At 67.4% G+C, this 54,352-nt stretch carries 58 protein-coding genes (2 of these 58 running past the window's edge); 26 read left to right on the top strand and 32 right to left on the bottom strand.

The features are described from left to right. Both Q331_RS0101940 and Q331_RS0101935 read right to left on the bottom strand, forming a co-directional pair. Positions 1-2,630: the 5' portion of a molybdopterin oxidoreductase family protein gene (locus tag Q331_RS0101940; protein WP_026379289.1), read on the bottom strand. It extends 295 nt beyond the left edge of the window; the window shows 2,630 of its 2,925 coding nt (coding positions 1-2,630); its start codon is at positions 2,628-2,630; its stop codon lies off the left edge, out of view. Between the two features lie 3 nt (positions 2,631-2,633). Next, positions 2,634-2,771 (bottom strand): hypothetical protein, encoded by a 138-nt coding sequence (locus Q331_RS0101935; protein ID WP_156953236.1) that lies wholly within the window; start codon positions 2,769-2,771, stop codon positions 2,634-2,636. A 158-nt stretch (positions 2,772-2,929) separates the two neighbouring features. On the opposite strand from Q331_RS0101935, the gene Q331_RS0101930 reads away from it, so the two are divergent. Together Q331_RS0101930 and Q331_RS0101925 are read left to right on the top strand one after the other, a co-directional pair. After that, a complete protein-coding gene (locus Q331_RS0101930) occupies positions 2,930-3,817 on the top strand; it encodes a LysR family transcriptional regulator (protein ID WP_026379287.1) in 888 nt (295 codons plus the stop codon). Positions 3,818-3,901: 84 nt separating this feature from the next. Next, a complete protein-coding gene (locus Q331_RS0101925) occupies positions 3,902-4,801 on the top strand; it encodes a CehA/McbA family metallohydrolase (RefSeq protein WP_026379286.1) in 900 nt (299 codons plus the stop codon). A gap of 28 nt (positions 4,802-4,829) precedes the next feature. On the opposite strand, the gene galE is transcribed toward Q331_RS0101925, so the two are convergent. The 6 genes from galE to phnF all read right to left on the bottom strand — a co-directional run bounded on the left by galE (position 4,830) and on the right by phnF (position 11,112). Next, on the bottom strand, positions 4,830-5,867 hold the full coding sequence (gene galE, locus Q331_RS0101920; protein ID WP_026379285.1) for a UDP-glucose 4-epimerase GalE: 1,038 nt from the start codon (positions 5,865-5,867) through the stop codon (positions 4,830-4,832). 72 nt (positions 5,868-5,939) lie between these two features. Then, positions 5,940-7,031, bottom strand: a complete 1,092-nt coding sequence (locus tag Q331_RS0101915) for a sn-glycerol-3-phosphate import ATP-binding protein UgpC (RefSeq protein WP_026379284.1) — start codon at positions 7,029-7,031, stop codon at positions 5,940-5,942. Between the two features lie 8 nt (positions 7,032-7,039). Next, positions 7,040-7,885 (bottom strand): sn-glycerol-3-phosphate ABC transporter permease UgpE, encoded by an 846-nt coding sequence (gene ugpE, locus Q331_RS0101910; protein ID WP_026379283.1) that lies wholly within the window; start codon positions 7,883-7,885, stop codon positions 7,040-7,042. Then, a complete protein-coding gene (ugpA, locus tag Q331_RS0101905; protein ID WP_026379282.1) occupies positions 7,885-8,769 on the bottom strand; it encodes a sn-glycerol-3-phosphate ABC transporter permease UgpA in 885 nt (294 codons plus the stop codon). Before ugpA ends, ugpE begins: the two co-directional genes overlap by 1 nt. Positions 8,770-8,844: 75 nt before the next feature. Continuing rightward, positions 8,845-10,152: a sn-glycerol-3-phosphate ABC transporter substrate-binding protein UgpB gene (gene ugpB, locus Q331_RS0101900; protein ID WP_034490602.1), complete on the bottom strand. Its 1,308-nt coding sequence runs from the start codon at positions 10,150-10,152 to the stop codon at positions 8,845-8,847. Positions 10,153-10,353: 201 nt separating this feature from the next. After that, complete coding sequence (gene phnF, locus Q331_RS0101895; RefSeq protein ID WP_026379280.1) at positions 10,354-11,112, bottom strand: phosphonate metabolism transcriptional regulator PhnF; 759 nt, start codon at positions 11,110-11,112, stop codon at positions 10,354-10,356. A 67-nt stretch (positions 11,113-11,179) separates the two neighbouring features. Here phnF and phnG point away from each other — a divergent pair, with 67 nt between their 5' ends. The 13 genes from phnG to phnN all read left to right on the top strand — a co-directional run bounded on the left by phnG (position 11,180) and on the right by phnN (position 21,944). Then, the gene (gene phnG / locus Q331_RS0101890; protein ID WP_026379279.1) at positions 11,180-11,641 is read left to right on the top strand and encodes a phosphonate C-P lyase system protein PhnG; all 462 of its coding nucleotides are present in this window, start codon (positions 11,180-11,182) and stop codon (positions 11,639-11,641) included. After that, positions 11,638-12,243, top strand: coding sequence for a phosphonate C-P lyase system protein PhnH (gene phnH / locus Q331_RS0101885; protein ID WP_026379278.1), 606 nt, complete (start codon positions 11,638-11,640; stop codon positions 12,241-12,243). The genes phnG and phnH overlap by 4 nt, the downstream gene beginning before the upstream one ends. Continuing rightward, entirely contained in the window at positions 12,243-13,343 is a 1,101-nt protein-coding gene (locus Q331_RS0101880) for a carbon-phosphorus lyase complex subunit PhnI (protein ID WP_026379277.1), read from the top strand. The genes phnH and Q331_RS0101880 overlap by 1 nt, the downstream gene beginning before the upstream one ends. 193 nt (positions 13,344-13,536) lie before the next feature. Next, positions 13,537-14,442 (top strand): alpha-D-ribose 1-methylphosphonate 5-phosphate C-P-lyase PhnJ, encoded by a 906-nt coding sequence (locus Q331_RS0101875; protein ID WP_026379276.1) that lies wholly within the window; start codon positions 13,537-13,539, stop codon positions 14,440-14,442. Next, positions 14,439-15,233 (top strand): phosphonate C-P lyase system protein PhnK, encoded by a 795-nt coding sequence (phnK, locus tag Q331_RS0101870; protein WP_026379275.1) that lies wholly within the window; start codon positions 14,439-14,441, stop codon positions 15,231-15,233. The genes Q331_RS0101875 and phnK overlap by 4 nt, the downstream gene beginning before the upstream one ends. A 4-nt stretch (positions 15,234-15,237) precedes the next feature. Continuing rightward, positions 15,238-15,945 (top strand): phosphonate C-P lyase system protein PhnL, encoded by a 708-nt coding sequence (phnL, locus tag Q331_RS0101865; RefSeq protein ID WP_026379274.1) that lies wholly within the window; start codon positions 15,238-15,240, stop codon positions 15,943-15,945. Continuing rightward, positions 15,942-16,571, top strand: coding sequence for a DapH/DapD/GlmU-related protein (locus Q331_RS0101860; RefSeq protein WP_026379273.1), 630 nt, complete (start codon positions 15,942-15,944; stop codon positions 16,569-16,571). The genes phnL and Q331_RS0101860 overlap by 4 nt, the downstream gene beginning before the upstream one ends. A 129-nt stretch (positions 16,572-16,700) precedes the next feature. Continuing rightward, on the top strand, positions 16,701-17,549 hold the full coding sequence (gene phnC / locus Q331_RS0101855; protein WP_026379272.1) for a phosphonate ABC transporter ATP-binding protein: 849 nt from the start codon (positions 16,701-16,703) through the stop codon (positions 17,547-17,549). 36 nt (positions 17,550-17,585) lie between these two features. Further along, complete coding sequence (gene phnD, locus Q331_RS0101850) at positions 17,586-18,590, top strand: phosphonate ABC transporter substrate-binding protein (RefSeq protein WP_026379271.1); 1,005 nt, start codon at positions 17,586-17,588, stop codon at positions 18,588-18,590. A 77-nt stretch (positions 18,591-18,667) separates the two neighbouring features. Then, complete coding sequence (phnE, locus tag Q331_RS0101845; RefSeq protein WP_026379270.1) at positions 18,668-19,489, top strand: phosphonate ABC transporter, permease protein PhnE; 822 nt, start codon at positions 18,668-18,670, stop codon at positions 19,487-19,489. A 21-nt stretch (positions 19,490-19,510) separates the two neighbouring features. After that, positions 19,511-20,221: a DUF1045 domain-containing protein gene (locus Q331_RS0101840; RefSeq protein WP_026379269.1), complete on the top strand. Its 711-nt coding sequence runs from the start codon at positions 19,511-19,513 to the stop codon at positions 20,219-20,221. After that, positions 20,218-21,357, top strand: coding sequence for an alpha-D-ribose 1-methylphosphonate 5-triphosphate diphosphatase (locus Q331_RS0101835; protein ID WP_026379268.1), 1,140 nt, complete (start codon positions 20,218-20,220; stop codon positions 21,355-21,357). Before Q331_RS0101840 ends, Q331_RS0101835 begins: the two co-directional genes overlap by 4 nt. 11 nt (positions 21,358-21,368) lie before the next feature. After that, positions 21,369-21,944, top strand: a complete 576-nt coding sequence (gene phnN / locus Q331_RS0101830; RefSeq protein WP_051630341.1) for a phosphonate metabolism protein/1,5-bisphosphokinase (PRPP-forming) PhnN — start codon at positions 21,369-21,371, stop codon at positions 21,942-21,944. Here phnN and rfbD read toward each other — a convergent pair. From rfbD to Q331_RS0101755, 15 genes are all read right to left on the bottom strand, one after another. After that, positions 21,941-22,837, bottom strand: coding sequence for a dTDP-4-dehydrorhamnose reductase (gene rfbD, locus Q331_RS0101825; protein WP_026379266.1), 897 nt, complete (start codon positions 22,835-22,837; stop codon positions 21,941-21,943). The genes phnN and rfbD overlap by 4 nt on opposite strands. Further along, complete coding sequence (gene rfbB / locus Q331_RS0101820) at positions 22,834-23,904, bottom strand: dTDP-glucose 4,6-dehydratase (protein WP_026379265.1); 1,071 nt, start codon at positions 23,902-23,904, stop codon at positions 22,834-22,836. Before rfbB ends, rfbD begins: the two co-directional genes overlap by 4 nt. Positions 23,905-23,920: 16 nt before the next feature. Beyond that, positions 23,921-24,481 carry a dTDP-4-dehydrorhamnose 3,5-epimerase gene (gene rfbC / locus Q331_RS0101815; protein ID WP_026379264.1) on the bottom strand — a complete coding sequence of 187 codons (561 nt, stop codon included), beginning with the start codon at positions 24,479-24,481 and terminating at the stop codon, positions 23,921-23,923. Beyond that, positions 24,474-25,355 carry a glucose-1-phosphate thymidylyltransferase RfbA gene (rfbA, locus tag Q331_RS0101810; protein ID WP_026379263.1) on the bottom strand — a complete coding sequence of 294 codons (882 nt, stop codon included), beginning with the start codon at positions 25,353-25,355 and terminating at the stop codon, positions 24,474-24,476. The genes rfbC and rfbA overlap by 8 nt, the downstream gene beginning before the upstream one ends. A gap of 218 nt (positions 25,356-25,573) precedes the next feature. Then, a complete protein-coding gene (locus tag Q331_RS0101805; RefSeq protein WP_026379262.1) occupies positions 25,574-26,857 on the bottom strand; it encodes an NAD(P)/FAD-dependent oxidoreductase in 1,284 nt (427 codons plus the stop codon). 17 nt (positions 26,858-26,874) lie between these two features. Then, positions 26,875-27,660: a c-type cytochrome gene (locus Q331_RS0101800; protein ID WP_026379261.1), complete on the bottom strand. Its 786-nt coding sequence runs from the start codon at positions 27,658-27,660 to the stop codon at positions 26,875-26,877. 40 nt (positions 27,661-27,700) lie between these two features. Next, positions 27,701-28,447: a c-type cytochrome gene (locus Q331_RS0101795; RefSeq protein WP_026379260.1), complete on the bottom strand. Its 747-nt coding sequence runs from the start codon at positions 28,445-28,447 to the stop codon at positions 27,701-27,703. Then, complete coding sequence (gene soxC, locus Q331_RS0101790; protein ID WP_026379259.1) at positions 28,431-29,690, bottom strand: sulfite dehydrogenase; 1,260 nt, start codon at positions 29,688-29,690, stop codon at positions 28,431-28,433. The genes Q331_RS0101795 and soxC overlap by 17 nt, the downstream gene beginning before the upstream one ends. A gap of 123 nt (positions 29,691-29,813) precedes the next feature. Further along, the gene (gene soxB / locus Q331_RS0101785; protein WP_026379258.1) at positions 29,814-31,505 is read right to left on the bottom strand and encodes a thiosulfohydrolase SoxB; all 1,692 of its coding nucleotides are present in this window, start codon (positions 31,503-31,505) and stop codon (positions 29,814-29,816) included. A gap of 137 nt (positions 31,506-31,642) precedes the next feature. Next, positions 31,643-32,467, bottom strand: coding sequence for a sulfur oxidation c-type cytochrome SoxA (soxA, locus tag Q331_RS0101780; protein WP_051630379.1), 825 nt, complete (start codon positions 32,465-32,467; stop codon positions 31,643-31,645). A 95-nt stretch (positions 32,468-32,562) separates the two neighbouring features. Then, positions 32,563-32,889, bottom strand: coding sequence for a thiosulfate oxidation carrier complex protein SoxZ (soxZ, locus tag Q331_RS0101775; RefSeq protein WP_026379256.1), 327 nt, complete (start codon positions 32,887-32,889; stop codon positions 32,563-32,565). Between the two features lie 21 nt (positions 32,890-32,910). Next, positions 32,911-33,366: a thiosulfate oxidation carrier protein SoxY gene (gene soxY / locus Q331_RS0101770; RefSeq protein ID WP_026379255.1), complete on the bottom strand. Its 456-nt coding sequence runs from the start codon at positions 33,364-33,366 to the stop codon at positions 32,911-32,913. Positions 33,367-33,388: 22 nt separating this feature from the next. Next, on the bottom strand, positions 33,389-33,793 hold the full coding sequence (soxX, locus tag Q331_RS23335) for a sulfur oxidation c-type cytochrome SoxX (RefSeq protein WP_245615487.1): 405 nt from the start codon (positions 33,791-33,793) through the stop codon (positions 33,389-33,391). A 200-nt stretch (positions 33,794-33,993) separates the two neighbouring features. Continuing rightward, complete coding sequence (locus Q331_RS0101760; RefSeq protein WP_026379253.1) at positions 33,994-34,584, bottom strand: SoxW family protein; 591 nt, start codon at positions 34,582-34,584, stop codon at positions 33,994-33,996. A gap of 54 nt (positions 34,585-34,638) precedes the next feature. Next, on the bottom strand, positions 34,639-35,373 hold the full coding sequence (locus Q331_RS0101755; protein WP_026379252.1) for a cytochrome c biogenesis CcdA family protein: 735 nt from the start codon (positions 35,371-35,373) through the stop codon (positions 34,639-34,641). A 154-nt stretch (positions 35,374-35,527) separates the two neighbouring features. On the opposite strand from Q331_RS0101755, the gene Q331_RS19510 reads away from it, so the two are divergent. From Q331_RS19510 to Q331_RS0101740, 3 genes are all read left to right on the top strand, one after another. After that, positions 35,528-35,890: a thioredoxin domain-containing protein gene (locus tag Q331_RS19510; RefSeq protein ID WP_034490595.1), complete on the top strand. Its 363-nt coding sequence runs from the start codon at positions 35,528-35,530 to the stop codon at positions 35,888-35,890. A 112-nt stretch (positions 35,891-36,002) separates the two neighbouring features. Beyond that, positions 36,003-36,383 (top strand): ArsR/SmtB family transcription factor, encoded by a 381-nt coding sequence (locus Q331_RS0101745; RefSeq protein WP_034490594.1) that lies wholly within the window; start codon positions 36,003-36,005, stop codon positions 36,381-36,383. Between the two features lie 95 nt (positions 36,384-36,478). After that, on the top strand, positions 36,479-37,573 hold the full coding sequence (locus tag Q331_RS0101740) for a YeeE/YedE family protein (RefSeq protein WP_026379250.1): 1,095 nt from the start codon (positions 36,479-36,481) through the stop codon (positions 37,571-37,573). A 13-nt stretch (positions 37,574-37,586) separates the two neighbouring features. On the opposite strand, the gene Q331_RS0101735 is transcribed toward Q331_RS0101740, so the two are convergent. Continuing rightward, a complete protein-coding gene (locus tag Q331_RS0101735) occupies positions 37,587-38,522 on the bottom strand; it encodes an MBL fold metallo-hydrolase (RefSeq protein WP_034490592.1) in 936 nt (311 codons plus the stop codon). Between the two features lie 164 nt (positions 38,523-38,686). On the opposite strand from Q331_RS0101735, the gene Q331_RS0101730 reads away from it, so the two are divergent. The 6 genes from Q331_RS0101730 (at position 38,687) to Q331_RS0101705 (ending at position 44,381) form a co-directional block, all read left to right on the top strand. After that, positions 38,687-39,778 carry a YeeE/YedE family protein gene (locus Q331_RS0101730; protein ID WP_026379248.1) on the top strand — a complete coding sequence of 364 codons (1,092 nt, stop codon included), beginning with the start codon at positions 38,687-38,689 and terminating at the stop codon, positions 39,776-39,778. Positions 39,779-39,987: 209 nt separating this feature from the next. Then, the gene (locus tag Q331_RS0101725) at positions 39,988-40,317 is read left to right on the top strand and encodes a hypothetical protein (protein ID WP_051630336.1); all 330 of its coding nucleotides are present in this window, start codon (positions 39,988-39,990) and stop codon (positions 40,315-40,317) included. Continuing rightward, complete coding sequence (locus Q331_RS0101720) at positions 40,314-41,141, top strand: DUF4198 domain-containing protein (protein WP_245615486.1); 828 nt, start codon at positions 40,314-40,316, stop codon at positions 41,139-41,141. Before Q331_RS0101725 ends, Q331_RS0101720 begins: the two co-directional genes overlap by 4 nt. Positions 41,142-41,201: 60 nt before the next feature. After that, entirely contained in the window at positions 41,202-41,573 is a 372-nt protein-coding gene (locus Q331_RS24015; RefSeq protein WP_210164889.1) for a FeoA family protein, read from the top strand. Then, the gene (feoB, locus tag Q331_RS0101710) at positions 41,566-44,085 is read left to right on the top strand and encodes a ferrous iron transport protein B (RefSeq protein ID WP_026379244.1); all 2,520 of its coding nucleotides are present in this window, start codon (positions 41,566-41,568) and stop codon (positions 44,083-44,085) included. The genes Q331_RS24015 and feoB overlap by 8 nt, the downstream gene beginning before the upstream one ends. Further along, on the top strand, positions 44,082-44,381 hold the full coding sequence (locus Q331_RS0101705) for a hypothetical protein (protein ID WP_026379243.1): 300 nt from the start codon (positions 44,082-44,084) through the stop codon (positions 44,379-44,381). Before feoB ends, Q331_RS0101705 begins: the two co-directional genes overlap by 4 nt. Before the next feature lie 7 nt (positions 44,382-44,388). Here Q331_RS0101705 and Q331_RS19505 read toward each other — a convergent pair whose 3' ends face one another. Continuing rightward, entirely contained in the window at positions 44,389-44,958 is a 570-nt protein-coding gene (locus Q331_RS19505) for a PadR family transcriptional regulator (RefSeq protein WP_051630334.1), read from the bottom strand. 183 nt (positions 44,959-45,141) lie between these two features. Between Q331_RS19505 and petA the strand changes: the two genes are divergently transcribed. After that, positions 45,142-45,750, top strand: a complete 609-nt coding sequence (gene petA, locus Q331_RS0101695) for a ubiquinol-cytochrome c reductase iron-sulfur subunit (protein ID WP_084174601.1) — start codon at positions 45,142-45,144, stop codon at positions 45,748-45,750. Between the two features lie 45 nt (positions 45,751-45,795). On the opposite strand, the gene Q331_RS0101690 is transcribed toward petA, so the two are convergent. Continuing rightward, positions 45,796-47,505, bottom strand: a complete 1,710-nt coding sequence (locus Q331_RS0101690; protein ID WP_026379241.1) for an HAD family hydrolase — start codon at positions 47,503-47,505, stop codon at positions 45,796-45,798. 61 nt (positions 47,506-47,566) lie between these two features. Beyond that, positions 47,567-48,826, bottom strand: coding sequence for an MgtC/SapB family protein (locus tag Q331_RS0101685; RefSeq protein ID WP_026379240.1), 1,260 nt, complete (start codon positions 48,824-48,826; stop codon positions 47,567-47,569). A gap of 197 nt (positions 48,827-49,023) precedes the next feature. Here Q331_RS0101685 and Q331_RS0101680 point away from each other — a divergent pair, with 197 nt between their 5' ends. After that, complete coding sequence (locus tag Q331_RS0101680) at positions 49,024-49,956, top strand: carbohydrate kinase family protein (protein ID WP_026379239.1); 933 nt, start codon at positions 49,024-49,026, stop codon at positions 49,954-49,956. 12 nt (positions 49,957-49,968) lie between these two features. On the opposite strand, the gene Q331_RS0101675 is transcribed toward Q331_RS0101680, so the two are convergent. The 5 genes from Q331_RS0101675 to Q331_RS0101655 all read right to left on the bottom strand — a co-directional run. Further along, a complete protein-coding gene (locus tag Q331_RS0101675; protein ID WP_026379238.1) occupies positions 49,969-50,901 on the bottom strand; it encodes a LysR family transcriptional regulator in 933 nt (310 codons plus the stop codon). A 15-nt stretch (positions 50,902-50,916) separates the two neighbouring features. Continuing rightward, on the bottom strand, positions 50,917-51,120 hold the full coding sequence (locus Q331_RS0101670) for a hypothetical protein (RefSeq protein WP_156953234.1): 204 nt from the start codon (positions 51,118-51,120) through the stop codon (positions 50,917-50,919). Between the two features lie 238 nt (positions 51,121-51,358). Continuing rightward, positions 51,359-52,378, bottom strand: a complete 1,020-nt coding sequence (pta, locus tag Q331_RS0101665; protein WP_026379236.1) for a phosphate acetyltransferase — start codon at positions 52,376-52,378, stop codon at positions 51,359-51,361. Between the two features lie 67 nt (positions 52,379-52,445). Continuing rightward, positions 52,446-54,221, bottom strand: a complete 1,776-nt coding sequence (xsc, locus tag Q331_RS0101660; protein WP_026379235.1) for a sulfoacetaldehyde acetyltransferase — start codon at positions 54,219-54,221, stop codon at positions 52,446-52,448. Positions 54,222-54,302: 81 nt separating this feature from the next. Next, positions 54,303-54,352: the 3' end of a succinate--CoA ligase subunit alpha gene (locus Q331_RS0101655; protein ID WP_026379234.1), read on the bottom strand. 814 nt of this gene lie beyond the right edge of the window; 50 of the gene's 864 nt are visible here — the last part of the coding sequence; its start codon lies beyond the right edge, outside the window; it ends in the stop codon at positions 54,303-54,305.

Here is a 54,352-nt window from a genome sequence, read left to right as displayed (position 1 = left end):
CGCTTGCCGATGGCGTTCCAGGTCCAGACGGTTTCCGGATTGACGCCGTCGACGAGGCGGATCTGGCCCTTCACCCTGCCGTGATGGCTTTCGATCCACACCCAATCGTCGTCGGCAAGGCCGAGATCGGCGGCCGTCCTGCGGTGCACGAAGAGCCGGTTCTGGCTGGTGATCTGGCGCAGCCAGGCGTTCTGCGAGCCCCAGGAATGGTACATATGCATCGGCCGCTGGGTGAGGGCGGAGAGCGGGAAGTCCTTTTCGCCGACGGCCGCGCCCTCAAAGGGCGAATACCAGATGGGCAAGGGGTCGAAGGCCGCCTTCAGGCGCGCCCGCTCCTCCTTAGGCGGCAGGATGTCGCCATGGCCCGCCGCGGCGAGGCGAAAGCGCTGCAAGGGCTCCGAATAGAGCTGGAAGACAATCGGCTCGGCCTCGGGCAGGAAGCCCATATGGGCGGCGAAGTTCAGATAGGCGCGGTTCGCCATCTTGTAGTAGCGCGCCTGCGGCTCAAGCTCGTGCTGCCAGAAACCGCCATTGTCGATGTAGCGGCGGAGTTGGTCCGGATTGGGCGCGCCGCGGCCGAATTCGGCGCCGTTCCTGCCGCGCCAGCCGGCGAGCGGGCCGATGCCGGGCGTGCGCTCGTGGTTGACGATGTAGTCGGCGTAGTCGCGGTATTTGGGGGCGCCGTCCTCATCCACCATGCCGGGCAGGCCGAGCCTTGCGCCCAGATCGAGAAGCACGGTCTGGAAGGGGCGCACGTCGCGGTCCGGCTCCACCACCGGATGGCGGATGGCGTCGGCCGGGCCGTCGGCATGGCTGATCGGCCGGTCCAGCAAGCTGATGCAGTCGTGGCGCTCCAGATAGGTGGTGTCGGGCAGGACGAGATCGGCGTAGGCGACGGTCTCCGAGTAATAGGCATCGGAGTAGATGATGAAGGGGATCTTGTAGCCGCCGTCCTCGTCCTTGTCGGTGAGCATGGCGATGGTGCCCGCCGTGTTCATCGACGAGTTCCAGGCCATGTTGGCCATGTACATGAACAGGGTGTCGGTGCGGTACGGGTCGCCGCGCCAGGCATTGGCGATGACCATGTGCATGAGGCCGTGGGCGGCGAGCGGGGCCTGCCAGGAATAGGCCTTGTCGATGCGTACCGGCCCGCCCGCCTCGTCAAGGAGAAGGTCTTCGGGACCGAAGACGAAGCCGAGCGGGGCGCCGGAAAGCGGCGTCATCGGCTTGCCGCCATCCTTGCCGGCGGGCTTCAGGTTCGGCGGGCAGGGCTTGGGATAGGGCGGCTTGAAGCGGAAGCCGCCCGGCACCTCCACGGTGCCGAGAAGTACCTGCAAGAGATGGATCGCCCGGCAGGTATGGAAACCGTTGGAATGGGCGGAGATGCCGCGCATGGCGTGCATGGCGACGGGGCGGCCCGTCATGGTCTCGTGGCGCCGGCCGGCCCAGTCGGTCCAGGCAATGGGAAGCTCGATCGCCTCCTCAAAGGCGATATGGGCGAGCTCGGCGGCGATCCGGCGGATGGTCTCGGCCGGCACGCCGCAGCGCTCGGCGACCGCCTCCGGCGCAAATTCGGGGGCGCTATAGCGCTCGGCGATAAGCTGGAAGACCGGCACGCAGGTCCTGCCGTTCACCTGGAAGGAGCCGGCGAGGGCGGGATCGATCTCAGGGGTGAGGGCGTCGACGGGCGCGCCGCTTGCCTTGTCCCAGGCGAGGATGCGGCCCTCCTCGTCGCGGGCGAAGAGCCCGTCCTCGGCCGTGCCCGGCGCCTTGACGACGAGGGCATGGGCGTTGGTGTAGCGTACCAGGTAATGGAGATCGACGCGGCCGGCGCGGATGAGCTCGTGGACAAGGGCAAGGACGAAGAGCCCGTCGGTGCCCGGCCTGATGCCGATCCATTCATCGGCGATGGCGTTGTAGCCGGTGCGGCAGGGATTGACGGCGACGACCTTGGCGCCGCGCTTCTTGAGCTTGGAAAGGCCGATCTTGATGGGGTTGGAATCGTGGTCCTCGGCGACGCCGAAGAGCATGAAATAGCGGGCGTTGTCCCAGTCCGGCTCGCCGAACTCCCAGAAGGAGCCGCCGACGGTGTAGAGCCCGCCCGCCGCCATGTTGACGGAGCAGAAGCCGCCATGGGCGGCGAAATTGGGGGTGCCGAATTGCTGCGCCCACCAGCCGGTCAGGGACTGAGACTGGTCGCGGCCGGTGAAGAAGGCGAGTTTCTTGGGATCGCTGGCGCGGATGCGGCCGAGCCTTTCGGCGGCGATCTGGAGCGCCTCGTCCCACTCGATTTCGCGGAACTCGCCGGCGCCGCGCTCGCCGACGCGCAGGAGCGGCTTTTTCAGCCGCGCCGGGGAGAGATGCTGCATGATGCCGGCCGAGCCCTTGGCGCAAAGAACGCCACGGTTCACCGGATGGTCGCGATTGCCCTGGATGTAGCGGACCTCGCCGCCGACGAGATGCACGTCGATGCCGCAGCGGCAGGCGCACATATAACAGGTGGAATGCTTGACCTCCTCTGAGACCTTCGGGGAGGTGTCAACGCCGTCCGCCTCGGCCGGGGCCCGGGTGTCGGCAAGGGGAAGCTGAGAAGGCGCCGAATTGGCGCCGCTTGGATGCGCTTTCGCCATGCCTCAGGAAGAGGCGTCCTGTTCCGGGGGAGGGGTGTCGCCGCCGTTCGATTTCGGCCCGGCGCCGCGCATATAGTGCTTCTCCGGGCGATAGGTGTTGCGCCGCAGGCGCGCCCCAAAGCCCTCCAAGCGGCCGCTCAAACCGCTCAACCACCGCGAAAGCACACCGCCCCGGGCGCTGCCGAACATCATTCCCTGCATGGCAAAATCCCTTGAACAAGGACTTTGTGCCGCAGCGAGTACAATCAATCCAATGAATTGTTCTTGTCATTTCAATAAGCTGAAACGATTATTTGTCCATGACGCTGGAGCAACTCAAAATCTTCGTCGCCGTGGCGGAGCGCCGGCATGTGACGCGGGCCGCCGCCGCGCTCGGCATGACGCAATCGGCCGCCTCGGCGGCGATCGCCTCGCTGGAGCGGCGCTACGGCGCCAGGCTCTTCGACCGGGTCGGGCGCGGCATCGAGCTGACGGAGACGGGGCGCCGCTTCCTGCCGGAGGCGCGGCGGGTGCTGGAGCGGGCGAGCGCGGCGCAGTCGGTGCTGCAGGACATCGCCGATCCGGCGAGCGGCACGGTTTCCATCGCGGCCAGCCAGACGATCGCCAATTACTGGCTGCCGCGGCGACTGACCGCCTATCACGTCGCCTTCCCGCGCGTGCGGCTCGACGTCGTTATCGGCAATACGCGGCAGGTGGAGAAGGCCGTCGTGGAGGGGCGCGCCGAGCTCGGCCTGGTGGAGGGGCCGATCACGCATGGCGAACTCATCCGCCGGCAGGTCGACCGCGACCGCCTCGTCCTCGTCGTCGCCGCCGATCAACCGCTGCCGCCGGAGCGCGAGCCGGGACGGCCGGATCTTGCGGCGCTTTCCTGGGTGATCCGCGAGGCCGGCTCCGGCACGCGCGCGGTGCTGGAGGACCTTGCCCGCGACGACGGACTTTCTTTCCAAGACCTGCGTATCTTCCTGACGCTGCCGAGCAACGAGGCGGTGCGCGAGGCGGTGGAGGCTGGGGCGGGGGCGACGATCATCTCCGAGCATGTCGTCGCCGCCGCCATCGCCGCCGGGCGGCTGAAATCGGTGCCCATCGACCTGCCGCCGCGCGATTTCGTGCTTCTGCGTCATCCCGACCGCTATGCCGGCACGGCGACGCGCACCCTCATCGGCTATCTGACGAGCCTGACCGACTGAACCGAGGTGCGGCGGCGCCTCGTGGGAACGTCATCGCACTGCCATGGAAGACGCCTATGCGGCGGCGAAACGAAAGGGCAAAGCATGGGTATCGACGCATTCACCGCACCCGGAAAATTCTGGCGCGGCAATCTCCACACACATTCCAACGTCTCCGACGGGGCGCTTCATCCGGGCGAGGTCTGCGAGAAGTATCGCGAGGCGGGCTACGACTTTCTCTGCCTTTCCGACCATTTCATGAAGCGCTACGGCTTTCCCATCACCGATACGCGCGCCTTTCGCAGCGACCTCTTCACCACCATCCCCGGCGCCGAGCTGCACGCCATGGCCAACAGCCAGAACGAGCTGTGGCACATCCTGGCCGTCGGCCTGCCGGAGGATTTCGCCGAAACCGGCGAGGAGGAGAGCGGGCTTCAGCTCGCCGCGCGCGCCAAGGCGGCGGGCGCCTTCGTCGGCATCGCCCATCCGCAATGGTCGGGCCTTACCGCCGAGGACGGGCGCGCCATGGCCGAGCACGCGCATGCGGTGGAGGTGTTCAACCATACCTGCGCCCTGGAATGCGCCCGCCCGGACGGGTCGGCGATGCTCGACCAGCTCCTCAGCGAGGGCTACCGGCTGGGCAGCTATGCAGCCGACGATGCGCATTTCCACGCTCCCGACGCCTTCGGCGCCTGGACGATGGTGAAGGCGCAGGAGAACCAGCCGGAAGCGCTCCTGGAAGCGCTGAAGGCCGGCCATTCCTATTCCAGCCAGGGTCCGATCATTCACACCCTGGCGCGCGACGGCGACGAATTGGTGGTGGAATGCTCGCCAGCCGTCACCATCATCGCCCTCGGAAGGGGCTCGCGGTCCACGAACTGGCGCGGCGACGACCTCACCGAGACGCGTCTGCCGCTGGAGCCCTTCCGGGAGGACTGGCTGCGGGTCGTCGTCACCGACGCGGCGGGGCGACTTGCCTGGTCGAACCCGATCTGGCTGGACTGAAAGCCTTCAAGGCGGAGCGCGGCCTTTCTCAGGCCGCCTCCTCGTAGCCGTTCGGATTGCGGCTCTGCCAGCGCCAATGGTCGCGGCACATGGCGTCGAGATCGAAGCCCGCCCGCCAGTCCAGAAGGCTCGCCGCAAGACGCGGATCGGCGTAGCAGGCGGCGATATCGCCCGGCCGCCGCTCAACGACCTCATAGGGGATCGGCCGGTTGGTGGCGCGCCGCCAGGCATGCACCACGTCGAGGACACTGAAGCCGCGGCCGGTGCCGAGATTGATCGGCAGATGCGCGCCGGTGGCCAGAGCGCCGGAAAGCAGCGCCTCGGCCGCCTTCACATGGGCGCGGGCAAGATCGACGACATGGATGTAGTCGCGCACGCCGGTGCCGTCCGGCGTGCCGTAGTCGCCGCCGAAGACCGACAATTTCTCCCGCCGACCGACCGCCACCTGGGCGATGAAAGGAAAGAGATTGTTGGGGATGCCGTTCGGGTCCTCGCCGATCTGGGCGCTCTCATGCGCGCCGACCGGGTTGAAGTAGCGCAGGCTGACGGCCCGCCAGGCCGGGTCGGAGGCGACGAGATCGGCAAGAATCTCCTCGATCATCAACTTGGTGCGGCCATAGGGGTTGGTGGCGCCGGTGGCGAAGTCCTCCGTGATCGGCACGCTCACCGGATCGCCATAGACGGTGGCGGAGGAGGAGAAGACCATGCGCCTGACCCGGTGCCGACGCATGGCGGCAAGCAGGCCGACGGCGCCGCCGACATTGACGTCGTAGTAACGAAGCGGTTCGGCGACCGATTCACCGACAGCCTTCAGTCCCGCCAGATGGATGACGAGATCGATGTCGTGCGCCTCGAACACCGCATCGAGAAAGGCGCCGTCGCGCACGTCGCCGACCAGGAGCGGCACCTTCGCGCCGGCGATGGCGGCAACGCGACGTGCCGCCTCCGGCTTGGAATTGGCGAGATTGTCGACGATGACGGGCCGGAAACCGGCGGCGGCGAGCTCCACCACGACATGGCTGCCGATATAGCCGTTGCCGCCGGCGACGAGGATCGTCCCTGTCATGCGCCTTCTCCCACGCGGTTTCGCCTCTCCTACATGAGATAGCAGCGAGGGCTTAGCGAAGGGTTGCGGCGGCTATTGCGCCGCTCCCGCCCGGTCGACACGCTGGCCCGATGCGCCGGCGAAGAAATGCAGCTTTTCCGGCGCCGTGACCGCGGAAAGGACAGTGCCGGGCTCCAGCCGATGATAGCCGGGCATGCGCACGGCGATATCGCCGGCGCCGCCCTGCAGATTGCCGTGGACGTAGCTCTCCGCTCCGACAGCCTCCACAGCGGTGACGGTGAAGGCAAAGCGCACCGCGTCCGCGCCGGCGCCGTTCTCGCCGACCGTCATGTCCTCCGGGCGGACGCCGAGCACGGCGTCGGTGGAGAGGCCCGAAGGCACGGAGCCGTTGACGAGGCCGGCGATGGCGGCCCTTTCGCGCGCCTGTTGCAGGGGTACCAGGTTCATGGCGGGCGAGCCGATGAAGGAGGCGACGAAGAGGCTCGCGGGCCGCTCGTAGACCTCCATCGGCGTGCCGACCTGCTCCACCACGCCGCCGTTGAGAACGACGATGCGGTCGGCGAGCGTCATCGCCTCCAACTGGTCGTGGGTGACGTAGACGCTGGTGGTGCCAAGCGAGCGTTGCAGGTGACGGATCTCGGCGCGCATCTGCACGCGCAGCTTGGCATCGAGATTGGACAAGGGCTCGTCGAAGAGGAAGGCCGCCGGCTCGCGCACGATGGCCCGGCCCATGGCCACGCGCTGGCGCTGACCGCCGGAAAGCTGCCGCGGCTTGCGGGCGAGAAGCTCCGCGATGCCGAGGATGCCGGCCGCCTTCTCCACGCGGCGGGCGATCTCGTCGCGGGCCATGCGGCGGTTCTTCAGGCCGTATTCCAGGTTCTGGCGCACGCTCATATGCGGATAAAGGGCGTAGTTCTGGAAGACCATGGCGATATCGCGCTCGGCCGGCTCCAGGTTGTTGACGACGCGCTCGCCGATGGAAATCTCGCCGGCGGTGATGGTCTCCAGCCCGGCGATCATGCGCAAAAGCGTGGACTTGCCACAGCCCGAAGGGCCGACGAGGACGAGGAACTCGCCGTCGCCGATGTCGAGCGAGACGCCCTTGATGGCCTCAACGCCTCCAGGATAGGTCTTGCTGACGTTACGCAAAGTAATGGCGGTCATACTCTCTCCTATTTCTCCACCTCGACGAGACCGCGCACGAAGAGGCGCTGCATGAGAACGATGACGAGGACCGGCGGGATCATGGCAAGGATGGCGGTGGCCATGATGAGGTGCCATTCGGGCAACTGGTCGGATGTCGCCAGCATGCGCTGAATGCCCATGACGATGGTGTAGTAGCTCTCATCCGTCGTCACCAGGAGCGGCCACAGATACTGGTTCCAGCCATAGATGAAGAGGATGACAAAGAGGGCAGCGAGGTTGGTGCGCGACAAGGGCACCAGGATATCGCGGAAGAAGCGCAAGGGGCCGGCCCCGTCGATGCGCGCCGCCTCGGTCAACTCGTCCGGCACGGTCATGAAGAACTGGCGGAAGAGGAAGGTGGCGGTGGCGCTGGCGATCAGCGGGATGGAGAGGCCGGCATAGGAATTCAACAGGCCGAGCCCGGCCACCACCTCGAAGGTCGGCAGGATGCGCACCTCCACCGGCAGCATCAGCGTGACGAAAATCGTCCAGAAGGCGAGCACCCGGAAGGGGAAGCGGAAATAGACGATGGCGAAGGCCGACAGCAGCGAGATGGTGATCTTGCCGACGGCGATGGCGAGCGCCATGACGGTGGAATTGAACAGCATCAGGGCGAGCGGCGGGGCGCCGGCCGTCGCCACGCCCTCGGTGAGGGCCGTGGTGTAATTGGCGATGAACTGGTCGCCCGGCCACAGGGTCAGGCCGCGATTGACCTCGCGCCCGGTATGGGTGGAGGCGACGAAGGCGATCCAGATCGGCAAGACGAAGACCGCCGCGCCGAGGATGAGGACGCCATGGGTGACGATGTTGGTGAGGGGGCGGTTCTCGACCATCAATATTCCACCCGTCGCTCGATGTAGCGGAACTGGATCGCCGTCAGGGCGATGACGATGGCCATCAGCACCACCGACTGGGCCGCGGAGAAGCCGAGATCGAGACCCTCGAAAGCGTCGCGCCAGACCTCGAAGACGAGGATGGCGGTGTCGTTACCGGGCCCGCCGCGCGTCGTGGCGTGGACGATGCCGAAGGTGTCGAAGAAGGCGTAGACGAGGTTGACGACGAGCAGGAAGAAGACCGTCGGCGACAGGAGCGGCAGCTGGATGGTCCAGAAGCGCTTGAAGGGGCCGGCAGCGTCCATGGCGGCCGCTTCCGTCAGCGAGCCGGGGATCGCCTGCAGGCCGGCGAGGAAGAAGAGGAAATTGTAGCTGACCTGGCGCCAGGCGGCGGCGATGACGATGAGCGCCATGGCGTCGGTGCCGCTTGCATAGTGGTTCCACTCATAGCCGAGCCGGGCGAGGAAATACGCGGCGATGCCGATGGTGGGATTGAACAGGAAGAACCACAGAACCCCCGCCACGGCCGGCGCCACCGCATAGGGCCAGATGAGCAGCGTGCGATAGAAGAGGGCGGAGCGCAGCACCCGGTCGGCCATGACGGCGAGGAGAAGCGCAACGCCCATGGAAATGCCCGCCACCAGCGCGCTGAAGACAAGGGTTGTGGTGAAGCTCTTCAAGTAGAGCGGATCGTTGACGAGCCGGGCGAAGTTCTCCAGCCCGACGAATTCGGTCCTGAGGCCGAAGGCGTCCTGGCGCAGGAAGGATTGGTAGATCGCCTGACCGGCGGGCCACAGGAAGAAGATGGCCGTGATGGCGATCTGCGGCGCGATCAGAAGATAGGGCAGCCAGAGACTGCGGAAGACGACACGTTTGGTGCGCATGAACCGGCCCCCCGGCCGTTGCGCGGCCGGCGTTGCAAAGCGCCGGACCTGCGAGCGCAGGCCCGGCGCCGAGACCTAGGAGTTGGCCTTTTCGAATTCGCGCAGGAGCTCGTTGCCGCGCGCCACGGCGGCGTCGAGCGCCTCCTTGGCCGTCTTCTTGCCGGTCCAAAGCTCCTCCAGCTCCTCGTTGATGACGTCGCGGATCTGGACGAAGTTACCGAAGCGCAGGCCGCGGCTGTTCTCGGTCGGCTCGTTCAAGGAGAGCTGCTGGATGGCGGTGTCGGTGCCCGGGTTCTCCTCGTAGAAGCCCTGCTCCTTGGAGAGCTCGTAGGCGGCCGTGGTGATGGGCACATAGCCGGTGAACTGATGCCAGTCGGCCTGGACCTCGGGCGAGCTCATATAGTTGAAGAATTCCGCCACGCCCTGATAGTCCTCGTCCTCGTGGCCGGCGAGCACCCACAAGGTGGCGCCGCCGATGATGGAGTTCTGCGGCGCCTCGGCGATGGCGGTATCAAGCGGCAGCATGGTCTGGCCGAAGGCGAACTCGGCCTGGTCCTTGATGTCGGCGTAATAGGCGGAGGAGTTGATCCACATGGCGCATTCGCCGCTGAGGAAGAGCGGCAGGCTCTCGCCGCGGCGCCCGCCATATTTGAAGGTGCCCTGTTCCTGGCTGTCGGCGATGCGCTGAAGCAGGTCCGTCAGGCCCTGCGAGCGGTTGAAGGCCAGCTCCGTGTCGAGGCCGGCGAAGCCGTTCTGCTTGGTGCCGATCGGCTGATCGTGCCAGGCAAGGAAGTTCTCCACCATCGTCCAGGACTGCCAGCCAAAGGAGACGGCGCATTTGTGGTCGTTCGCCTGCAGCTTCTCGGCAATGTCGAAGACATCGTCCCAGGTCTTCGGCGGCTCGGCGCCGGCCGCCTCCAGAAGGTCCTGGTTGTACCAAAGGACCGGGCTGGAGGAGTTGAAGGGCAGCGACAGGAGCTTGCCGTCGGAGGTCGAATAATAGCTGCGCACGGCCGGCAGATAGGCGTTGGAATCCCACTCCACGTCGGCGTTTTCCATCACCTCGTAGACCGGCTTGATGGCGCCCTCCGCGGCCATCATCGTCGCCGTGCCGACCTCGAAGACCTGGACGATATGCGGCTGCTGGCGGGCGCGAAAGGCGGCGATGGCGCCCGTCATGGTCTCGGTGTAATTGCCCTTGTAGACGGGCACGACCTTGTAGTCGGACTGGGTCTCGTTGAAGCCGGAGGCGATCTCCTCGACCTTCTTGCCGAGCTCGCCGCCCATGGCGTGCCAGAACTGAATCTCCGTCTCAGCAAAAGCCGTCGAACTCAGGGCGATCGCCACCGCCGCGACGGAGGCTCGGCCCAACCACTTGTTCATCCTCGTCATGAAACACCTCATGCTTAGCCGGAGCGCGCCGCCGTGGCGCCGCCCCCACACGGGAGGGTTGCTAGAGTGGCTGTCCAACGCGTGGGTGACAAGGGCATGAAGCTTCCGTGACGGCGCAAAAGTGCCGTCTCTTCGGGAGAAGAGGCAGGCAGGGCCGTTCGCGTCAGACGGGAAGGCGCGAGGATTTCAGGCTCAGCGAGCGCGTTCGGGCTCGATGACGAGCTCGATGCGGTCGGCGGCGAAAACGGTGTCGGAATAATGTACCGGCACGCCATCCTTGTCCTCGTTGAGCGCCTCGGTGGCGAGCACGCTCGCCCCGCGCGGCAGAAGCAACCGCTCCGTCTCGGCCGGCTCGGCCTGGCGGGCGCGCACCTTGGTCCAGCGGCGGAAGTAATCGCCAAGGCCGTGATCGGCCATGGCAGCGGTGATGGAGCCGGTCTCCGCATAGGCGGCGACGAGACGGGGAAAGCGGGAGGCCGGAAACCAGCTCGTGGCCGCGGAGATGGGCACGCCGTCGGCGACGGAGAGCGTCTCCAGGCGGATGAGCCGGGCGCCCTCGGCGACGCCGAGATGCTCGGCGAGCCACAGCGGCGCCGGCTCCACCTGGCTGGCGATGAGCCGCCCGCCGGGCGCGCGCGCCTGGCGTGAGACGATCTGCGAAAAGCGCGTGCGCCGACCGATCGGATAAGCCAGGCGCTCGGCGGTGACGAAGGTGCCGCGACCCTGATCGGAGCGCACCAGCCCCTCCGCGGCGAGCACGGCAAGGGCGCGGCGCAGCGTGTGGCGGTTGACGCCGAAGCGCCCGGCGAGCGCCGCTTCGGGCGGCAGCGGCGCTTCGGCAGGCCATTTTCCGGAGACGATTTCGGCGCGCAACACATCGGCGATCTGGCGCCACAGGGAGACGCCGGCCCGGCGGCTGACCCGCTCGTCGGAAAAAGCCGTCTCTGTCATCGTGGCGTCACCGTTCGGCCCTTATTGTGTACTTGTCTACAACATTATACAAGTTTCAGGCAAGGCAATGAACGGGGTCGAGCAAGTGGGAAAGGAGCGGCGAGGCGTTCTCAGCGTGCTGGCGCGGGCCGATCTCGCCGAGCTCGCGGACGGCATTGCGGCGATTGCCGCCAGGCCGGAGATGGAGACGCTGCGCGCGCCGGAATTCGGTCTCGTCATGGCGCGCGGGCGCATCGGCGGGGCCGGCGCGCCCTTCAATCTCGGCGAGGTGACGGTGACGCGCGCGGCGGTGCGGCTTTCCAGCGGCGAAGTCGGCCACGGCCATGTGCTCGGGCGCGAGCGCGAGCGCGCCAGGCTGGTGGCGGCGCTCGACGCGCTCTGGCAGAGCCCGGCGCATCGCCGCGAGGTCGAGGAGAAGGTGGTCGCGCCCATTCAAGACCGTCTTGCACATGCCGATGCGGAGCGCCGCGCCAAGGCGGCGGCGACGCGAGTCAATTTCTTCACCATGGTGCGCGGGGAGGACGAATGAAGACCGATGCCTTGAGCGGTGGCTTCACAGACCCGGTTTTCGGTGCGCAGGCCGTCTTCCGGGGGCTCCTGCGTGCCCTGTCGCGGCCGGGCGAGATCGAAAATCTCCCCGATCTCGTCCGGCCGCCGGCACCCCTCTGCCCGGCGGCGGCCGCCGTCATCGCCTGCCTTGCCGATGCCGACACGCCGATCTTCCTCGATCCGCCGCTCGCCGGCAGCGAGGCGGTCAGGCAATGGCTCGGCTTTCATGTCGGCGCGCCCATCGTCTCCGTGCCGGGCCGGGCGGCCTTTGCCGTCATCGCCGATGCGGCCGGCATGCCGCCGCTTGCCTCCTTCTGGCTGGGAACGGAGGAATATCCGGACCGCTCCACGATCTTGGTGGTGCAGGTGAAGGGTTTTTGTGGCGCGCAGCCTCTCAGGCTTCAGGGGCCGGGCATCGCCGAGACGGCCGAGCTTCGCCCCGAGCCGCTGCCGGAGCGGCTGGTGCGCGAGCTGAAGGACAACCGGGCGCTCTTCCCGCGCGGCGTCGATCTCGTCCTGGCGGCGCCGGCGGCGATCGCCGGGCTGCCGCGCTCCACCCGCATCCTGGAAGGAGCCGGCTGATGTATGTCGCGGTCAAGGGCGGCGAGAAGGCGATCGCCAACGCCCATCGCCTGCTGGCGGAGCGGCGGCGCGGCAATCCCGGCGTGCCGGCGCTCAGCGTCGATCAGATCCTGGAGCAGCTGTCGCTCGCCGTCGACCGGGTGATGGGCGAGGGCTCGCTCTACGATAGGAGGCTCGCCGCGCTCGCCATCAAGCAGGCGCGCGGCGACCTCGTCGAGGCGATCTTCCTTCTGCGCGCCTATCGCACGACGCTGCCGCGTTTCGGCGCCAGCCTGCCCGTCGATACCGGCGCCATGCTGGTGGAGCGGCGCATCTCGGCGACCTTCAAGGATCTGCCGGGCGGCCAGCTCCTCGGACCCACCTTCGACTATACCCACCGCCTGCTCGATCCGGACCTTGAAGGGGAGGGCGAGGCTGAGCCGGCGGAGGCGGGCGCCGATCCGGGCGAGGGGCCGCTGGCGCGCGTCACCGACCTTCTCGGCGAGGCCGGCCTCATCGAGGCCGATCCCGATGGCGAGGCGGAGCCGGCGGATCTGACGCGCGAGCCCCTGTCCTTTCCGGCGGGGCGCGAGCTTCGCCTGCAGGCCCTGGCGCGCGGCGATGAAGGCTTCCTGCTCGCCCTCGGCTATTCCACCCAGCGCGGCTATGCCCGCTCGCATCCCTTCGCGGCGGAGATCCGCATGGGCGAGGTGGAAATCGAGATCGAGGTGCCGGGCCTCGACTTCGCCGTGCCGCTCGGCCGCCTCACCGTCACCGAATGCCAGATGGTCAACCAGTTCAAGGGCTCGGCGAGCGCGCCGCCGCAATTCACCCGCGGCTACGGCCTCGTCTTCGGCCATGCGGAGCGCAAGGCGATGGCGATGGCGCTCTGCGACCGGGCGCTGAGGGCGGCCGAGCTCGGCGAGGAGGAGACGGCGCCGGCGCAAGACGCCGAATTCGTCCTCTCCCATGCCGACAACGTGCAGGCGACCGGCTTCGTGGAGCATCTGAAGCTGCCGCATTACGTCGATTTCCAGGCCGAGCTGGACCTCTTGCGACGCCTGAGGGCCGAGCACGAGGCGCGCGAAGCGGGCAAGGAACAGCGGGAGGCGGCCGAATGAAAGATTTGAGCGCGCGCGGGCACAGCTTCGCTTGTCGTCATGCCATGGCTCGACCATGGCATCCATGCCATGGCGGCTACGACAGCTTCAGGCCCCGAGGAATGGATCGCCGGATCAAGTCCGGCGATGACGACAAGTGGCGTTGGTGCAGCGGGCTCCATGCCGCATGCGTGGTGCGATCGGAGGCTCGGCGATGAGCGACCCGGTGCAAAAGCCTGACACCCCTTACAATTTCGCCTATCTGGACGAGCAGACGAAGCGGATGATCCGCCGGGCTATCCTGAAGGCGGTCGCCATACCCGGCTATCAGGTGCCCTTCGCCAGCCGAGAAATGCCGATGCCCTATGGCTGGGGCACGGGCGGGGTGCAGGTGACGGCCGCCGTCATCGGGCCGGACGACGTCTTGAAGGTCATCGACCAGGGCGCCGACGACACCACCAACGCCGTCTCCATCCGCGCCTTCTTCGCCAAGACGGCGAGGGTCGCGACGACGACGCGCACCGAGGCGGCGACGATCATCCAGACCCGCCACCGGGTGCCTGAGATGCCGCTGACCGAAAGCCAGATCCTCGTCTACCAGGTGCCTATCCCGGAGCCTTTGCGCTTTCTGGAGCCGCGCGAGACGGAGACGCGGGTCATGCACGCGCTGCAGGAATACGGGCTGATGCATGTGAAGCTTTATGAGGATATCGCCCGCCACGGCCATATCGCCACCACCTATGCCTATCCGGTGAAGGTGGAGGGGCGCTACGTGATGGACCCTTCGCCGATCCCCAAATTCGACAATCCCAAGCTCACCAACTCGCCGGCGCTGCAGCTTTTCGGCGCCGGGCGCGAGAAGCGCATCTACGCCCTGCCGCCCTTCACCAAGGTGGAAAGCCTCGATTTTGAGGATCATCCCTTCGAGGTGCAGCGCTTCTGCGAGCCTTGCGGCCTGTGCGGGGCCACCGGCGTCTATCTCGACGAGGTGATCCTCGACGACAAAGGCGGGCGGATGTTCGTCTGCTCCGACAGCGATTACTGCGAGGGCAGGCGCGAGGAAGGCCATCGCGGCCATCTCGCCGGAGCGCTTGCCGGCGCGGCGGAGGCGGGCGAATGAGCGCGCCCCTGAACGAGACGCAAGCGCCGCTGCTCAGCGCCGAGAACGTCACCCGCTTCTACGGCACGCGGCTCGGCTGCCGCGAGGTCTCCTTCCAGCTCTATCCGGGCGAGGTTCTGGCCGTCGTCGGCGAATCGGGTTCCGGCAAGACGACGCTGCTCAATTGCCTCGCCGCCCGGCTCTCGCTTTCCTCCGGCGCCGTCCGCTATCTGATGCGCGACGGGGTTATGCGCGATCTGGCCTCGCTCGGGGAGGCGGAGCGGCGCTTTTTGATGCGCACCGATTGGGGCTTCGTGCATCAGAACCCGTCCGACGGGCTGCGCATGAACGTCTCCGCCGGCGCCAATGTCGGCGAGCGCCTGATGGCGGTCGGTCAGCGCCATTACGGCCAAATCCGCGGCTCCGCGCTCTCCTGGATGGAGCGCGTGGAGGTGCCGGCCGACCGCGTCGACGACAGCCCGCGCGCCTTTTCCGGCGGCATGCGACAGCGCCTGCAGATCGCCCGCAATCTCGTCACCGCGCCGCGCCTCGTCTTCATGGACGAGCCGACCGGCGGGCTCGACGTCTCGGTGCAGGCGCGCCTTCTCGACCTCATCCGCGCGCTCGTCGCCGAGCTCGACATGGCCGCGCTCATCGTCACCCACGACCTTGCCGTGGCAAGGCTCCTATCGCACCGCATCATGGTGATGAAGGAAGGCGAGGTGGTGGAGGAGGGGCTGACGGACCGCGTGCTCGACGATCCGCGCGAGCCTTATACCCAGCTTCTCGTCTCCTCCATCCTGCAGGCCTGAGCCCATGCAAGCGCGCCTTCACGCCGCCGATCTCGGCAAGAGCTTCACCATGCATCTGCGCGGCGGCATCCATCTGCCCGTCATCGCCGATGCGTCGTTCGAGGTCTATCCGGGCGAATGCGTCGCTCTCGGCGGGCCTTCCGGCTCGGGCAAGAGCTCCATCCTGAAGATGGTCTACGGCAATTACGCCGCCGATCGTGGGGTCATCCTGCTGGCGCGGCAAAAGGGCGAGCCGGTCGATATCGCCCGCGCCGATCCGCGCACCATCCTGGCGGCCCGGCAGAGCGATATCGGCTATGTCAGCCAGTTCCTGCGCGTCGTGCCGCGCATCGCCGCCCGCGACCTCGTCGCCGAGCCGCTGCTGGAGCGCGGCGCGCAACGGCAGGAGGCGCGCGCCAAGGCCGACGCGCTCCTGTCGCGGCTCAACCTGCCGGAACGGCTGTGGCATCTGCCGCCGGCGACCTTCTCCGGTGGCGAGCAGCAGCGCGTCAACATCGCCCGCGGCTTCATCGCCGGCCATCCGCTGCTGCTTCTGGACGAGCCGACGGCCTCGCTCGACGCGGCGAACCGCGATGTCGTCATCGCCCTCATCAACGAGGGCAAGGCGGCCGGAACCAGCTTCCTCGGCATCTTCCACGACGGGGAAACGCGCGGGCGGGTCGCCGACCGGGAAATCGACGTGACGCGCTTTGCGCCGCGGGCTGCGGCGTGAGCGCGACGCGTCTGGGCGAGGCCCCCTTCCTGGGAGCCGGCGCCGTCACCGAGGAAGCAAGGCTCGGCCGCTATGTGGAGGTGGGCGAGCGCACGCGCATCTCGCACGCCTCGCTCGGCGATTACAGCTACATCATGGGCGATGGCGAGATCCTCTTCGCCGAGATCGGCAAATTCTGTTCCATCGCCTCGCATGTGCGCATCAACGCGCCGAACCATCCGGTGTGGCGGGCGAGCCAGCATCATTTCACCTACCGCTCGCCGGACTATTTCGCCGGAAGCGAGCCGGACGAGGCGATCTTCGCCTGGCGGCGGCAGCATGCCGTCACCATCGGCCATGACGTATGGATCGGGCACGGGGCGATCCTTTTGCCGGGCGTTACCGTGGGCAACGGGGCGGTGATCGCGGCCGGCGCCGTCGTCACCCGGCCGGTGGGCGTCTATCAGATCGCCGTCGGCGTTCCCGCCAAGGTGGTGAAGCGCCGTTTTCAACCTGAGATCGCGGCGCGCCTTCAGCGGCTCGCCTGGTGGGACTGGCCGCATGAGGCGATCGGCGCGGCGCTTGCCGATTTTCGCCAGCTTTCGGTCGAGGCCTTCCTGGAGAAATACGAGAAAGCGAAGCTCTGACAACGGCTTGGCGTGTCACACTCGGGTCATGTCAACTCATCGGAACTGTCATCGAAGCGAGATCGAAGCGACAAGAGGCGCTGCTAGGGAACGGTCGAACAAGGAGCCCGCAAGGGCAGGTGAGGCCGGATGTCATCAGCAGTCGCCGTCGAAAAGCTCTCCAAGCGCTACGGCAAGAAGGCCGCTCTCTCGGAAGTCAGCCTAGGCGTGGAGCCCGGCGAGATGGTGGCGCTGATCGGCGCCTCCGGCTCCGGCAAATCGACGCTCATTCGCCATATCGCCGGGCTTGAGCGCGGCACCGGCGGCAAGAGCCGCATCGAGGTGCTCGGCCGCACCATGCAGGAGAACGGCAAGCTGTCGGCGAATGCGCGCGAAATCCGCCGCGAAGTCGGCGTCATCTTCCAGCAGTTCAATCTCGTCGGCCGCCTGCCGGTGCTGACCAACGTTCTCGTCGGCTGCCTCGGCCATATCCCGGCCTGGCGTGGCACGTTCGGCCTCTTCACCCGCAGCGAGCAGGAAAGGGCGATGGGCGCGCTCGCCCGCGTCGGCATCGCGGAGACGGTGCGCCAGCGCTCCTCCACGCTTTCCGGCGGCCAGCAGCAGCGCGCCGCCATCGCGCGCGCCCTCGTCCAGGGCGCCAAGGTCATCCTCGCCGACGAGCCGATCGCCTCGCTCGACCCGGCTTCCTCCAAGCGCGTCATGGAGGCGCTGGCGGAGGTCAATCAGGTGGACGGCATCACCGTCGTCGTCTCCCTGCATCAGGTGGAATACGCCCGGCTCTTCTGCCCGCGCACGATCGCGCTGAAGGCCGGCGAGGTCGCCTTCGACGGGCCCTCCGAAGCCCTCAGCGACGACTTCCTGCGCGAAATCTACGGGGAGGCGAGCGAAGAGCTCATCCTCACCAGCGCGGTCCGCCGTCCGGCGCCCCGGCCGGTGCCGGTGGCCGCGCGACAGGAGCTGGCCGCCGTCGCCAGCTGACCCCAAGCCCCGTTCGGGCCAACCCAGGAGCACGATATGCACGCATTCACCAAGGGCCTCGCCGCCGCCACCCTGGCGGCGACGCTCGCCGCCAGCACCGCGCTGGCGCAGACGAGCGAGATCAATTTCGGCATCATCTCCACCGAATCCAGCCAGAACCTGAAGACGGTCTGGGATCCGTTCCTGGAGGCGATGTCGGAACAGACCGGCATGAAGGTCAACGCCTTCTTCGCCTCCGACTATGCCGGCGTCATCGAAGGCATGCGCTTCGGCAAGGTGGATGTCGCCTGGTTCGGCAACAAATCGGCGATGGAAGCGGTCGACCGCTCCAACGGCGAGGTCTTCGCCCAGACCGTCGATGTGGACGGCAATCCCGGCTACTGGTCGGTGCTGATCACCCAGGCCGACAACGACGCGATCAACTCGCTCGACGACGTTCTGAAGTGCGACAAGTCGCTGGATTTCGGCATCGGCGATCCCAACTCCACCTCCGGCTTTTTGGTGCCGACGACCTTCGTCTTCGCCAAGAACGGCATCACCCCGCAGGATTGCTTCAAGACGGTACGCAACGCCAATCACGAGGCGAACGCCATGGCCACCGCCAACGGGCAGGTGGACGTTGCCGCCAACAATACGGAGAACCTGCGCCGCCTGGAGGTGACCGCGCCGGAGGCCCGCAACAAGATCAAGGTCGTCTGGCAGTCGCCGCTGATCCCGTCCGATCCGCTGGTCTGGCGCAAGGATCTCGACGAGGACGCCAAGCGCAAGATCTACACCTTCGTGATGAGCTACGGGCGCCTCGGCACGCCGGAGGAAGTGGCCGCCGCGCGCGAGGTGCTGGACGGCCTCGCCTGGGCGCCGTTCCGCCCCTCCTCCGACGCGCAGCTCTACCCGATCCGCATCATGGAGATCACCAAGCAGGAGGCCCGCATCCAGGCCGCCGACAACATGTCGGAGGAGGAAAAGAAGGCCGAGCTTGAGACGCTCGCGGCGCAGAAAGAGAAGATCCAGAAGCTGATGGACACCGTTCCGCAGAGCTGAGCGGGCACCTTCCAGACATTGCTTTCGGCGCCGGGCCATTCGCCCGGCGCCTCTTCTTCCAGAAGGATTTCCCGACCATGGATCTCGCCGAGCGTGCCGGGCAAAGCACCGGACAGGCCAACCAGCTGCCTCCCCGATCCTTCAGCGAGCGCGCCTATTCCTTCCTCATCTGGGGCGGGGTGGCGCTGGTGCTCGCCTGGAGCTGGGGCCCCTCGGAGATGTGGCGCTTGCCCTCGCTCTTCTCCGATGCCGGCAACATGGCCGATTACGCCGGCGGCTTCCTGAAGCCGAACTTCCGCGACTGGCAGTATTACGTGGAGGAGATGGTCCTCACCGTGCAGATCGCCGTCTGGGGCACGGTGCTGTCGATCGTCTTCGGCATCCCCTTCGCGCTGCTTTCCTCCTCCAACATCGCCCCGGTATGGGTCGTGCAGCCGGTGCGCCGGCTGATGGACGCCACGCGCGCCATCAACGAGCTGGTCTTCGCCGTCCTGTTCGTCACCGCCGTTGGCCTCGGCCCCTTCGCCGGCGTGCTGGCGCTCTTCGTCCACAATACCGGCATCATCTCCAAGCTCTTCTCCGAGGCGGTGGAGGCCGTCGATCCGAGGCCGGTGGAAGGGGTGCGCGCCACCGGCGCCACGCGCCTGCAGGAGATCATCTTCGGCGTGGTGCCGCAGGTGGCGCCGCTATGGATCTCCTTCTCGCTCTATCGTTTTGAGACCAATGTGCGCTCCGCCACCGTGCTCGGCATCGTCGGCGCCGGCGGTATCGGCCAGGTGCTGTTTGAATCCATTCGCTCTTTCCTCTACGCCGAGACGGCCGCCATCATCCTGATCGTCATCGTCACGGTGTCGGTCGTCGACATCATCTCCCAGCAGCTGCGCAAGGCGGTGATTTAGAGGTCCTTGGAAACAGCAAAGATGCGAGCCGCCCTTTATTTCACGCCCGCCGGCGATCATCCGCTCGCCAAGGCGGCGACAAGCTGGCTCGGCCGCGAGGTGACGAGCGGGCAGAGCTCGGCGCAGGCGGCGCCCCGCAATATCGGCGCCGAACAGATGGCCGAGATCACCGCGGAGCCGCGCCGCTACGGCTTCCACGCCACGCTGAAGCCGCCCTTCAGCCTCGCAGCGGGCTGCGATCTGGCGGCGCTGGAAGCGGCGCTCGCCGGCTTTTGCGACGGGCGGGAAGGGCTTCCTCTCGGCCGCCTGGAAATCGCCCGGATCGGCCCCTTCTTCGCGCTGGTGCCGGAGGCGCCGCCGCCGGGCTTGAACGACTTCGCCGGCGAGATCGTGCGCGCCTTCGACGGTTTCCGCGCGCCGCTGACGGCGGCGGAGATCGAGCGGCGCAGGCCGCAGAGCCTGAGCGAGCCCCAGCGCGCCCATCTCATGCGCTGGGGCTACCCTTACGTCTTTGAGGAATTCCGCTTCCACATGACGTTGACCGGGCCGGTGGAGGAGGCGCGCCGACCCGTCATCGAGCGGGCGCTGGCGGAGCATTTCGCCGGCGCGCTCGCGCATCCGCTATGTCTCGATTCCGTCTCGATTTTCGTGGAGCCTGAGACGGGCGAGCCCTTCACGCAATATCGCCGCCGCGCTTTGAAACAGGCGGCGCAGCAGGTCATGCCGGTATGAACGAGATCGTCTATCGCAACGCAAGAATGGTTCTGGCCGAGGAGGTGCATCACGGCGATCTCCTGGTGCGCGACGGCCAGATCGCCGAAATCGGCGAGCCGGGCACAGGCCGCGTCGGCATCGACCTTGAGGGCGATTATCTCCTGCCGGGCCTGGTGGAGCTGCATACCGACCATCTTGAGAGCCATTACGCGCCGCGTCCGGGCGTGCGCTGGAACCCGCCCGTCGCCGTACAGGCGCATGACGGGCAGATCGCCGCCTCCGGCATCACCACGGTGCTCGACGCGCTGCGCGTGGGCGCCGACGAGGATATGCGCGTCGATGCCAGCGAGACGCGCGCCCTGGCCGACGCCATCGAGGAATGCCAGGCGCGCGATCGGCTGCGGGCGGAGCATTTCATCCATTTGCGCTGCGAGGTCTCCGCCTCCGACGTGATGGAGGGCTTTTCGCTCTTCGACGACGACAGCCGCCTGCGCCTCGTCTCGCTGATGGACCACACGCCGGGCCAGCGCCAGTTCACCAGCTTCGACGCCTACCGCCTCTACTACCAGGGCAAGACCGGTATGCCGGACGCCGAGTTCAACGCCTTCGTGGAACGGCGCGTGGCGGAGGCGGGACGCTGGGCGCCGGGCCACCGCAAGGCGCTGTCGGAAGCCTGCCGGGCGCGCGGCATCGTGCTCGCCAGCCATGACGACGCGACGGAGGAACATGTCGCCGAGGCGGTGGAGCAGGGCGTGCATCTGGCCGAGTTCCCGACCACGATGGCGGCCGCTCGCGCCTCGCATCAGGCCGGCATGCATGTCCTGATGGGCGCGCCCAACGTGGTGCGCGGCGGCTCGCATTCGGGCAACGTGGCGGCGGCGGAGCTGGCGCAAGCGGGCGTGCTCGACGTGCTCTCCTCCGATTACGTACCCTTCAGCCTTCTTCAGGCGACCTTCGTCCTGGCCGAGGCGCCGCATGGCATGGGCCTGCCGGCGGCCGTCGCCATGGTGACGACGAAGCCGGCAGATGCCGTCGGCCTCACCGATCGCGGCGCCCTGGAGCCGGGGCGCCGGGCCGACCTCGTACAGGTGCGCCTCGACGAGGGCGTGCCGGTGGTGCGCTCCGTCTGGCGGCAGGCGCGGCGCGTCGCCTGAGGCAGGCGAAGATGGAAGCGAGGCGCGGCACCCTTATCCTCGTCGTCGGGCCGAGCGGCGCCGGCAAGGATTCCCTCATCGAGTACGGCCGCAAGGCGCTCGCCGACGAGGCGCGCATCGTCTTCGCCCGGCGGACGATCACCCGCGCGGAGGGCGCCTTTGAGGACCATGCCACGCTCACCGAGGAGCTTTTCCGCGAAAGGGCGGAGACCGGCGGTTTCGCCCTCCATTGGCGGGCGCACGGGCTCAGCTACGGCGTTCCCGCCAGCATCGCGGCCGATCTCGCCGCCGGCCGCAGCGTCGTCGTCAACGCCTCGCGCCTGGCGGTGGCGGAGGCGCGCCAGCGTTTCCTTCCGCTTCGCGTCGTGGTGGTGACGGCGCGGCGCGAGGTGCTGGCGGAGCGGCTGCGCGGCCGCGGCCGGGAAAGCGAGGCGGATATCGCGCGCCGGCTCGACCGGGCCGAAATCGGCCTGCCGAGCGGGTCGGATGTCGTGCGCCTCGACAATTCCGGGCCGCTTGCGGTGGCGGGCGAGGATTTTCTCGCCCTTCTCAAGGGCTGCGTCGGAGCGGCCGAAGCGCCGTCCTAAACGCGCTCGCCGGTTTCGGCGACAAGGCGCTCCACGACCTTCCGCAAGCTTTCCCGCCAGGGCGGGGCGGCATAGCCAAACGTCTTTGCGAAGAGGCGGCAATCGAGCCGGGAATTTTTCGGGCGGGCCGCTTTTTGAGGATATTCGGCGCCGGCGATGGCGCGCACGGCGGCGGCCGGGCCGCCGGCCTTTGCGCTGAGGGCGAAGATTTCGCGGGCAAGCTCGCACCAGCTCGCCTCGCCGGCGCCGGCGAGATGATAGGTGCCGGCGGCAAAGCTCTCCGGCGCGGTCCGCCAGCGCGCGGCGACCGCCAGGACGGCGTCGGCGAGATCGAAAGCGGAGGTCGGATTGCCCCATTGATCGTCGATGACGGCGATTTCCTCGCCGTTTTCGGCAAGACGCAGCATGGTGCGCACGAAATTGCGCGAGAACGGGCTGTAGACCCAGGCGGTTCTAAGGATCACATGGCGCGGATTGGCGGCGCGCACCGCCGCCTCGCCGGCGAGCTTGCTGGCGCCGTAGATGCTTGCCGGAGCCGTCGGCGCGCTCTCGGCGTGCGGCGCGTCGCCCGCGCCGGCGAAGACGTAATCGGTGGAAAGGTGGACGACCGGCACGCCAAGGCTCGCCGCGGCCGCGGCGACCTCGCCGGCGCCGCGCTCGTTGACGAGAAAGGCAAGGTCCGGCTCGTCCTCGGCGGCGTCGACGGCGGTATAGGCGGCGGCGGAGACGACGATATCGGGCCGGGCGGCGGCAAGGGCCGAGGCGATGCTCGCCGGCACGGCGAGATTGAGCTCGGGCCGGCCGAGGGCGAGGATTTCAACACCCGCCGCCTCGCCGCGCTCCAGGAGCGCGCGGGCGAGCTGCCCCTGGCGGCCGGTGACGACCAGCCTCATCGTCGCTGCACCTCCAGCTTTCCAAGCCGCTCGCCCTTGTAGCGGCTTTCGCGCAGGGGACGCCACCACCATGCGTTCTGAAGATACCAGTCGACGGTCCGCGCCAGGCCGCTCTCAAAGCTTTCCTCGGGCCGCCAGCCGAGCTCGCGTTCCAGGCGCGAAGGGTCGATGGCGTAGCGGCGGTCGTGACCCGGCCGGTCCTCCACGAAGACAATCAGCTCGCGGTGGCTCTGGCCGCCGGGGAGCGGGCGCCTTGCGTCGAGAAGGTCGCAGATGGCGTGCACGACTTGAAGGTTGGAGCGCTCGGCCCTGGCGCCGACGGCGTAGGTCTCGCCGGTGTCGCCGCGCGTCATGACCAGCTCCAGGGCGCGGGCATGATCCTCCACGAAGAGCCAGTCGCGCACATTGGCGCCGTCGCCGTAGACGGGCAGGGGCTCTTCGTGCAGCGCGCTCAGGATGACGAGCGGGATGAGCTTTTCCGGGAAGTGGAAGGGGCCGTAATTGTTGGAGCAGTTGGTCAGAACGACCGGCAGGCCGTAGGTGGCGTGCCAGGCGCGCACGAAATGGTCGGAGGCCGCCTTGGAGGCCGAATAGGGCGAGCGCGGCGCGTAAGGCGTCGCCTCGGTGAAGGGGGCATCGTCGGCGGCGAGGTCGCCGAACACCTCGTCGGTGGAGACATGGTGGAAGCGGAAATCCTCCGCCGCCGCGCCGGCAAGGCCGCGCCAGTAATCGAGCGCGGCGGACAGAAGTCGGAAGGTGCCGACGACGTTGGTCTCTACGAAGGCCGCCGGCCCGTCGATGGAGCGGTCGACATGGCTCTCGGCGGCCAGATGCACGACCTTGTCGACGCGCTCTGCGCGCATCAGCTGAAGAAGCGCGGGCGCGTCGGCGATGTCGAGACGGTGGAAGACGTAATTCGGCGCATCGGCGAGAGCGCGGAGCGAAGCGAGGTTACCGGCATAGGTGAGCTTGTCGACATTGACGACGCGTTCGGCGCCGACCGCGACGAGGTGGCGGCAGAAGGCGGAGCCGATGAAGCCTGCGCCGCCGGTGACAAGGACCCTCATGGCCGCGATCTCGCTGTCACGAATAGAGGAATATCTCGGCCTCGCGCAGCAGCGGCGCGTTGCGGTCGCGATCGGAAAGGATCGGCTGGGCCGTGCCGAGCGGCCAGTCGATGCCGATCTCAGGATCGTCGAAGCGCAGCGTGCGATCGTGCTCCGGCGCGTAATAGTCGCTCACCTTGTAGATCACCTCCGTCTCCGGCTCCAGCGTCAGAAAGCCGTGGGCGAAGCCGACGGGAACGAGAAGCTGGTTCCACTTCTCGGCCGAAAGCTCAATGCCCACCCATCTGGCGAAGGTCGGCGAGCCCTGGCGGATATCGACCGCGACATCGAAGATGCGCCCGCGCGGCACGCGCACCAGCTTGGCCTGGGCGTGCGGCGGCAGCTGGTAGTGCAGGCCGCGCAGGACCCCCGCCTGGTGCGACAGGGAATGGTTGTCCTGCACGAAGGCGAGCTCGATGCCGTGCTCGGCAAGGCCCCTGGCGTTGTAGGTCTCCGAAAAGAAGCCGCGCCGGTCGTCGAAGCGACGCGGGCGGATCTCAAAAAGCCCGTCAAGGGCGAGCGGGTAGGCTTCAATCACCGGAAAGCTCCCCGATGCGGCGGCGCAGATAATCGGCATAGGCGGTGCGGCCGAGCGTGTCGGCGCGCGCCAAGACGTCCTCGGCCGTCAGATAGCCGAGCTCGAAGGCGATCTCTTCCGGGCACATCACTTGGATTCCCTGGCGGTGGACGATGGTGCGCACGAAAGCGGCAGCCTCGTGCAGGCTGTCACAGGTGCCGGTATCGAGCCAGGCGAAGCCCCGGCCGAGACGGCACACATTGAGGTCGCCACGCTCAAGATAGGCGCGGTTGACATCGGTGATCTCCAATTCGCCGCGCTGTGAGGGGCGGATTGCGGCGGCGATGTCGAGAACGTCGTTGTCATAGAAATAAAGCCCCGTCACGGCCCAGAACGATTTCGGCTCGACCGGCTTTTCCTCGATGGTGAGGGCGCGCCCGCTCTTCTTGTCGAAGGAGACGACGCCGTAACGCTGCGGATCCTCCACGTGATAGGCGAAGACGGTTGCGCCAGACTGGCGTGAGGCGGCCTCGCGCATCAGCCCGGACAGGCCGGCGCCATAGAAGATGTTGTCGCCGAGGATGAGCGCGGCCGCGTCGCCGCCGACGAAATCGCGGCCGATGACGAAGGCTTCCGCAAGGCCTCTGGGCTCGGGCTGGGCGGCGTAGGAGATATCGACGCCGAAGGCGGAGCCGTCGCCGAGCAGCGCCTCAAAGCTCGCCATGTCGCGCGGCGTGGTGATGATGAGGATGTCGCGGATGCCGGCGAGCATCAGCGTCGCCAGCGGATAGAAGACCATCGGCTTGTCGTAGATGGGCAGGAGCTGCTTGGAGGCCGAAATCGTCAATGGATAGAGCCGGGTGCCGTTGCCGCCGGCGAGGATGATGCCCTTCATCGCATGGTCCGTGCCAAGGTCCCGTTATCGCGCCGCCCGGTGCCCTCAGCTTGCGAGGGCGCGGCCTGGCGAGCGGCATAGTGGAAAGCGGCCCGCGGGTCGATAGGCGCGGCGGCCGCGCGCCGGCGGCGGGTGGGGGCGAAAAGCGCCGGGCCGGCCCGCCCGCGGACGAGCCGGCCCGATCGTGAGCCGCAAAGCCGCCTCAGCGGCGGCCCCGCTCAGCCCTGGCGGCCGAAAATGTCGGAGGTGATGCCGGCATACCAGCCGAGCGATTCCTCGTAGGTCGCCTTGCGCAGGGCCGAATCCTCGCCGGTCTGGCTGATGAAGGAGGTGGTGGAGGCGATCTTCTCCTCCGTCGGCGCGTATTGTGCGCCCACCTTCACCCCGTCGTCGGTGGCAATGAGGCTCCAACAGGTATTGGCGTAGCGGGCGGGGAAAACCTTGGATTCGGTGAGGTCGCCGCGCACATTCATTGCCGCCACCTTGGCCTGGCTGTTGGCCGAGAAGGCCGATTTCGGCATGTCGCCGGCGATGCAGGCATCGCCGAGGACGAAGATGTTCTCGTCCATGGTGGAGCGCATGGATTCCGGGTCGATGGGACAGAAGCCGGTGTCGTTGGCAAGACCGGCTTTCTGGGCGATCTCGCCCGCCTTCTGGGCGGGGATGACGTTGACGAGATCGCCCTTGAAAGTGTCGAAATCGGTCTCCACCGAGCCGGTGGAGGGATCGACGCCCTTGATGCCGCCATGCACGTCGGGGCCGTACCATTCGACCATGCCGGGATAATGCTTCTCCCAGCCCTCCTGGAAGAGCGCCTGCTTGGAGAATTTCGACTTCGGATCGAGGACGACGATCTTGGCGTCGGTGTAGCCCTTGGAGCTCAGGATATGCGCGAACATGGAGACGCGCTCGTAGGGGCCCGGCGGGCAGCGATAGGGGTTCGGCGGCGCCACCATGACGATCTGCTGGCCGTTCTCGATCGCGTCCAGCTTCTCCTTCAGAAGCCTGGTCTGCGGACCGGCCTTCCAGGAATGCGGCATGATCTCGGCCGCCTCCTCTGAATAGCCGGGAACGGAATCCCAGATGAGATCGATGCCCGGCGAGACGACGAGCCTGTCATAGGGGACACGGCTGCCATCGGCCATGACCACTTCCCTGGCCTCGCGATCGATGGCATCGGCCATGCCGGTGACGACGGAAATGCCGAAATTGGAAGCCAGGACGTCATAGCTGTGGGTGATGGATTGGAAGCTGCGGAAGCCGCCGAGATAGAGGTTGGAGAAGAAGCAGGTGGTGTATTGCGGGTTCGCCTCGATCAGCGTCACATCGACGGCGCCTTCCGAATCCTTGGCGATGTAGCGCGCCGCCGTCGCCCCGCCGGCGCCGCCGCCGATGACCACAACCTTCGGACGGTCCTGGGCCCGCAGATAGGTGGGCAGGGCGAGGCTGAAAGTCGCCGCTCCCGAAAGCAGCCCGAACGTCCGACGTGTCATCTTTGTCATGATGTGCTCCCCTTAGGTTATTGCGGCGACAGCGAGCCGAAATAGGCCGCCAGCGCCGCGATCTCGTCATTGCCGAGATTGCGGGTGACCATCCGCATGACCTCGTGGCTGCGGACATTGGTCTTGTACTCAAACAGAGCCCGCACGAAGTCGACCTTCGGCCAGCCGACGATGGACGGGATGCCGTCGGCGCGGCCCGACGGCTGGTGGCAGGTAACGCACTCGTTGGACAGGTACTCGCCGAAATCCGGATCGCCCTCGATGCTCATGGCGATGGCGCCGATCTCGTCGCGCGGCGAGGGAGGGGCGGTCGGGTCCTCGGCCGGCGCCTCGGCGGAGGCTTCTCGCAGATAGGCGATGAGGTCATGCCGCGCCTGCTCGTCCGGCATGCCGCGAAAGGACATGCGCGTGCCAGGCACGTAGGCCTGCGGTTTCGACAGGTAGATGTCGAGCGTCTCTTCATTCCAGACAAGGCCCTGCGAGCCCTTGCGGCGCAGGGACAGGGAATAGGCGAAGCCCTCCAGGCTGCCGGCCTGGCGGCCGAAGAGCTTGTCGAGATGCGGGCCGATGCCGTTGCGGGCGCCAGCCCCGACCTGATGGCAAGAGCGACATTCCTTGAAGACCTTCTCGCCCGCCGCCGGATCGCCCGTAACCGGATCGCTCGTAATCGGATCGCTCGGGGCCAGATCGCTCGCAGCCGGATTGCGCGCAGCCAGATTGCCCGCAGCCGCAGCCGCGCCGGCGGTGAGCGCCATCGCGGCGATCCCCGCTGCAAGCGTCAGGGCGCGCCCTGCTTGGCGCATTGGACGTTCCTCCGCAATGGAAGCTTGAAGCGCAGAGCCGTCAATCGACGGCGCCGGCGCCCGCTCCTTCATCGTCTTCTATGCTTCCCGGCGTCACATCGAGAATGCGTGCGCGCATCACCACTTTCGCCGGATCCGGCTTGCAATCCTTCATGCAAGGCTCGGCCGCATCACGGTAATGCGCCTCCTCCATGCGGTCGTCGGGAACAAAGTTGTCCTCGTTGGGCAAGGTAATCTCGGCAAAGTTCTCCTTCGACAGCTCAAAATCCTCATCCGTCACGATATCGTTGAGGTAAAGGAGATAAGCAGTCAATGCGTAGACCTGGTCGTCGGTCAGAGAATGGGCGTTGCCGAAAGGCATGGCGCGACGGATGTAATCGTAGAGCGTCGACAGGTAAGGCCAGTAAGAGCCGACGGTCTTTTCCGGCCGCTCCTTGGTGAGGGTGTCGAAGCCGCCGGCAAGGACCGGATAGCGGCCCGCTCCCTCGCCGAAGACGCCGTGGCAGACGGCGCATTGCTCCTGAAAGAGCTCGTCGCCGGCGAGCACCGTGCCGCTTCCGGCCGGCAGGCCGGCCCCGTCGGGGCGGATGTCGATGTCCCAGGCGGCGATCTCTTCCGGCGTCGCCTCGCGGCCGAGACCGAAAGCGCGCGCCCGCGGCTCGGGCGCCGCCTCGGCAGGGGCGGAGGCCTCCTCGGCGTGGGCGGTGCGCTCGTCAGCGAGAAGGCCGGCGGCAAGGCATGCCGCGGCGATGAAGGCCGCGGCGATGAGCTTAGGAGATTTCGACATTCTCGACCGTCCCATCGGCTTTGACATGCCAGGTCTGGATGCCGTTGTTGTGGTAGATGGAGTTCTCGCCGCGAGCGCTGCGAAGCTCGTTCTTGGTCGGCTGCACGACGCCGTTCTCGTCGATCGCCCGCGATTGCAGCAAGAGTTCCGAGCCGTCCCAGTCGATGTCGAGATAGAAGCGATGCAGGGCCTTGGGCAGGCTCGGCCCGTCAAGCCGCGCCGTCGTCCAGTTGCGCCCGCCATCGATGGTGACATCGACCCGCTTGACGGTGCCGTTGCCGGACCAGGCGAGGCCGGAGATCACCAGCGGGCCCTTGCCGTGCTTCACGGGAAGCTGCGGGCTGGGGCTGGTGATGACGGATTTCACGTCCATCACCCAGGTGAAGCGCCGCGCCGTGCCGTTCGCCAACAGGTCGGTGTATTTGGAGGTTTCCTCGCGTTGATGCCACGGCTCGTCGCCGACCTCGATGCGGCGCAGCCACTTCACCCACATATTGCCTTCCCAGCCGGGCACGACGAGGCGCAAGGGATAGCCCTGTTCCGGGCGCAAAGCCTCGCCGTTCATCTTGAAGGCGATGAGGCAATCGTCGAGCGCCTTGTCGATGGGGATGGAACGCGTCATGGCGGCCGCGTCGGCGCCTTCCGGCAGCAGCCATTTGGCGGTGCCCTTCAGGCCCGCCTCGTCCAGCACCGTCTTCAGCGGCACGCCCGTATACATGACGCAATGGACCATGCCGTGCGTGTACTGGCAGCCATTGAGCTGCGAGCCGCGCCATTCCATGCCGGAATTGGCCGCGCATTCCAGGAAGTAGACGCGGTTGACGCGGGGAAAGCGCATCAGATCTTCCATGGTGAAGACCAGCGGCTTTTCCACCAGGCCGTTGATCATCAGCCGGTGCTGGGCCGGGTCGATTTCGGCGATGCCGGCGTGATGGCGCTCAAAGCACAGGCCGTTGGGCGTGATGATGCCGTCAAGATCGTGAAGCGGGGTGAAGTTGACGGAGCTCTCGGTCGTGGCCGTCAGCCATTCCACATCGCGGCGAACCACATGCGCTTCGAATTCGGAGGGCGTGCCATAGGGGCGCGCCTGGACGCCGTAGCCGAGATAGCGGTTCCAGTCCTGCACCTCCAAGATGGCGGGGTCGCCGGCGGCCCGGGCGGCGGGCGCAGACAGCGCCGCCCCTCCCATGGCGAGGCCGGCGGTCAATAGCCCGCGGCGGTTGATGCCCTTGTGTTGCCCCATCGCGTTCTCCCGATCGGCTGCGCAAGGCAGCGCAATATATGCAAAGTTTTCTATGTATAGCCCGAAAGGCCGCCGCGCTCAACCGGCATATGCGGTTCTTGGCGCCAACTCGCGCCGCGCGGGCTAGGCCTTGACGCGCACCGCCCGATCCTCGGGGATCTCCACGAGCGGGTTCCTGGCCAACCAGGCCTCGACGACCTCCCAGATGGGCGGGCCCTCGGTCGCCTCGTTGACGGAAGCCCAGCCGGCGACGGTGTACTCCTTGCCGGGCTCGATCCTCTCGCCGGTGGAGGCGAGCACCATGTCGGAAATGCGCGCGCCCATCGCGGCTTCCGGATCGATGGCGTAGGACATGCCGCCGACGCGCACCATGTCGCCGCCCTGCTGGTAGTAGGGGTCGGGGTTGAAGAGGTTGTCGGCGACGTCCTCCAGGATGTTCTTCAGCATCTCGCCGCTCATCGAGTTGCGATAGGCGGCCGGATAGGTCATGGCGCAGCCATTGTGCAGGTCCTCCACCGTAATCGGGGTGTCCGGCAACAGGCTGGTGCCCCAGCGAAAGCCCGGCGACAGGGCGATGTCGGCGTCGCGCTCCTCCAAAAGGGCGTGGCAGAAGAGATCGTCGAGCGTGCCGTTGAAATTGCCGCGGCGGTAAAGCAGGGAGGAGGTGCGGGCGAGCTCGCGCGACAGCTCCGCCTCGTAGGGGGCGCGCACCTTGTCGACGAGGGCGGTCATTTCCGCGTCGGGCGCGATCACATCGGCGAAGACCGGGATGAGCCGGTAGGCAAAGCCCTTCACCTCGCCGTCCTTCACGTCAAGGTCGAGGCGGGACACGAACTTGCCGTTGGAGCCGGAGGCGACGAGCAGCGTCTTGCCGACCATGACCGGCTCCGGCAGGGCGTCGTGGGTATGGCCGGTCAGGACGACATCGATGCCGGGGACGCGCGAGGCGAGCTTGCGGTCGACGTCGAAGCCGTTGTGGGAAAGAAGCACGACGAGCTCGGCGCCCTCGCCGCGCGCCTCCTGCACATGGGCGGCGATATCCTCCTCGCGGATGCCGAAGGACCAGGTGGGTATCATCCAGCGCGGATTGGCGATCGGCGTATAGGGGAAGGCCTGGCCGATCACGGCGACCTTGACGCCGCCGCGCTCGAACATCTGCATGGGCGGGAAGGCCGGCTCGTTCCATTCGGTGTCGTAGATGTTGGAGCCGAGGAAGGGGAAGGGCAGGGCCTCAATCGCCTCCTGAACGCGCTCCATGCCGTAGGTGAACTCCCAATGGCCGGTCATGGCGTCGGGCGAAAGCGCGTTCATGACCTCGATCATGTCGGCGCCCTTGGTGGCGTTGGCGGTGTAGCTGCCCTGCCAGGTGTCGCCGCCGTCCAGAAGCAGCATGTTGTCGCCGCGCTCGGCGCGGATGCGCTTGACGACGGTGGCGACGCGGTCGAGCCCGCCCATCCTGCCGTAGGTCTGCGCCAAGGCGACGAAATCCTCGTAGGTAAGGGCGTAAGCCTCCGGCGAGCCGGGCTCGATGTCGTAGAGCTTGAGGAAATCGGCACCGGTCACATGCGGCGGCAGGCCGGCCACCTCGCCGGCGCCGAGATTGACGGAAGGCTCGCGGAAATAGACCGGCTTCAACTGGGCGTGCAGATCGGTGATGTGCACCAGCGTGACGTTGCCGTAGGCGGGCATGGCCAGGAGGCTCTCCTCGCTGAGTCCCTGCTGGGCCATGACGCGCGACCAGCGCCCCGCAACACCGCTGCCGAGGATCGCTCCGGTGGCGGTCGCGGCCATGAGAAATTCGCGTCGTGAGAACATGTTACCTTCCGCTGCGGCCGGGGCTGCCATGGCGGCGCGCCGGCCTTGGTCTCCTCTTCCCCTTCTCGCCGCGCCGGACGCAGGGTCCGCGGCAAGCGAGAAGCGCGGCGGGCTCGCCGCCGCGCCTTGTTCGGGCGTTACTGGCGCACCGCCGGCGTCTCGATGGAAAGACCCGTGCCGCGCCAGGTGACGTAGACCTCCAGCGCCATCAGATCGTCGGAGAAGGCCTTGGGCTGTTCGGCGCGGGTGTCGCGGATGCAACCGCGGAAGCGGTTGTGCAGCGAGACCATATTCGCCTGCTTCAGCCGATAGGTGGGAAAGCCGTTGACGTTGCCCTGGCTGAGATGATCGGCGCGGATGTAATTGCCGTTATAGTTCTCGTGGCAGGTGGCGCAGGCGAGGTTGAGCTGCCCCATGCGCAGATAGTAGCGCTCCTTGCCGCGCTCCCACCATTGTTGCATCTCGCCTTCGCTGAGATCGATCTGCATGGGCATGCCGAGCGACTGATGCTTGACGAAGGTGACGAGCGCCTTCTGGTCGGGATCGTCGAACTTGTAGGGCTCGGCCTGCATGTTGCTGACGCGGCAATCGTTGATCTGAAGCTCCAGGTTGAAGGGCTTGCCGGCCGCCGCGTTCCATTTGGGATAGTGTGCGCCGACGCCCTTCATGGAGGCGGAGGCATCCTCGTGGCAGGAGGCGCAGGACTTGCCGGCCTCGCCCTCCACGGTGTTCCATACCTCTTCGCCCCGCTGCGTGTAGAGCATGCCCGGGTTCTGGAAGGTGTCGGCCTCCAGGGCGCGGGTCTCGTCGGTCCGGTAGTGCCAGCCGGAGATGACCTCGTCGAAGGGATGGCCCTCCGGCGCCTTGACGCGGGTGACCATCTCCAATTCGCCGTCGATGACCAGCGTGTCGTCGACCGGATCGGAATGCGCCGGGCCGACGGCAGCGAGGCCGACGGCCAGCGCGAGGGTGGCCGCAAGGCCAGTTTTCGCGTTGTTCAAGACATTTCCTCCCGTTGTGCCGACAGGTTCATTGCCCGCCAGTCATCGTCTTGCCGTCACTTCACTTCGATGGCGGCTTCCGTGCTGTAGACGCTGCCGTCGTCATCGACCCATTCGAAGGCGAAGGTGCCGCTCTTCTCCACTTTTGCGGCGAACTCGAAATAGGGGTTGGCCGAGATCGCCGGCTCAATGTCGCAGGAGAAGACCGGCACGCCATCGAAAGTGCAGGTGAAGGAGTTGATGATCCTGCGCGGAATGGTGTTGCCGTCCTGATCGCGGCGCTGACCCGATTCCATTTCGTGGCTGATCAGCGTCTTGATGGTGACGACCTCGCCAGGAGATGCCGTCTTCGGCACTTTGACGCGCGGTTTTGGTGTGGCCATGGCTTAAATTCCTCTTCTCGATCAGCCGCCGCAGCCGCCGATGGTGACCTTGACTTCCTTCTTGTCCATGAAGACCGAGCCGTCGCTCATCTTGGCGATGGCGATGACGTTCTGCGTCTTGGCGAGGCGCATGCGGGTGGTGGCCGTCGCATCGCCGCTCATCGGCGTGAAGTGGAAGGTAGCCACCCCCGGATTGGGATTGCCCTCCGCCAGGATCGTCACCTCGGTGACGTGATCCTCGTCCGTCATCGGGCTCTCCACAAAGACGGAAACCGGCACGGTGTTGCCGTTCTCGGCGATCTCCGGAGCCGTCAGCGTGATGCGGCCGGTGGCGGGGCTGGCGCCGCCGGTGAACTCGGCCATCGCCTTCTCGGTTTCCGCGGGGCCGGCCAAGGCCGGTCCGGCGCGGCTTGCGGCGAAAGCCAGGATCGCGGCGCCGGCGGAGAGCCTCAGCGCTTCGCGTCGCGTCAGGTTCATCGTGTTCTCCTCGTCAGTGGCACTAGTTTGGGTCCTTGGTCAGCGTGGTGAGGTAGGCGACCACGTCCTCCACCTGCTGCGCCGTCAGGATGCGCTCGCCCTGGAACGGCTCGGCGACGTCGACGCCGACCTTGAGCGTGTAAAATCCCGGCATGATGGTCTGGTCGCCGAACATCATCTTGGCGTCGACCAGAATGGCGCGCAGCTGCTCGGGCGCCCAGCGATTGGCGACGCCATCGAGCGTGGGGCCGACGTCGCCCTGGAAGGGGTGCTCGGACATGTCAGAGACGGTGTGGCAGGCAAGGCAGTTGCCGAGCTTCCTGTCGGCGAGGATCTTGCGGCCAGTGTCCGGATCTCCCGGCACCCCCGTCATCGATGTCTCCGCCGTCGCGTCCGACGCCGTCTGGGCGCCGGCGGGGATCGACATCGGCAAGCAAGCCCCAAAGGCTGCAAGCCCGATTTTCAGCATCCTGTTCATCTCGACCGCGTTCCTCCCGTGGCTTTGCCGGTTGCTCCGGCTTCTAGTGCAGGATGCAGCCTAGCCATCGCGGGGCTTCTCATCAATGTGAAAATATAATTATTTGCATATATGACATATGGCCCTGCTTTCGTTTAGTTTTTCCAGTTCTACTCGGCTTCCAGGCGGCCGGCTTCGCGCAACTCCATGATGATGCGGGCGTGGTATTTCTGGAAGTGCTCCTCGCCTTCGTAGCCCTTCTCGTTGACCCAGCGGAACATGTTGAGGAAGGTCCATTTGCTGAAGGCGCCGGGCATCACGGCGACGGCGGCATCGCGCACCGAAACGCCCTCCGGCACCTCATCGGGCAGAAACACGACGGTCGGCGTGAAGACGTAGCCCCATTTGCGCGCGGCGGTCTTCTCCGTCAGAACCTCGCCGTCGAGATCGGTGACCTCCTCGTCGCCGAACATGTTGTACTGCACGACCTTGAAGTTCTCGCGGATGTAATCGGCCACCTCCGGGTCGGCGAGAAGCTCCTCATGCATCTTGCGGCAGTAGATGCAGCCGCGCTGCTCGAAGACGATGGCCAGGCGCTTGCCCTCGTCATTGGCGGTCTCGATGTCCTCGGCGATGTCGCGGAAGGTGATGGAAAACCAATTCTGCTTGTGCAGACCGTCATCGCCGATTTCCACCGCATGGGCGGGAAGAAGGGCCGCCAGCGCCAGCATGGCGAAGGCGGTGAAGGTGTGTTTGAGCATGAGCTTTCCTCCCATTGTCGTTGGCGTCGTATTGGCGGCGTTCGTCTTGGCGGCTCAGCCAATTTGCGAGAAGGCCGGAAAAGTTTCCAGAAGCCAGTAAGATATCGCCGACATCTGTCCGGTGACGAACAGGATGCCGGTGAATACCAGAAGGCCGCCCATGGCTTTCTCCACGGTCGCCATATGGCGGCGGAAGCGCATGGCCCAGCCGAGAAAGCGGCTGGCGAAGAGCGCTGCAAGAATGAAGGGGATGCCGATGCCGAGGGCGTAGACGCCCAGGAGCAGGGCGCCGCGAAGGGTGGTCTCGGTGGAGCCGGCGACGAAGAGGATCGCCGCCAGCACCGGGCCGACGCAGGGCGTCCAGCCGAAGGCGAAGGCAAGACCCATGATATAGGAGCCGATGAGCCCCGCCGGCTTCTTGTCCACGTTGACGCGCGCCTCGCGGTACAAAAGCCCGATGCGGAAGACGCCGAGAAAGTGCAGGCCCATGATGATGATGATGACGCCGGCGATGATGGCCAGCGTATCGAAGTAGCGGGCAAGCGTCTGGCCGACGAAGCTCGCCGTGGCGCCGAGCGCGACGAAGACCGTGGTAAAGCCCAGCACGAACGTGATCGCCGCCAGGACGATGCGCCGCCCCGTGCCGGGCGCCACGTCCTCGCCCCGGAGCTGATCGAGGCTGACGCCCGCCAGGTAGCAGAGATAGGGCGGCACGATCGGCAAGACGCAGGGCGAGACGAAAGACAGGAAGCCTGCTATGAATGCGGCTCCAATCGAGACTTCGAGCATTCCTCCCCCATCATCGGATTATGTGACGCGCCATCGGGCCGCAGCGCGTTTGAAGGTATGGAGTGGAAGTATTCAGAAATTTCTATATATTGCAATCAGCAATTCGACGGAGCAATCGCCGCGGCCTTGCCGGCGGCCTGCCAACAGGGACGCGATGCGCATCATCTCCACGTTCTTCCTCCTTGCCTTGCTCGCCATCGGCCAGGCGGGGGCGAGCGAGCTCATCATGCTTCAGCGGCCCGGCTGCGTGTGGTGCGAGCGCTGGCATGCGGAGATCGGACCGGCCTACGCCAAGACGGAGGAAGGCCGGCGCGCGCCCATTCGTTTCGTGGATATCAGTGGGGGATGGCCGCAGGAGCTAGCCGAGATCGACCGCGAGGTGGTGACGCCGACCTTCATCCTGTTGCAGGACGGGGCGGAAGTGGCGCGCATGCGCGGCTATCCGGGCGAAGCCTTCTTCTGGCCCCTCTTCGCCGAAATGCTGGACAAACTGACGACGGAGGAGGCTGCCATGTAGCTCCGGCCATTGCGGCCAGGGCGGATGGCACTATTGTCGCCCATCGAATTCAGCATTTGACGGCAGAACTTACGGGCGCGCCGCGCAGGCGACGCGAGGCAGGTATTTTGAGATGACAGAAGCGCAGGCGCGATCGCTGCAAACCGTCACGCGGCTGAAGCCGCCCAAGGACCGCTCCGAGCTGGAGGAGCTGGTGGGGCAGGCACGGCAGGCGAGCGACCTGCTGAAAGCGCTGTCGCATGAAACGCGGCTTCTCATCCTCTGCCTTCTCTCCGACGGCGAGAAATCCGTCTCCGAGCTGGAAGACATCCTCACCATGCCGCAGGCCGCCGTCTCCCAGCAGCTGGCCAGGCTGCGCTTCGACCGCCTGGTGAGCACGCGGCGGGACGGGCGGATGATCTTCTACCGTATCGCCGACGAGGAAGTGTCGCAGATCATCGGGGCGCTCTACGATCTCTTCTGCCGGCCTGTGATGGAGAAGAACGAGGGCTGAGGCGAGACGCTTTCGTCCATTTGCCTCACACCCTTACGGCGCGTAGCATAGCCTCGTTAACAACCGCCGGGCGATCGGCGGACGGGGAGATGCGCATGGGCGGGCTGGACGCGCAGATCTGGCTGCCGCTGGTCGGCGTCGGAGCCGGAATCGTACTCGGCTATGTGGCGCGGGTGAGCCGCTTCTGCACGCTCTCGGCGCTGGAGCGCTACTGGTATGCCGCAGACGGAACCGGGCTCAGGACCTGGGTGCTGGCGGCGGCGACGGCGCTGATCGCCACGCAGGCGGCGATCTTTCTCGGCCTCGTGGAGCTGTCGCAGAGCTTCTATCTGTCGCCCACCTTCGGGCTGACGGGCGCCATCGGCGGCGGGCTTCTCTTCGGCTTCGGCATGGCGCTCGTCGGCACCTGCGGCTTCGGCGCGGTCATCCGCCTCGGCGGGGGGAGCCTGCGCTCGCTGGTGGTGCTGACGGCGCTCGGGCTGGCGGCGCTGGCCACGCAACGCGGCATCGTCGGCCAGGCGCGCATCCGCCTTGTCGACAATTGGGCGCTGGACCTTTCCTTCGCCGGCGACCAGTCGCTCGGCAGCCTCGCCTCGGCGCTGACGGGAATGGATCTGCGGCTGGCGGTCGCCGTCATGGCGGCGCTGGCGCTGCTCGCCTTCGTCTTCGGCGAGCGCAGCTACTGGCGCAAGCCGCGCCAGATCCTCGCCGGCACGGCGATCGGGCTCGTCATCGCCTTCGGCTGGCTGGCGACCAGTCTGGCGGCGACGCAGGCTTTCGGGCCGGTGCAACTTGAGGCCGGCTCCTTCGTCGTGCCGGTGGGCGATACGATCCTGCAGGTGGTGACCTATACCGGCACCTTGCCCGATTACGGCATCGGCCTCGTCGTCGGCACCCTGGCCGGCGCGGCGCTCGGCGCCTGGCATCGGCATGATGTGCGCTGGGAAGCCTGCGACGACGCGCGCGAGCTCGGCCGGCATCTTCTCGGCGGCACGCTCATGGGTATCGGCGGCGTCGCCGCGCTGGGATGCACCATCGGCCAGGGCGTCACGGCGGTCTCGGTGCTCGCCGTCTCCGCGCCCATCGTCATGGTCTCCATCGCACTCGGGGCGCGGATGGGGCTCGGATGGCTGCTGGAGGGCTCGCCGCTCGCCCCCTTCCGCTCGCACCCCAAGCTGCCGGCCGAATAGGCCTTAAGAGGCTCTAGGCGGCGGGCACGAAGCGGTAGGCGCCGTCCTTGCGCTCGGCCGTGCCGATGCCAGGCTCCGGCAGGTGGTAGCCGACGATGCGCATGCGGTCCGTGGCGATGCGCTCCAGAAGCGATTTGCGGGTCGCGGCCCCCATCTGCGGGTCCTGGTCGGTGCCGGAAGGCCAGTCCGGCCGCTCGAAGGAGAAGAGGTGGTTGGTGAGCGCGTCGCCGGTGACCAGCAGGCTGTCGCCGCCGCCATGGATGACGTAGGAGGTGTGGCCGGGCGTATGGCCGAAAGTGGCCAAAGCCTCGATACCCAAGGGCAACTCGTCGCCGGGCCTGACCAGGGTGACGAAATCCTCAATGGCGGCGAGGCGGTTCTGCGCCCCGACAACGAAGCTCTTGCGCGCCTCCGGGGTGGCCGCCAGCGTGCCCTCGTCGCGCCAATAGGCCCATTCGTCCTGCGGCATCCAATGCGTCGCCTCGGCGAAGAGCGGCTCGTCGAAATCGTCGAGCACGCCCCACAGATGATCCGGATGGCAATGGGTGAAGACGACGTCGGTGACTTCGGAAGGATCGATCCCGGCGGCCTCGAGCGCGGAAGGCAACGCGCCCGCCGTATCCTGAAAGCGCGGGCCGGAACCGGCGTCGAAGAGGATGAGCCGGTCGCCGCCGCGCAAAAGCGTGACGTTGAGCGGCGGCTTTAGCGCATCGGTCGGCAGGCCGTGCGGCGCGAACAGGGCCTCGATTTCCTCCTTGGTCGTCTGCGGCAGGACGAAATCCATCGGCAGGGTGAGATGCCCATCGGAGAGAACGCTCACCTCCAGCTCGCCGAGCGGCAGGCCGGTCGCGGCGAAGAGGGGGCGAGGGCGAAGGCCGAATCCGGCCAGGGCGAGGGCCGCGGCTGCGGTCATCACGTCGCGGCGGGTGGCACCCTTGGCTCCAGTCATCGGCAATCCTCCCTTTTCACGAAACATATGCATATTTATATGAATTCTCACCGCCATCTTGACCAACGTCAATGCGGGGGGCCGCAGCCTGCCGAAGATGCGCCCGGCTTCGGCCCGCAAGGCGGGTCTCGTTGCGCGGGTTTGGCTTTCACGGAAGGCGGCCGATGGACCTCCATTTCTTCCTGGACAGGTTTTCCGAACCCTGGATACTCGCCGGGGGCGGGCTCGTCGTCGGCCTCGTCTTCGGTGCTTTTGCCCAGCAGAGCCGCTTTTGCCTGCGCGCTGCCGCGATCGAGTTCTCGCATGGCAGCGTAGGCCCGCGGCTGGCGGTCTGGCTGCTCGCCTTCTCCTCGGCCGTGCTCGGCACGCAGCTTCTCATCGCCAGCGATCTGGCCAATCTCTCCGAAGCGCGCCAACTCGCCTCGCCGCAGAGCCTGGCCGGGGCGGCCATCGGCGGGCTGATGTTCGGCGCCGGGATGATCCTGTCGCGCGGTTGCGCAAGCCGGCTCCTGGTGCTTTCGGCGACGGGGAATCTGCGGGCGCTCCTCTCCGGCCTCGTCTTCGCCGTGGTGGCGCAGGCGAGCCTGCGCGGCTTCCTCAAGCCGGCGCGCGAATGGATCGCGGCCACCTTCACCACCGCCGATATCGGCGGCAACGATCTGCTGGCCTTTCTCGGCATGTCGCGGGCGGTGGCGATCGGGCTGTGCCTGCTATGGCTTGCGGCCGGCATCTATGTCGCCGTGCGCTCGCGCGCCGGCTGGTGGCGCAGCATCGCCGCGCTCGGCGTCGGGCTCGCCATACCGCTCGCCTGGTGGTTCACCGATTCCATGTCGCGCCAGGCCTTCGATCCGGTGCAGGTGGAGGGCGTCACCTTCACCGGGCCATCGGCGGACACCTTGATGCTGTTCCTGTCGCCGCCGGGGACCCTCCTGGATTTCGATGTCGGCCTCGTGCCCGGCGTGTTCCTCGGTTCCTTCCTCGCCGCCTTGTTGACGCGCGAGCTGCAGATCCAGGGCTTTCAGGACGGCCTGTCGATGCGCCGCTATCTTCTCGGCGCGGCGCTGATGGGCTTCGGCGGTATGCTGGCCGGCGGCTGCGCCGTGGGGGCGGGCGTGACCGGCGCCTCCGTCATCGCTCTGACGGCCTGGGTGACGCTCTCGGCGATCTGGCTGTCGGCCATCGTCACCGATCGGCTGGTGGACGGGCGCAAGCCGCAAGCGGCCGTTTCGGGCGCCACCAGCGGCATGCCGGTCTGAGGCCGAAAAGCTTCAACCAGTCAGGGCCTTGAGGCGTCGGCCGGCTTTCCGCGAAGGCCTTCTTACACAGTGCGTGGCGAAAGCGCGCAGGCCCAAGATACCGCCTTGATCTCTTCCGTTCCTTATAATATGACTTTCAAAGTCATGTAATTTATCGGCGCGGATGCGGCGTTGCCGCGCCCTTCGCTGCGAACGGAAAGGAAGGGGCTATGGGAAGAGGCAGGCGAGTTCTTGGAGCGGCGTTCGCCGCGGTGGCGGCGACCATGCTGGCGGGACAGGCGGCGGCGCATACGCCGCTCTTTTCCTGTTACGACAACGGCGACGGCACGGTGCTGTGCGAGGGCGGTTTCTCCGACGGCGCCTCGGCGGCGAACGTGCCGGTGCTGGTCAAGGATGCGGGCGGCGGCGTCGTCGTGGAAGGCAAGCTGGACGCCAACAGCGAGTTCGAGTTCGACAAGCCGGAAGGCGATTACTCCGTCAGCTTTGAGGGCGGCGAGGGGCACCATATCGAGATCCCCGGCGCGGAGATCGTCGAATGAGCCCCCGTAACGGCAGCATCGCGACAGCGATGACGGTGAAAACCGCTTTCGCCGCCGCAGCCTTCGCGGCACTTGTCGCCGCTTCGCCGGCGCAGGCGCATTTCCAGCTCCTCTACACGCCGCAAGTGAACCTCGCCAAGCCGGGCGAAGTGCCGCTGAAGATGGTCTTCTGGCACCCGATGGAGAACGGCCATGTCATGGATATGGGCGAGCCGGAGGCGTTCTTCCTGGTCTTCAAGGGTGAGAGGCAGGATCTCTCGGAGGCGCTGACGCCGATCACCTTCAAGGGCGCGCAGAACGAGGCGAAGGCCTATTCGGCGAGCGTGCCGGTGAAGCGCAACGGCGACTATATCCTCGCCCTCGTTCCCGCCCCCTATTACGAGGAGAGCGAGGATATCTTCATCCAGCAGCTCACCAAATCCTACCTCAACAAGGGCGGCATCCCGACGGGCTGGAGCGAGCCGGTCGGCCTGGCGACAGAGATCGTGCCGCTCAACAAGCCGACCAACCTCATCGCCGGCTCCAGCTTCTCCGGCGTGCTTCTGTCGGAGGGTGAGCCGGTGCCGGGCGCGGAAATCGAGGTGGAGTACATGGCCGCCGAGCCGGATATGGAGGCCGACACGGCCGGGGCGGCCACCGTCTCGCCGATGCCGGGCGGGGCGATCGTGGCGGTGACGGATGCGAACGGCGTCTTCACCTTCGGCATCCCGAAGGCCGGGTTCTGGGGCTTCGCGGCCCTCGGCAGCGGGCCGATGAACGAGCACGAGGGCAAGGAACTTTCGCAAGACGCGGTGATCTGGGTGCGCGCCCACGATTTGAAGTGATCGCCGCCGGCCGCCGACCTGCCGGTCGGCGGCCTCTGCAACCTTTTGCGGAGACAAGCGATGAAGGGCAGGTTCTTGGAGGGAGGTCGCCGGCGCCGCCGTGCTGGCTGGGGCAAGGGCGTCTGGGGCAAGGGCGGCTGGGGCCGAGGTGGCTGGGGCCGAGGTGGCTGGGGAAGGGACGGCGGGCCGGGAAAGGGCGTCTGCGCGCATTGTCTCAACGATCTGGCGCCGGGCATGACCTGCCGGATCGCCCGCCTTCACGGCTGCGGCGCCATCCGTCAGCGTCTCATCGATCTCGGCCTCGTCTACGGCACGGAGGTGACGCTCATCCGCGCCGCGCCGCTCAACGACCCGATCGCCATCCGCGTCGGCGATGCGGTGCTGACGGTGCGCCGGGCGGAGGCGGCGACCATCGAGGTGGTCTGTGTCTGAGGGCGGCCGGCGCATCCTCGTGGCGCTCGCCGGCCAGCAGAACGCCGGCAAGTCGACGCTGTTCAACGCCCTGACCGGCGTTTCCCAGCACATCGCCAATTACCCCGGCGTCACCGTCGACAAGAAGAGTGGCGCCTATCGCGAGCATGGCGCTCGGGTGGAGGTGGTCGACCTTCCCGGCACCTACAGCCTCACCTGCTTTTCGCCGGAGGAGCGCGTCGTGCGGCGTTTTTTGGAGGAGGAGCGGCCGGAGGTCGTCGTCAACGTCCTCGATGCCTCCAATCTGCGCCGCGGCCTCTGCCTCACCTTGCAGCTGATCGAGCTCGGGCAGCCGCTCGTCCTCGTTCTCAACATGATGGATGTCGCCGAGCGGCGCGGCCTCGCCATCGATCTCGGCGCGCTGGCGCAAAGGCTCGGCGTGCCTGTGGTCGCCGCCATCGGGCGCAAGGGCGTCGGCTGCGAGGAGCTGCGCCAGGCGATAAGGCGCGTGGCGGCCGAGCCACGGCCCTCTCGCCTGCGGCTCGACTATGGCGAGGCGGAGCCGGCGCTGGAGCGCATCGAGGCGGCGCTCGCCGCGCGGCCCGAACTCGGCGCCGCAAAGAGGCGCGGCCTTGCCGTGAAGCTGCTGGAGGGCGACGGCGAGACGGAGCGCCTTGCCGCAAAGACCGCCGGCGCGGATGCCCTGCTTGCCGAGATAAGGGCGGCGCGGGCGGAGCGGGAGGCGGCGAGCAGCGGCGCCATCGGCGATGGCATCGCCGCGACCCGCGACCGCTTCGCCGGCGAGACGGTCGCAGCCGCCGTCACGGAACGGCGCAAGGGTCATGTCTCCGTCACCGAGCGCGTCGACCGTGTCATCCTCAACCGGCTCCTGGCGCCGGTCTTCCTCGTCCTCGTCGTGTGGGGAATCTACGAGCTCTCCATCGTCCAGGGCTACGAACTGACCAAGGTGACCTGGCCGTTCCTGGCCTCGGCGCGCAACTTCGCCGCCGCCATCCTGCCGGATGCGGGCTTTCTCTACGATCCGCAGCTACGCGCGCTCGGCCTGTGGATGGTCGATTCGGCCAATACGCTGCTCAACTACGTGCCGATCTTCCTCATCCTCTTCGCGCTGATCGCGATCTTGGAGGATTCCGGCTACATGGCCCGGATCGCCTTCATCCTCGACCGCATCCTGCACCGCTTCGGCCTGCACGGGCAGTCGACGCTGCCCTTCATCCTCGCCGGGGTCTTCGCCGGCGGCTGCGCCGTGCCGGGGGTGATGGCGACCAAGGGCATTCCCGACGAGCGTGCGCGGCTCGCCACCATCCTCACCGTGCCGTTCATGAACTGTCTGGCAAAGGTGCCGCTCTACACGCTGCTCATCAACATCTACTTCGCCGAGGCGAAGGGGCTGGTGCTGTTCTACCTCTCCACCATCACCATCCTGGCGGCGCTGCTCGTCGCCAAGCTCCTCTCCGTCTCGGTGCTGCGCCACAAGGAGACGGCGCCCTTCGTCATGGAGCTGCCGCGCTACCACCTGCCGACGGTGACCGGCGTGCTGCGGCGCTCGCTGGAGCGTACCTGGCTCTACATCAAGAAGGTCGGGACGGTGGTCATCGCCGTCTCCGTGATCGTCTACGCGCTGTTGCAGTTTCCCGGCCTGCCGGCGGAGCGCCAGGCCTTTTACGAAGCGCGGGCGGAGGCGGCGATCGCGGAATTCTTCGAGGCGATGCGCGGCAATTCGCTCGCCGCCGCCGTGCCCGACCAGAGGGCGCTGACCGACCTCGTCAACGTCTATACCGCCTATCGGGCGGAGAAGCTGAACGCGCAGGGCGCCGAGGCTTCCAAGGCCGTCGACGCCCGCTACGAGGAACGCCACGCCGATTTCTATCCCTTCCTGAAGCGCTCGCGCGAGGCCGATGCGCGCGCCGCCGCCGGCGCGCTGAAGAGCCTGGCGCAGGAGCGCAAGACGCTGCGGCGGCAAATGCGCGAGGAGCGCATCGTCAACAGCCTTCTCGGCCGCGTCGGCCGCGGGCTGGAGCCGGTGACGGCCTATGCGGGCTTCGACTGGAAAATCAACGTGGCGCTTCTATCCTCCTTCGCCGCGCGCGAGAGCTCGGTGGCGACGCTCGGCGTGCTCTTCCAGCAGGAGGAAGGGCAAAGCGACACGCTGGAGAGCCGCATGGGGGCGGAGCAGCGCGCCGCGGGTTATTCGGCGCTCGGCGCGGTGGCCCTGATGCTCTTCTTCGCGCTCTATCCGCCCTGTCTGGCGACGACGATCATGGTGCGCGTGCAGACGCAATCCTATGGCTGGATGCTGTTTTCCATCGTCTTTCCGACGCTGCTCGGGCTCGGCGTGGCGAGCGCCGTCTTCACGCTCGGCGGCGTCTTCAAGCTCTCCGGGCTGGAAGCACTGAGCCTGACCTACGCCGCGGCACTCCTCGCGGTGCTGGCCGTCGGGCTCTTGAAGCGACCCTTCGGCAAGGCGCTGCCGCCGCCCGGCATCCCTGCGCAAAGGAGCACCATGTCATGAACGTGCCAACGGACAAGGTTCTCGCCGAGGCGCCGGCGATCGATGTCGGCGCGGAGGCGGCGAGCGGCGGGCTGGAATGGCTCCTCGTCGGCGCCATCTTCGTTCTGGCTCTCATCTTCCTTCTGCGCCGCTTCGTGCAGCGCAAGGGCGGCTGCGTCTCGGCCAAGAGCTGCGCGGAATGCAACGCCGGCTGCATCGCCAGCGGCGTCGGCGCCTACGATACCTTGCGCGGCATTGCGCCCGGGCCGGCGGCCAGCGAGGCGAGGGGAAAAGACCGGCCCGAGCGCAACGTCTGAACCGCTCTCAGCCGCGCTCCACGGCGAGGGCGGCCCCATCGAGGATTTCGGCCAGACGGCGCACCTCCTCATCCGAAAGCGGACCGTGCGCCTGGCGCAGGCGCAGCGCCAGCTTCAGGTTTTCCATCGCGCGCACGATCTCCGGCGCAGGCCCGCCGCCGTGATTGGCGTGGACCTGGCGCATGCGCGAAAAGACCGCCTCCACGGCGTGGCGGCGCTCCTGCAGCCAGGCCTTGCCTTCCTCGGTGACGAAATAGAGCTTCTTGCCGCCGTCCTCCTCGACGCGCGCCTGGCCGAGTTCCTCCAGAAGGCTGAGATTGGGATAGATCACGCCCGGGCTCGGGCTGTAGGAGCCGGCGAGCCGCTCCTCGATCTCCTTAATGATCTCATAGCCGTGGCGCGGCCGCTCCGCGATCAGCGCCAGCACCACCAGGCGCAGTTCGCCATGGTCGAAGATGCGGCCGGAACGGCGCCAGCCGCGCCCGCGCCCCCGGCCGCCACCGCAACCGCGGCCGCGACCACCACCCTTGCCAGAGCAGAGCCCCGCATCCGCCCAGCCTGCGTCATCATGTTCCATCGTTCTGGTTCCGAGTAGTTTCGATATGTCTGGTATTCGATATATCGAAATGCTATCTCAAGCAAGACCACACATGGCCGCTCCCCGCCATCCGCCTTGTCTACCCTCCGGGGCGGGATGGTCGGGACGGATGCGGCCCGCAGGGCCGGCTCATCCGGCGGCGCGCCATTCAAGGAGGATTTGATGTCGTCATATCTCTATCCCACAACAGGGCTCGAGATTCCCCCCGAGCAGGCACCCGAGGAGGGGCAAGAGCCGAGCCGCCGCGATTTTCTCATTGTCGCGACCGGCGCTCTTGCCGCCGTCGGCGGCGCCGTCACGCTGTGGCCGTTCATCGACCAGATGAACCCCGACGCCTCGGCGCTGGCGCTGGCCTCCATCGAAGTCGATATCTCCGGCATGGAGCGCGGCCAGTCGATTACCGTGATGTGGCGCGGCAAGCCGGTCTTCGTGCGCTACCGTACCGCGGAGGAGGTCGAGGCTTCCCGCTCCACGCCGCTCAGCGAGCTGAAGGACCCGATCGCCCGCAACGAGAACCTGCCGCCGGATGCGCCGGCGAGCGATGAGAACCGTGCCGCGGCCGGGCACGGGGATTTCCTGGTGATGGTCGGTATCTGCACGCATCTCGGCTGCGTGCCGCTGGGCGAGGCGGGCGATTACAACGGCTGGTTCTGCCCCTGCCACGGCTCGGTCTACGATACCTCCGGGCGCATCCGCTCCGGGCCGGCGCCGGAGAACATGCTGATTCCGCCGATGGACTTTCCGGAGGAGCATACGCTGGTGATCGGCTGATCATCGGCCGGTCGGGGCGCTCGCCGCAGCCGGCCGGCGCGCCCGTCACCCGCCGCTGCCTTCAGCCTCCACGTAGCGGCGGGTGACGGCGCTGCGGATGCGTCTGCGGCTTTCGCGCGCGTCGATGCCGGTATCGGCTTCAATCGCCTGCGTCTCATGCGCCAGCGCCTCGTCGCGGATGACATGGCGGAACCAGGCCGAATAGTCGCCGGCGCGCAGATGGTGCTCCCAGGTCGCATCGTCGACGCCTTCGGCGAGCTTGAGGAACTGGCCGAGATTGCGTGCCGGCAGGTTGAGCCGGCGCTGCGGGCCGCGGAAATAGAAGCTGTGCCATGCGCCGACATCGCCGGCGGCGTATTTGCCCCGGTGGCGATGATGGCGCTGGCGAGGCGATGCCACCCGCACGCGCCGGGGCTCCTTGCCGGAACGCAGATCCCAGAACAGAATCTCGTTCTCGCGCCGGGTCCCTTTCGGCAGGGGAGCCGGCAGGCCGAGGACTTCGGCGAGGCGCTTCAGCGTCTCGTCCGCCTTGCCGCCGAAGGCGAGGGCGATATCGACGCGGCGCAGCGCCGAGGCGGCGAGGAGATCCGGGCTGACGGTGACGAAGATCGTCGCCGGCAAGCCTTCCAGAGCCTCATGCATGTCCCCGGCGGTGGAAGGCAGGACGTGGTGGGCCTCGTCGAGGAGGATCCATTGCGGGCGGCCGCTCCGGGCCTTCAGCTCGGCGACCGGCGGCAGCAGCTCGGCGAAGAGCGCCTGCCTTTCCTCGCGCGGCAGGGCGAGGGCGTTGACGACGACGTTGACGCCGGTCTCGCGCAACAGCTTCGCCGCCTCGGCCGCCGCGGGCGGGGTGTTGCGCTCGCCGACGCCGACGGCATTCTGGAGCCCTTCGTAATCGCCTTCCGGGTCGAAGACGCAGAATTCGAAATCCCGCTCCGCCATGCGCTCGGTCAGAAGCGTGGCGAATTGCGACTTGCCGGCGCCCGAGGCGCCGGCGAGGAGGGTGCAGCTTTGCGGAGGCAGGAAGATCTCCTCGCCGTCCTCGCCAGTGCCGACGAGAAGGCCGTGCCGCGCCGTCGGCACCATGGCGATATCCTTCGCCATCAGCTCCTCGATCAGCTCCGCGACGCCGCGACCGTGGTCGCCTGAGAGCACCAGATCGGCCTCTTCCTTCAGCGCCGGCAGGGCGTTGGCGACGGCCGCGGCGCAGCCGCAGGCGCTCAGGAAGGCATGGTCGTTCTGCGCATCGCCGACGGCGACGGTATTGTGGCGGGAGATGTCGAGCTCGGCGAGCGCCGCCTTCAGCCCGCTCGCCTTGTTGACGCCCGGCGGCAGGACCATGACGGCGCCCTTGTTGAAGGTGATCTGCAGCTCCAGGCCCAACTCGTGAATGGCTTCCAGGACGGTCTTTTCGTGCGGCTCCCAGGTGGCGAGGATGGAATGGCCGACGGAAATCGGCTCAACTCCGCGCCGCATCAGACGCTCGACCAGGGCGGGCGAGGGAGGCGGGGCGATGGGCCGCTCGCGGCCGGTGGCAGGATCGTAGACGACGGCCCCGTTCTCCACGACGACGCGGTCGAACAGGTCGAGCTCGGCAAAGGCGTGGCGCAGATCGGCCAGCTCGCGGCCGGTGACGAGAAAGAGCCGGCGCCCGCCCTCCTTCAGGCGGCGCAGGGCGGCAAGGGTGTCGGCCATGACGGCGCCGTGCTCGGCGAGCGTGCCGTCGTAATCGGCGGCAAGAGCGAGGAAATACATCGGGGCCCTTCTCCTTGCATCGGCGTGTGTCTTGCCTCCGCGGCCATCGCTTGGCGGAGGACTATAACAAGCCGATGGCGGCGGCCGCGACGGCGATGCCGATAAGGGCGACGAGGCTGGCAAGGCCGACCGCAAGGCCGACGCGGCGGCCGCCGAGAAAGGCGGCGATGGCGGCCTTGGAGACGGTGTTGACGGCGACGGAGACGAGCACGGCCTGAACGGCGGTGACGTCGGCGAGCGTCGATTTCGACATCTGCACCATGGAGATGGTGACGGCGTCGACATCGGCGAGGCCGGAGATGGCGGCGATGGCGATGACGCCTTCATCGCCGAACTCCTGCAGGACGATGCCGACCGACAGCATGATCACGGCGAGAATGGCGGCGAGCCGCAGCGTCGTGCCGATATCCAGCGGATTGGCGATAGCAAGCTCGGCGCCGGCAGGCGCGCTGCGCCCGGAGGCGAGCAGCGCCGCGCCGAGCGTCAGCGCTCCGCCGCTGACAAGCAGGGCGGGCAGGATGAGAGGAAGCAACGCGGCGTTGAGCGCCGCCGCAAAGACGCCGACGCGTGCCGTCATGACGATGGAGGAGACGAGAATGCCGGCGCTGAGAAGGCGCCAGGTACCGGGCCGCTCCCGCGCCATGCGCGCGAAGGTCACGGTGGTGGCGGTGGAGGAGGCGAGGCCGCCGGCCGTCGCCGTCATCATCAGGCCGAGCCGGCTGCCGAATACCTTCATCGCCACGTAGCCGCCGAAGGATATCGCCGCGATGAGGATGGCCAGAAGCCAGATCTGATAAGGATTGATGGCGTCCCAGGGATCGACGGTGCGGTTCGGCAGGAAGGGAAGGAGGAGAAAGGTCATCGCCACGAGGATGAGGACCGCCCGAACCTCCTCCCAGGTGAGCCGGGCAATCCAGCGATGCAGGGGCTCGCGCAGCGCCAGAAGCAGGGCGGCGGCAACGGCGGAGGCCGCCGCGATGCGCTGGTCGCCCGCCACCGCCAGCGCCCCGAGAACGAAGGTGACGAGGCCGGCGACGACCGTCGTCACGCTGAAATGCCCTTCGTCCCTTGCCTGCAGCCAGTGGAAGGAGACGAAGGCGAGGGAAAAGCCGAAAAAGGCAAAACCGATGAAGAGCCCGCCGAGCACCTCCGCGAGGGCGGCCGAGATGCCGCCGAGAAGGCCGGAGAGGGCGAAGGTGCGGAAGCCCGCGGCGCGTTTTTGATCCTCCGCCCGGCGCGTCTTCCAGCCGCGCTCCAGTCCGATCAGAACCCCGATCGCCAGCGCCGCGGTAAGGCGCAGGAGGAGCTCCATCTCACTCATCACGGCCGATCCGCATCGTGCAACGCCCCCAATTCCGGCAAGGATGCGTCCTGGTGCCGAGGCGGGGCGCTGATCCAGATCAAGGCCGGCGCGGCGCCAGGCGCAGTTCGTCCCCGGCGGCGCAGCGGCGGTGGCGCGAGCGGCCCGGAAGGGGCTAGGAACACGATCATGACCCCATCTTCGCACGGTCCTCGGTGATGTTTCTCGTCTGCGGCGAGGCGCTTTTCGATCTCTACGGCAGCGAGAGCGAAGCGAGCCTTGTCTTCGAGGCGCGCATGGGCGGCTCGCCCTTCAACCTTGCCGTCGGGCTGGCGCGGCTCGGCCAGGATTGCGCGCTTCTGACAGGGCTGTCGAGCGACGCGCTCGGCGAGCGGCTGAGCCAGGCGCTGCGCCGCGAAGGCGTCGATGGCCGCTATCTTCGCCGCCGGCAGGCGCCGACGACGCTCAGCCTGGTCGAGCTGACGCCCGGTGGGGCGCCGGCCTACGCCTTCTATGGCGAGAGGGCCGCCGACCGGCAGCTTGTTGCGGAGGATTTGCCGGCGCTCGGCGCAGAGGTCTGGGGCATTCATGCCGGCTCCTTCTCGCTCGTCGCCGAGCCGGTCGGCTCCAGCCTGCTCCTGCAGCATCGGCGCGAGGCGGGACGGCGCCTTCTGACGCTCGACCCCAATGTGCGGCCGACGGCGGAGCCGGATCTCGATGTGTGGCGGCGCCGGGTCTTCGACTTCCTCGCCGTCAGCGATGTGGTCAAGGCGAGCGAGGAGGATGTGGCGCTTCTCTATCCCGGGATAGGTGCGGGAGAGGTGGCGCGAAGCTGGCTTGAGGCCGGGGTGGGCCTCGTCGTCGTCACGCGCGGGGCAGAGGGCGCGGAAGCCTATGGCGGCTTCGGCCGGATCGCGGCGGCTGCGCCCAAGGTCGACGTCGCCGATAGCGTCGGGGCGGGGGACGCCTTCATGGCCGCCCTCATCGCCGGGCTGGCGGAACGCGGCGTCAGGTGCCGAGCGGCGCTGGCGAAGATGGGCGCGGAGGAGGTTCTGGAGCTTACCGCCTTCGCGGCGGCGGCGGGCGCCGCGACCTGCGGGCGGCGGGGAGCCGACCTGCCGCGGCGCGGCGAGATCGAGGGAAGCGGCTAAGCGCCGGGCGCCTCAGCTCTTGCGGCCGGCTTTGGTGCGGGCCGCGGCCGCCTCGAGGAGATGGCTCTCAAGCGCCTTGGCGGCGCCGCCGAGCAGCGCCGAATCGCGGCGCATGATGCACAGGCGGCGCATCGCCCAATCGTCGGAGAGCGGACGCCCGTCGATACGGTAAACCTTGACGAAGCGGGTGACGCCGCTCTCGCGGATGAAGCCGATGCCGAGCCCGGCCTCCACCAGACGCCGCAGCGAATCGTGGCGCGTCACCTCGAAATGCTTGCGGATGGGATGGTCGATCATGGCGGCGGCGTTGACGATCATGGCCTCGATGGAGGCGCCGCCGGCAAGCGAGATGATGTCGTGCTGCAGGGTGTCGGCGAAGGCGATCTTTTCCTCAGCGCGACGCCCCTCGAACAGGGAGTGGCCGCGCGGGCCGATGACCCAGACCGGATCGTCGGCGTAATCGTGCCGCTCCAGATCGGCGGGAATTTGATGATCGGCGCTGATGCCGAGATCGCACAGACCGTCGGCGACCATGCGCACGGCCTCGCGATGGGCGCGCTCCATCAGCATGACATGGACGAGCGGATGGTGCTTTTCGAACGAGCGGAGATCGTCGGCGAGAGGGCCGGCGAGCGCGGCGGAGACGACGGAAAGGCGCACCTCGCCGCGCGTGCCTTCGGCGAATTCGGCAAGATCGGCGGTGAAGCCGTCCGTCAGTTCGACGATACGGCGCGCCCGCTCAATGACCGCTTCGCCGACAGCGGTCGGCACCACGCCGCGGTTGCTGCGGGCGAAGATCGGAAAGCCGATCTCCGCCTCCAGATCGGAAATGCGCTTGCTGACGGCCGAAGCGGCCATGCCGAGCTGATCGCCGGCAGAAGCGATGCTGCCGGTATGCTGCACCGCAAGGACGCAGCGCAGCGACAGGACGTCGAGCCGTCGCAAGCGCCCGCGCGCCGATCAGCGCGTCGTCGGCTTGGCCGCGCGGGAGAGACGCTCCAGCGCGTTGTCCGGCAGGCGGTTCTCCGCCTCCGCCTCGGCGGCCAGCTGACAAGAGGTATGGAAGACGGACATGAAGGTCGCGATCGACCGCCCGAAGCGCGCCAGAGAGGCGCCGAGATTGGGCAGGAGATGCGGTGTTTCGTGGTGCAACCGGGTTGCCATCGTGTGTGCTCCTAGGTGGTGCGTTGACCAGGACATAGGCTTCGTTTTGGCATCGCACAATGGCAGATATGGAAGGGCTGCCATCGAAAATCGCGATGGCTCTTCGCCGCGCGCCGAAATGGCGCAAAGGCGCGAGGCGCTGCCTATCGGCGGTTGCGTCAGCCGTCTGTAAATCGCTAAAAAGGTGCAAAAAGAAGGGGATGGCAGCCGCGCCTGCGACGCCAGGCCTCATCGCCCTCTAGACGGTGGCGGCGGGCGCCTCGCTGCGCTCGGCCTGCGTCGCGGTGACGGCGATCATGTGCAGGACGTCCTCGGCGCTGCAGCCGCGCGAGAGGTCGTTGGCCGGCTGGCGGAGCCCCTGCAGGATGGGCCCGATGGCGAGCGCGCCGCCGAGCCGCTCGGCGATCTTGTAGCCGAGATTGCCGGCATCGAGGTTGGGAAAGACGAAGACATTGGCCTGGCCGGCGACGGCAGAGCCCTGCGCCTTGCGCTCGGCGATGGCCGGCACGAAGGCGGCGTCGAATTGCAGCTCGCCGTCGATGGCGATGTCGGGGGCCGCGGTGCGGGCAAGCGCCGTGGCCTCCACCACCTTGCTGACATGGCCGTGGCGGGCGCTGCCGGCGGTGGAGAAGGAGAGCATGGCAACGCGCGGCGTCTGGCCAAGCACCGTCTTGCAGGAATGCGCCGATTGCAGCGCGATCTCGGCAAGCTCGGCGGCGCTCGGATCCACCACCAGGCCGCAATCGGCGAAGATGAGGGCGCCCTTCCTGGCGTGATGCTCGGCGCAGAAGAGCATCAGGAAGAAGCTGGAGACGAGATGGCGGCCGGGCTCCATGCCGATGATCTGCAAGGCGGCGCGCACCGTGTCGGCGGTGGTGTGGACGGCGCCGGCAAGGGTGCCGTCGGCATAGCCTTGGCGTACCAGGAGGGCGGCGTAGTTGAGCGGCTCGCGGACCTTCTGGCGCGCCTCCTCCGCGCTCACCCCTTTGTGGCGGCGGAGTTCGGCATAGGCCTCGGCGAATTCCTCAAGCAGCGGGGAGGTTTGCGGATCGTGGATGTCGAAACCGTCGGGGTCGCCCCCCGCATCGCGGATCTGCGCGCGCACGATATCCGGCCTGCCGACTAAAATGACGTCGGCGACGCCCTCGCGCACGGCGCGCACGGCGCCTTCGGCGATGCGCGCATCCTCGCCCTCGGCGAGCGCGATGGTCCGGCGGCTCTGCGAGGCCTTGGCCAGGATGTCGCGCAGCGGTTTCATCGTCCCTCGCTCGTCCTCCCTGTGCAAGCGAAGCACGGGCGGCGCCGGGGCGCCGCCCGGCCGGCCGTCACACGGCCTCCTGCTCGCGCGTATCGGCGGGGTCTATGCCGGCAACCTCCACCGGCTTCTTCATGGCGTCGCGGCGGAAGGGCTCGCCGAGCTCCTGGTTGAGAACCGCCTCGATGAAGGTGGTCTCGCCCTTGGCCTGCCGCTCGATCGCCTCGTGCAGGGCGTGGGTCAGCTCTTCCATGGTGCGGGCGGTGACGCCGACAAGGCCGCAGCCCTCGGCCACCTTGGCGTAGGACAGATGCGGGTCGAGCTCGGTGCCGACGAAATTGTCGTCGAACCACAGCGTCGTGTTGCGCTTTTCCGCGCCCCACTGGTAGTTGCGGAAGACGACCATGGTGATCGCCGGCCATTCCTCGCGCCCGATCGCCGTCATCTCGTTCATGGAGATGCCGAAGGCGCCGTCGCCGGCAAAGCCGACCACCGGCGTGTCGGGGGAGCCGATCTTGGCGCCGATGATCGCCGGAAAGCCGTAGCCGCAGGGGCCGAAAAGGCCGGGCGCCAGGTATTTCCGCCCCACATCGAAATCCGGATAGGCGTTGCCGATGGCGCAGTTGTTGCCGATATCGGTGGAGATGACGGCCTCGCGCGGCAGGGCCTGCTGGATCGCCCGCCAGGCCATCCTGGGGCTCATCCGGTCCGGCTCGCGGTCCCTGGCGCGCTCGTTCCAATCGGTGCCGGGATCGTCGTCCTCGTGATCCATGGAAGAAAGCTGCTGGCGCCAGCGCGAGCGCGTCTCGGCGATGAGGTCGCGCCGCTCCTGGCGCCGGTGGTCGCCGGCGCCGGCGTCGAGGCCGGCGAGGATGGCCTCGGCGACCTTCCTGGCGTCGCCCTGGATGCCGACGGCGACCTTCTTGGTCAGCCCGATGCGGTCGGCGTTGATGTCGACCTGGATGAGCCTGGCGTCCTTCGGCCAGTAATCGATGCCGTAGCCGGGCAGCGTGGAGAAGGGGTTGAGGCGGGTGCCAAGGGCCAGCACCACATCCGCCTTGGCAATCAGCTCCATCGCCGCCTTGGAGCCGTTGTAGCCGAGCGGGCCGACGGCGAGCGGATGATGGCCCGGGAAGGCGTCGTTGTGCTGGTAGTTGCAGCAGACCGGCGCGTCGAGGCGCTCGGCGAGCTCGCGCGAGGCGTCGATGGCGCCCGCCAGCACCACGCCGGCACCGTTGAGGATCACCGGGAACTTCGCCTCCGACAAGAGCTTCGCCGCCTGCGCGATCGCCTTTTCGCCGCCCGCAGGCCGCTCCAGGCGGACGATCTGCGGCAGTTCGATGTCGATGACCTGGGTCCAGTAATCGCGCGGCACGTTGATCTGCGCCGGGCCGGAGGAACGCCAGGCCTTCTCGATGACGCGGTTCAGAACCTCGGCGATGCGGGAAGGATCGCGCACCTCCTCCTGATAGGCGACGCAATCCTTGAACAGCGCCATCTGCTCCATCTCCTGGAAGCCGCCCTGGCCAATGGTCTTGTTGGCCGCCTGGGGCGTCACCAGAAGCATCGGCGTGTGGTTCCAGTAGGCAGTCTTGACGGCGGTGACGAAGTTGGTGATGCCGGGCCCGTTCTGGGCGATGCACATGCCCATCTTGCCGGTGGCGCGGGTGTAGCCGTCGCACATATAGCCGGCGTTGCACTCATGGGCGCAGTCCCAGAAGGTGATGCCGGCCTTGGGGAAGAGGTCGGAGATCGGCATCATCGCCGAGCCGATGATGCCGAAGGCCTGGCGGATGCCATGCATCTGCAGGACTTTGATAAACGCTTCTTCCGTTGTCATCTTCATGTCTGGCAAACCCTTTCACGCGTTCCTTCAAGGCGCGCGGGGGAACCGGCGCGCCGCTTGTCCTTTTTCTGGCTCCTTCGCTCAGGCCGCCTTCAACAGGCCCGGCGTCTCACTCGGTACGTCGGCGACGG

This window comes from Afifella pfennigii DSM 17143, from assembly GCF_000688515.1.
GTDB classification, from domain to species: Bacteria; Pseudomonadota; Alphaproteobacteria; order Rhizobiales; family Afifellaceae; genus Afifella; species Afifella pfennigii.
The sequence above is the reverse complement of the archived record's forward strand: the minus strand, read 5'-3'. Positions and strand labels throughout refer to the sequence as shown.

Excerpts from the sequence above, each read along its gene's own strand:
- soxC (WP_026379259.1), bottom strand. The coding sequence starts at position 29,690 with ATGGGGCAACACAAGGGCATCAACCGCCGCGGGCTATTGACCGCCGGC.
- Q331_RS0101735 (WP_034490592.1), bottom strand. The coding sequence starts at position 38,522 with ATGACTGGAGCCAAGGGTGCCACCCGCCGCGACGTGATGACCGCAGCC.
- soxB (WP_026379258.1), bottom strand. The coding sequence starts at position 31,505 with ATGTTCTCACGACGCGAATTTCTCATGGCCGCGACCGCCACCGGAGCG.
- Q331_RS0101745 (WP_034490594.1), top strand. The coding sequence starts at position 36,003 with ATGACAGAAGCGCAGGCGCGATCGCTGCAAACCGTCACGCGGCTGAAG.
- phnD (WP_026379271.1), top strand. The coding sequence starts at position 17,586 with ATGCACGCATTCACCAAGGGCCTCGCCGCCGCCACCCTGGCGGCGACG.
- Q331_RS24015 (WP_210164889.1), top strand. The coding sequence starts at position 41,202 with ATGAAGGGCAGGTTCTTGGAGGGAGGTCGCCGGCGCCGCCGTGCTGGC.
- phnL (WP_026379274.1), top strand. The coding sequence starts at position 15,238 with ATGCAAGCGCGCCTTCACGCCGCCGATCTCGGCAAGAGCTTCACCATG.
- Q331_RS0101805 (WP_026379262.1), bottom strand. The coding sequence starts at position 26,857 with ATGACAAAGATGACACGTCGGACGTTCGGGCTGCTTTCGGGAGCGGCG.
- Q331_RS0101840 (WP_026379269.1), top strand. The coding sequence starts at position 19,511 with ATGCGAGCCGCCCTTTATTTCACGCCCGCCGGCGATCATCCGCTCGCC.
- Q331_RS0101835 (WP_026379268.1), top strand. The coding sequence starts at position 20,218 with ATGAACGAGATCGTCTATCGCAACGCAAGAATGGTTCTGGCCGAGGAG.
- Q331_RS0101680 (WP_026379239.1), top strand. The coding sequence starts at position 49,024 with ATGTTTCTCGTCTGCGGCGAGGCGCTTTTCGATCTCTACGGCAGCGAG.
- Q331_RS0101755 (WP_026379252.1), bottom strand. The coding sequence starts at position 35,373 with ATGCTCGAAGTCTCGATTGGAGCCGCATTCATAGCAGGCTTCCTGTCT.
- Q331_RS0101800 (WP_026379261.1), bottom strand. The coding sequence starts at position 27,660 with ATGCGCCAAGCAGGGCGCGCCCTGACGCTTGCAGCGGGGATCGCCGCG.
- soxY (WP_026379255.1), bottom strand. The coding sequence starts at position 33,366 with ATGAACCTGACGCGACGCGAAGCGCTGAGGCTCTCCGCCGGCGCCGCG.
- ugpB (WP_034490602.1), bottom strand. The coding sequence starts at position 10,152 with ATGAACAAGTGGTTGGGCCGAGCCTCCGTCGCGGCGGTGGCGATCGCC.
- Q331_RS0101705 (WP_026379243.1), top strand. The coding sequence starts at position 44,082 with ATGAACGTGCCAACGGACAAGGTTCTCGCCGAGGCGCCGGCGATCGAT.
- phnG (WP_026379279.1), top strand. The coding sequence starts at position 11,180 with ATGAACGGGGTCGAGCAAGTGGGAAAGGAGCGGCGAGGCGTTCTCAGC.
- Q331_RS0101795 (WP_026379260.1), bottom strand. The coding sequence starts at position 28,447 with ATGTCGAAATCTCCTAAGCTCATCGCCGCGGCCTTCATCGCCGCGGCA.
- xsc (WP_026379235.1), bottom strand. The coding sequence starts at position 54,221 with ATGAAGATGACAACGGAAGAAGCGTTTATCAAAGTCCTGCAGATGCAT.
- soxZ (WP_026379256.1), bottom strand. The coding sequence starts at position 32,889 with ATGGCCACACCAAAACCGCGCGTCAAAGTGCCGAAGACGGCATCTCCT.
- phnH (WP_026379278.1), top strand. The coding sequence starts at position 11,638 with ATGAAGACCGATGCCTTGAGCGGTGGCTTCACAGACCCGGTTTTCGGT.
- petA (WP_084174601.1), top strand. The coding sequence starts at position 45,142 with ATGTCGTCATATCTCTATCCCACAACAGGGCTCGAGATTCCCCCCGAG.
- Q331_RS0101725 (WP_051630336.1), top strand. The coding sequence starts at position 39,988 with ATGGGAAGAGGCAGGCGAGTTCTTGGAGCGGCGTTCGCCGCGGTGGCG.
- phnF (WP_026379280.1), bottom strand. The coding sequence starts at position 11,112 with ATGACAGAGACGGCTTTTTCCGACGAGCGGGTCAGCCGCCGGGCCGGC.
- Q331_RS19505 (WP_051630334.1), bottom strand. The coding sequence starts at position 44,958 with ATGGAACATGATGACGCAGGCTGGGCGGATGCGGGGCTCTGCTCTGGC.
- Q331_RS0101685 (WP_026379240.1), bottom strand. The coding sequence starts at position 48,826 with ATGAGTGAGATGGAGCTCCTCCTGCGCCTTACCGCGGCGCTGGCGATC.
- phnK (WP_026379275.1), top strand. The coding sequence starts at position 14,439 with ATGAGCGCGCCCCTGAACGAGACGCAAGCGCCGCTGCTCAGCGCCGAG.
- pta (WP_026379236.1), bottom strand. The coding sequence starts at position 52,378 with ATGAAACCGCTGCGCGACATCCTGGCCAAGGCCTCGCAGAGCCGCCGG.
- soxX (WP_245615487.1), bottom strand. The coding sequence starts at position 33,793 with ATGTCGATCCCCGCCGGCGCCCAGACGGCGTCGGACGCGACGGCGGAG.
- Q331_RS0101670 (WP_156953234.1), bottom strand. The coding sequence starts at position 51,120 with ATGGCAACCCGGTTGCACCACGAAACACCGCATCTCCTGCCCAATCTC.
- ugpA (WP_026379282.1), bottom strand. The coding sequence starts at position 8,769 with ATGCGCACCAAACGTGTCGTCTTCCGCAGTCTCTGGCTGCCCTATCTT.
- Q331_RS0101880 (WP_026379277.1), top strand. The coding sequence starts at position 12,243 with ATGTATGTCGCGGTCAAGGGCGGCGAGAAGGCGATCGCCAACGCCCAT.
- Q331_RS0101925 (WP_026379286.1), top strand. The coding sequence starts at position 3,902 with ATGGGTATCGACGCATTCACCGCACCCGGAAAATTCTGGCGCGGCAAT.
- Q331_RS0101915 (WP_026379284.1), bottom strand. The coding sequence starts at position 7,031 with ATGACCGCCATTACTTTGCGTAACGTCAGCAAGACCTATCCTGGAGGC.
- ugpE (WP_026379283.1), bottom strand. The coding sequence starts at position 7,885 with ATGGTCGAGAACCGCCCCCTCACCAACATCGTCACCCATGGCGTCCTC.
- Q331_RS0101740 (WP_026379250.1), top strand. The coding sequence starts at position 36,479 with ATGGGCGGGCTGGACGCGCAGATCTGGCTGCCGCTGGTCGGCGTCGGA.
- phnN (WP_051630341.1), top strand. The coding sequence starts at position 21,369 with ATGGAAGCGAGGCGCGGCACCCTTATCCTCGTCGTCGGGCCGAGCGGC.
- Q331_RS0101730 (WP_026379248.1), top strand. The coding sequence starts at position 38,687 with ATGGACCTCCATTTCTTCCTGGACAGGTTTTCCGAACCCTGGATACTC.
- rfbD (WP_026379266.1), bottom strand. The coding sequence starts at position 22,837 with ATGAGGCTGGTCGTCACCGGCCGCCAGGGGCAGCTCGCCCGCGCGCTC.
- rfbB (WP_026379265.1), bottom strand. The coding sequence starts at position 23,904 with ATGAGGGTCCTTGTCACCGGCGGCGCAGGCTTCATCGGCTCCGCCTTC.
- Q331_RS0101760 (WP_026379253.1), bottom strand. The coding sequence starts at position 34,584 with ATGCTCAAACACACCTTCACCGCCTTCGCCATGCTGGCGCTGGCGGCC.
- Q331_RS0101875 (WP_026379276.1), top strand. The coding sequence starts at position 13,537 with ATGAGCGACCCGGTGCAAAAGCCTGACACCCCTTACAATTTCGCCTAT.
- phnC (WP_026379272.1), top strand. The coding sequence starts at position 16,701 with ATGTCATCAGCAGTCGCCGTCGAAAAGCTCTCCAAGCGCTACGGCAAG.
- rfbA (WP_026379263.1), bottom strand. The coding sequence starts at position 25,355 with ATGAAGGGCATCATCCTCGCCGGCGGCAACGGCACCCGGCTCTATCCA.
- Q331_RS19510 (WP_034490595.1), top strand. The coding sequence starts at position 35,528 with ATGCGCATCATCTCCACGTTCTTCCTCCTTGCCTTGCTCGCCATCGGC.
- galE (WP_026379285.1), bottom strand. The coding sequence starts at position 5,867 with ATGACAGGGACGATCCTCGTCGCCGGCGGCAACGGCTATATCGGCAGC.
- Q331_RS0101720 (WP_245615486.1), top strand. The coding sequence starts at position 40,314 with ATGAGCCCCCGTAACGGCAGCATCGCGACAGCGATGACGGTGAAAACC.
- Q331_RS0101690 (WP_026379241.1), bottom strand. The coding sequence starts at position 47,505 with ATGTATTTCCTCGCTCTTGCCGCCGATTACGACGGCACGCTCGCCGAG.
- Q331_RS0101930 (WP_026379287.1), top strand. The coding sequence starts at position 2,930 with ATGACGCTGGAGCAACTCAAAATCTTCGTCGCCGTGGCGGAGCGCCGG.
- phnE (WP_026379270.1), top strand. The coding sequence starts at position 18,668 with ATGGATCTCGCCGAGCGTGCCGGGCAAAGCACCGGACAGGCCAACCAG.